Raw genomic sequence first — 57,494 nt, 5'->3', positions numbered from 1 at the left:
GGAAGCTCTGGAAGGGATCGTGGGTGGGGTCGTGCTCAGGCATGTCGCACCTCCGGGAAGTCGGCGAGGAAGGGGGCGAGTGCTGCTCGTCCTCGGGCGAGTCGGGCCTTGATGGTGCCGGACGGGGCACCGACCTCAGCCGCGATCTCGTTGACGCTCAGGTCGCAGAAATGGTGCAGCACGATCACCCGCCGTTGTTCCGGCGAGATCTGGGCCAGGGCATGGTCGAGGGCGACGCGGTCGGGGGTGGGTTCCTGGGTGCGCACCGGCTCCAGGGCGCGATCGGGATCACGGCGGGCCAGTCGGTTCTTGCGCCAGCGGCTGACCGCCAGCCGGTAGGCCACGGTGCGGACCCAGGCTTCCGGGGACTGCGCCTGGTCGAGTTTCTTGCGCTTGTCCCAGGCGCGGATGAACGCCTCCTGGACGCAGTCCTGGGCCTCGCCCAGGTTCCCGCACATGGCGTAGATCTGGGCCACGAGTCGGTTGAAGGAGGTCTGGTACAGGGCATCAAAGCTCTCCTCGTCCATCGGTGCCTCCTCTCTCGTGATGTCATACTGCGGGCCGGGTGCCTGTCAGTCACCATGGATACGCCCGGCGGCGACCCACGGTTGCATCCTTGCGGGGTATTTCGTCGACGGGTGGCTGCCGCGCGGTCGGTCGGCTGGTTCGGGACGGCCCACGATTAGGCGCCCCGCCCGACGGTGTGGCAAACTTGTGCGCTGTTGCGTCCATTCGCAACCGTCCGCGTTACCGGCACCTGCCACAGGGGGACCGTTCGGCGTCGCGGAGACAGAATCTGACGAGGTGACCTGTGGCACTGACGAGGAAATCATCATGAACCATGTTCTTGACGTCGTGGACGCAGGCTCGCTGCGCGACGACATCCCCCCGTTCCGCGCCGGAGACTCCGTGAAGGTTCACGTGAAGGTCGTCGAGGGCAGCCGCTCGCGTGTCCAGGTGTTCGCCGGCGTCGTGCTGTCGCGCACCGGTGGCGGCGTTCGCGAGTCGTTCACCGTCCGCAAGGTCTCCTTCGGCACCGGTGTCGAGCGCACCTTCCCGCTGCACTCCCCGATCATCGAGAAGATCGAGGTCGAGCGCCACGGTGACGTGCGCCGCGCCAAGCTGTACTACCTGCGCGGACTGCGCGGCAAGGCAGCCAAGATCAAGGAGAAGCGCTTCAACTGAGGCAGCAGCCGACGGTCATTCGTCGGTGCCCCGCAGGCAAACCCCGGCCCTCGGCCGGGGTTTGTTGCGTTCTGGCAACGTCAGTGCGGCCCCTGGTCCACATCGGTCCCCGGTGGCGTTGTCCCGATACCCTGAGGGCATGGACGCACCCTCGCTGCCGGCGCAGCGCGCCGAGCCGCGGGCCAGGGGCGTGCTGGAGGTGGCTGCCACGGCGCTGGTGACCCTGGTCGTCGTGGGACTGCTCGGCGCGATGCTCGGACGCCCGGCCAGGGCCGGCACGTCCATGGAGCCGCTGATCGCCGCCGACGCGCGCGTGTGGCTGGCGGCCCCGACCGCCCTGGAGCGCGGCGCCGTCGTGGTCATCATGCCCGACACCCGCTGGCACGACGTGGTCGCCGACCGGCCCACCAGGGTGACCAGGACGCTGCGGTGGTTGCGACTGTCACAACCACCGGCGGGCTCGCGACTGATGGTGCGCATCATCGGCGTGCCCGGTGACGAGGTGCGCTGCTGCGACTCCACCGGGTCGGCGCGGGTGAACGGCCACCCCGTGCCGGCGCGGCTTCCCGCCACCCGCTTCCGAGTCGTGGTGCCCGAGGGGCGCTACTTCGTGGCCGGTGATGCCCCGGGCACGGCCCACTCGGCCTGCTACCTGTCCAGTCTCGGGGTCGAGGCGCTCGTGGCGACCGACCGGATCGTGGCGCAGGTCGATAGAGTGGGTTGGCCGTGGAACCCCACGGACCTTGCCCCGAGCAAGGAGCCCTACGCAGGCATCCCGGGGCGACCCGCCAACCCCGATCCGATCATTGAAGCCGGGAAGGACCCGTCCTGTTGACCAGCACCGACACCCCTGCCGAGGACGACGCGGCCGACACTGCCCAGCAGTCCGCAGCCGACGCGCCCCGGCAGTCCCCGAACCGATCCGGGTGGGGGGTGCTCGGCCGGGGTCTGCGTGAGCTCGCCATCGTCGTCGTCCTGGCGCTGATCATCTCGGCCGGTGTGCGCGCCTTCCTGGGACAGGTCTTCGTCATCCCGTCGGCGTCGATGGCTGACACGGTGGCCATCAATGACCGCGTCGTGGCCGTCAAACCCGTCGACGCCGCCCGCGGCGACATCATCGTCTTCAAGGACCCCGGCGGGTGGCTCGAGGCCCCGCCCGAGCCGCGCCAGGGCGTGGGACGGGTGCTGCAGTTCGTGGGCCTGCTGCCCGACACCTCCACCAACCATCTGCTCAAGCGCATCATCGGCATGCCGGGCGACGAGATCGTCTGCTGTGACGCCGACGGGCAACTGGTCATCAATGGCCACTCGATGGACGAGAGCTCCTACCTGGCGCCCGGTGCCCAGCCCGCCACCATCGAGTTCCGGGTGGTCGTCCCGGCTGGGCGCGTCTTCGTGATGGGTGACAACCGCAACGCCTCACGCGACTCCCGGTGCCACCTGGCCACCATCATGAACGACGGCAAGCCGCAGGGGACGGTGGCGTTCGTCCCGCTGGACAACATCGTCGGGCCGGCGCTGCTGCGGGTGGCGCCCCTGGACCGCTTCGGGACCCTGAAGCGTCCGACCGTCTTCGACGCCGTGCCGCCACCGACCGCCCCGGCCCCCGTCGACCCCGTGATCGAACCCGCCGGGGTGGGCTGCTGACATGATTCGTCCGGGCAAGGGACTGTACGGCTACGAACGTGCCCTGGCGCGCGCGGGACTGTCCCCGGTGGCCGGCGCCGACGAGGCCGGCCGTGGGGCCTGCGCCGGGCCGCTGGTCGCCGCGGCGGTCATCCTGGCCGACACCCCGGCGCGCCGGATCTCGGGGTTGGCCGACTCCAAGCTGCTCACCGCCGCCCAGCGGGAACGCTGCTACGACGAGATCATGGCCAAGGCCGTCGACGTGGCCGTGGTGGCCATCGAGGCCGACGAGTGCGACCGGCTCGGCATGCACGTGGCCGACCTGCAGGCGCTGCGGCGCGCGGTGTCCCGGCTGGGCACCACGCCCGAATTCGTGCTGACCGACGGGTTCAGCGTGGACGGCCTGCCGGTGCCCGGTCTGGCGGTCTGGAAGGGTGACCGGGTGGCGGCCTGCGTGGCTGCCGCCAGCGTGGTCGCCAAGGTGACCCGTGACCGGATCATGACCCAGTACGCGCACCTGTACCCGGCCTACGATTTCGAGGTTCACAAGGGGTACTGCACCGCCGAACACCAGGCCCGACTCGACCAGCACGGCCCGTGCCCCATCCATCGCAGGAGATTCGAGAACGTCAGACGAGCGGCTAGAGTGACTGCATCATGAGCGCAGAAGACCTAGAGGCCTACGAGTCCCGACTGGAGCTGGAGCTCTACCGCGAGTACAAGGACGTCGTCGGGATCTTCACCTACGCCGTCGAGACCGAACGCCGCTTCTACCTGTGCAACCAGGTCGACCTGAAGGTGCGCACCGAGGGCGGCGACGTGTACTACGAGGTGTCCATGGGCGATGCCTGGGTGTGGGACATGTACCGCCCGGCACGGTTCGTGAAGTCGGCCAAGGTGCTCACCTTCCGCGACGTGTCGATCGAGGAGATCGTGCACTCCGACCTGCAGGTACCCGACTCGAAGTGAGTTTCGCGGTTTAGGCGAGGCGGGTGAGTTCCACTTCCACGAACATCTGCGAGTCGCCCGAGCCGGTGAAGATGCCACGCAGCGGTGCCACGTCGGCGTACTCGCGTCCCCGGGCCACCTCCACGTGCTGGTCACTGGGACGCGACCCGTTCGCCGGGTCGACATCAACCCACTCGCCGTCCCAGAAGCGTGCCCAGGCGTGCGACTCCCCGCTGTAGGAACGCCCCACCTCGGGCTCCTGGTGCGGCATCAGGTAGCCGGAGACGTAACAGGCGGGAATGCCCAGGTAGCGCAGGCACCCGATGACCAGGTGGGCCATGTCCTGGCAGACACCGGCACGGGCCTGCCAGGAGTCGGCGGCCAGGGTGTGCACGCCCGTCGAACCGGGGACGTAGCGCACCTCGCTGGTGATCAGCTCGACCACCTGCAGGGCACATTCCATGGGCGTGGCCGAGGCCTCGGCGATCTCGGTCACCCGCTGGGCCAGGTCATGGGGCAGTCGGACGCTGGGCGAGATGTGCAGGTACTCGGCGTGGGTTTCGGCGACCTCATCCGAGCGCATCTGTTCCCAGGAGATCCCCAGCCCGTCGGACGGGGTCCGGCGCACGTCGACGGTGGAGGAGGAACTGACGACCAGTTCGGTGTGCCGCTCATGCACCTCGAAGGTGGTCACCGACGTGCCCCAGTAGTCAATCCAGTTCATGGTCCACGCGGTGGGGGAGATGTCCACCCGGGTGTGCAGCACCTGCTGCTCCAGGGTCGAGCGGGGCGCCATCCGGGCCTCGTTGAACGACGACTCGGCGCCACCCTCGTAGGTGTAGCCGGTCTTGTGGGTGATGCGCAGCAACATCAGCGGACTCCTGCCTGCCAGGTGAGGGTGTCAGCGGCGTCGAAGTAGCGCGCGGCCACGGCCTCGTTCACCTCGATGCAGGTCTTCTGCAACGACTTCATCCGTCCCCGCACCCCGTCCAGCAACAGCCGGCGCGGACGGTACTCCAGGTCGGCGCGGGCCGCGCCCAGGACCTTCATCAGCTCGTCCAGCTGGGCGATGCCCACACCGGGCTCGAGCCGGCTGACGATCCCCTCGGACTGGTCCAGGCAGAACACCACCGAGCGGGGGAACATCCGGTCGAGCAGCAGGAACTCGGCGGCGTCGGTGGGGGACTCCGACCCCTTGTGGGTCAACCGGAACGCGTGGTAGGCGTTGCAGGCGCGCAGCGAGTGCAGCCAGGCAGCCTCCTCGTTGGGCATGAACATCGCCGACTCGATGATGCGGGCCGTCATGTCGATGCGTTCCAGGCTGCGGCCCAGGACCAGGAACTGCCAGCCCTGGTCGTGGGTCATGGTGGCGTCGACCAGACCGGTGATGGTGGCGCAGCGCTCACGGATCAGGTGGCAGGCGTCCGCGATGCGCTGGCGCTGCAGCCGGTTGTTGCGCACCATGTTCCAGGTGGTGTTGATCGCTTCCCACAGTTCGGCCGAGACCACTTCGCGGGAACGACGGGCGCTCTCCCGGGCACCCCAGAAGGCGCTGACCATCGACGCCGGGGAGCCCGCGTCCCAGCCCAACGTCTGCACCAGGATGTCGTGGGACAGGTCGGCGTCGTCCTCGGTCTCGACGCCCAGCACCGACAGCAGGTTTCCGGTGGCGGTTCCCTCGTCGGTGACCGGATCCTCGAGCAGGGTCTGCACGTGCACCTCGAGCAGCCGGGCGGTGACCTCGGCGCGCTCCAGGTAGCGACCGATCCAGTACAACGACTCGGCGATGCGGCTCAGCACTGGTCCTCCTGGCGGCTCTGCTGCTGGGGTTGCTTCTGTTCCTGCTTCTCGGCGACCGCGCGGCGCTGGTGCACCAGCGGCTCGGACGGGCCGCTGGGGCTGGTCGGGCGCCGAATCTCGTAGCGGGCGCGTCGGCCGTCGCCGCGCAGCACCCAGGTGTCCTTGGAGCCTCCGCCCTGGCTGGAGTTCACGATCAGTTGGCCCTCCTCCAGGGCCACCCGGGTGAGCCCGCCGGGCAGCACCCAGACGTCCTCACCGGAGTTGATGGCGAACGGGCGCAGGTCGACGTGGCGTGGGCGCAGTCCCTGCTCGGTCATGGTCGGCACCGTCGACAGCTGGACGACCGGCTGGGCGATCCACCCGCGGGGCTTGGCCAGGACGGTGGCGCGCAGTTCGTCGAGTTCCTTGCGGGTGGCCCGGGGTCCGATGACGATGCCCTTGCCGCCCGACCCGTCGACCGGCTTCACGACCAGTTCGTCGAGGCGGTCCAGCACCTCCTCGCGGGAGGCGGGGTCCTCCAGTCGCCACGTGTCGACATTGGGCACGATCGGTTCCTCGTCGAGGAAGTAGCGGATCAGGTCGGGCACGTAGGTGTAGAGCAACTTGTCATCGGCCACCCCGTTGCCGACCGCATTGGCAATGGTGATGTTGCCGGCCCGGGCGGCATTCAGGATGCCGGCGCAGCCCAGCACCGAGTCGGAACGGAAGTAGACCGGGTCCAGGTAGTCGTCGTCGACGCGACGGTAGATCACGTGCACCGGACGCAGTCCGCGGGTGGTGCGGATCATCACCCGGCCGCCGCGGGCCACCAGGTCTCGTCCCTCGACCAGTTCGCAGCCCATCATCCGGGCCAGCAGGGAGTGCTCGAAGTAGGCCGAGTTGTAGGGGCCGGGGGTCAGCACCGCGATCGTCGGATTCGACACGCCACCGGGGGCGGCCGCGATCAGCGCCGCCAGCAGCCGCTGGGGGTAGTCGTTGACCGGACGAATGGCGTGCCCACTGGTCAGTTCCGGCATGCCGGTGCCCATGGCCCGCCGGTTGGTCAGCACGTAGGACACCCCCGAGGGGATGCGCACATTGTCCTCCAGCACCCGGAAGGCGCCTTGGCCGTCGCGGACCAGGTCAATGCCGGAGACGTGGATGCGGACCCCGTTGTGGGCCTGGATGCCGAACGCCTGACGGTAGTAGTAGCGCGAGGAGGTGACCACGTGGCGGGGGATCACGCCGTCGATGAAGCAGCGGCCGGCGCCGTAGATGTCGTCCAGGAACAGCTCCAGGGCCTTGACCCGCTGCTTGACGCCGGCCTCGGCGACATTCCAGTCGCTCTCGGAGATGATCCGCGGCACGATGTCGAGGGGGAAGGGGCGCTCCTCGCCGCCGATGTCGAAGGTGACACCCTGGTTGCGGTAGGCGTTGGACACGTAGTCGGCGCGCTGCCCCAGGTCGTCCAGCGACATCGAGTCAAACATCTTGGCCAGACCCAGATAGGGCGCTCGCACCGTGCCAGTGACGTCCTCGACCATTTCGTCGTAGACGTCGTCGCGCACGGGATAACCGTCGTAGAGACCCTCCATGAGGGTCAACCTACTGCCTCGCCTCGACCCATGTCGCGCTGACCGAAGCACATGCCCGGCCGCTGGTCCAGACCCCCTCATCAATCTGTGGACAAGCGGGGCGGCGCCAACTTGTCTGTGGACAACTGAGCATTTCACCCGATTCGCGCCCATGGTCGGTGCGGAGGTGGTGAACGATGGCGATCACTGGAGGACGGCGGGCATCGGTCGGGGCCTGGGGCGAGGCCCAGGCGGCGCTGTTCCTGGAACGGCTGGGCTGGCAGATCCTGGAGCGGAACTGGCGATGCGCTGCCGGCGAGATCGACCTGGTGGCCCGCGAACCTGACGGCACGGTGGTGCTGGTCGAGGTGAAGACCCGCAGCGGGCTGGGCTACGGCAGCCCGCTGGAGGCCATCACCTACGCCAAGCAGTCCAAGCTGCGGGAACTGGTGCACTGGTGGCGCCGTGAACACCGTGGCGCCGGGCCGCTGCGGGTGGACGCGATCGGCGTGCTCCGGGAAGCCGAAGGCGTCCAGATCACCCACGTGAGGGATGCACTGTGAGGGCCGGCAGCGCGCACTCGGTGGCCCTGATCGGCATCGACGGGACAGTCGTGCAGGTCGAGGCCGCCGTCGGCGACGGACTGCCCAAGACGGTGCTGGTCGGTCTGCCCGATGCGTCGCTGTACGAGGCGCGGGATCGGTGCAAGGCGGCGGTCAGCGCCTCGGGATACGCGTGGCCGACCCATCTGCTGACCATCAACCTGAGTCCGGCCACCCTGCCCAAGTCCGGCAGCCACTACGACCTGGCGATTGTCGCGGCCATCATGGTCGCCCAGGGGCTGGCCCCCGCCGACCGGACCACGGGCTGCGTGATGCTGGGCGAGCTGGGACTGACCGGGGCCGTGCGCAGCGTCCGCGGCCTGCTGTCGGCGCTGCAGGCGGCCCGGACCGCCGGGTTCGGTGCGGCCGTCGTGCCCGCCGAGCAGCTGGCCGAGGCTGGACTCGTCGACGGTCTGCAGCTCTACGGAGTGACCTCGCTGCGGGACCTGATGGAGGTGCTGCGGGGTGGACCCGGCGTGACCGCGGGCCCCGCGGCGCCGGAGGCCGAGGACGGGTCGGCGCACACCCCTGACTTCGCCGAGGTGAACGGGCAGGACGAGGCCCGATGGGCCCTGGAGGTGGCCGCAGCGGGGCGACACCACGTGCTGTTGCAGGGCCCACCGGGGGTCGGCAAGACGATGCTGGCGGCCCGGTTGCCCGGCATCCTGCCGCCGTTGACCCACGCTGAGGCGTTGGAGGTCTCGGCGATTCATTCCCTGTACGGCCTGCGGGTCGAGCGGTTGATCCGTACCCCGCCGTTCTCCGATCCGCACCGTGGTGCCACGGTGGCCTCGGTGGTCGGTGGCGGGTCGCGCCAGATCACCCCGGGGGCCATCTCGATGGCGCACCGCGGGGTGCTGTTCCTCGACGAGGCACCCGAATTCTCCACCCGGGTGCTGGAGTCGCTGCGCACGCCCCTGGAGTCGGGGGAGGTGCTGATCACCCGCGCCGAGACCAAGGCACGCTTTCCTGCCAGGTTCCAGCTCGTGCTCGCCGCCAACCCCTGCCCGTGCGGCTTCTATGGGTCGGTGCGCCACAACTGCCGGTGCACACCCCACACCATTCGCCGCTACCAGGAACGGCTCAGTGGCCCCATGCTGGATCGCATCGACATCCACCAGACGCTGCACCAGCAGTCACCGCGGGTGATGCGGCAGCGAGCGGAGGGGGAGTCCTCGGCGGTGATCGCGGCCCGGGTCGCCCGGGCACGTGAGCGCCAGGCACGGCGCCTGCGGGGCACCCCGTGGACGACCAATGCCGAGGTGCCCGGGCCGGTGCTGCGGGAGCTGCCCCTGCCGGACGGGTTCGACGTGCTGGAGACCGCACTGCGCCGGGGCCAACTCAGCCCGCGGGGCGTCGACAAGGTGTGGCGGGTCGCGTGGACGATCGCCGACCTGGACGGCAGCGACCGGATTACCCGAGGGCATCTGACCACCGCGTTGGGCATGCGCACTGACACGGCGGCCGCCGCATGAGTACGACGGGCAACCACGGGAGCCGCCACCACGACTGGGACGAGGAGCGTACCGCGCGCGCCTGTCTCAGCGGATGCGTCGAGCCGGCCGTGCCTGAGCTCGTCACGATGGTGACCAACCTCGGTGCCGTCGAGGTGTGGCACACCCTGCGAGAATCCTCCCAGGACTCACCGTGGTCGAGGCGTGCCAAGAACTTCGACCTGCGGCGCAGTCTCGACCTGGTCCAGCGTGATGACCTGCGCTACCTCATTCCGGGCGACCCCGACTGGGTCAGCGGGTGGGACGACCTGGCCGGAGTCGGCCACCACGGTCTGGGCGGGGTGCCCCTGGGCGTCTGGGTGGTGGGGCCCGGCTCGCCCGGTGGATTGTTGGCGCGGTCGGTGGCCATGGTCGGCTCCCGGGCATCCACCGGCTACGGCGAACGCGTGGCCAGCGACCTTGGCGCTGAACTGTCGGCCGCTGGATGGACCGTGCTGTCCGGTGGCGCCTACGGCATAGACGCGGCCTCGCACCGCGGTGCCCTGTCCGCGACCGGGGCCAGTGTGGCCATCCTGGCCGGTGGGCTGGATGAGTGGTATCCGCGGGGCAACAACAGGTTGCTGGAACAGATGGCGGCCAGCGCCGTGGTGATCTCCGAGGTCGCTCCCGGTGTTCGACCGGTGAAGGCCGGATTTCTCGCCCGCAACCGACTGCTGGCAGCCGGCAGCAGGGGCACCGTGATCGTGGAGGCGGCACGCCGGTCGGGGGCACTGAACACCGTCGCCTGGGCGCACGCGCTGAACCGGCCGGTGATGGCCGTACCGGGACCGGTCACCTCCTCGGCCTCATCGGGTCCGCATGACCTGATCCGTCACAACGCCGCCGTCCTGGTCACCTGCGCCGACCAAGTGGGCGCGCACCTGGGACCGCTGCGCCCAGACCCGACGGGGGAGGCGACCCAACCGCGCCTGCTGGACGGCCTCGACCCCCACGAGCTGGTGGTCCGGGAGGCGTTGCCGGGCCGCGGCTGCCTGGACGTCGGTGGTCTGGCTGACCGCACCGGCCTGCGGGTGCCGGTGGTGTTGGCGGCGTTGGGCTCCCTGGAGCAGCAGCAGTTGGTCCGGCGCAACCCCGACGGCACCTGGGCGCTGGCCCGTCCGCCCCGGCGTTGAGTCGGGTGCGGCAGGATGGGAGCCCACCAGCCAGGAGGTAGTCAATGTCGTGGTACGCCCGGGGGCCCGAGCGCGGTCGCCAGATCGCAGGGGACGTCTTCGTGGTGCTGTGGGCGGTGGTCTGGTTCCTCGCCGCGCGGTTCGTCCACTCGACGATTGACGCCATGGGCGACCCGGCGCGGGCGTCAGGGACCAAGTTGCGCCAGATGGCCGACGAACTGGACAAGGCCTCGCAGTTGGCGGGGCGGGTGCCCGTGGTCGGAGACGAGATGGGGGTCCCCTTCCGGATGCTGGCCCGGCTGCTGGGTGACCTCATCGCCCAGGTCGAGGCGCAGGCCGCCGAGATCGGCGACACCGCAACGACCGTCTCGGTGCTGGTTTTCGCCATCCCGGTGCTGGTCGTGGCGGGCTGGTGGCTGGCCCGGCGACTGTCCTCGGCCCGCAGCGCTGACGCGGCGCAGGTCTTCATCGACGAGACCGCAGACCTCGACCTGTACGCCCTGCGGGCGATGGCCAACGTCAGGATGGAGGAGTTGGCCGCCGTCTCCGACGACCCGGCCGGCGCCTGGCGCGCCGGTGACCGGGAGGTGATCCGACGGCTGGCCGCCCTCGAGTTCGCCAGGACGGGTATCACGCGGATCGCGTTGCCCGCCGCGGCCAGGCCGGCCCGGCCCCAGGGACGTCCCGACGACTGAGGGCCAGCCCGCCGCCCGAACCCGAGCAGCGGACTGGCCCCAGCACAGCCGGTCGGTCAGGCCATCAGACGATAGGCGCGTGCCGCCAGGTAGGCCCCGGTGGACTGCCAGCCGCCGGCCCCATTGTTGAGGTAGCCGTACAGGTTGCCCAGGCTGAGGTTTCGCCCCAGCAGGTCCCGCAGGCCGTCACCGTTGATGTCACCGGGGGAGAAGATCTGGTCGATGCCGTCCCAGCCCGTGCCGCGGACGGTGGCGCCGACCGAGTTGCCCGCCGCGTTGAGCTCGTAGGCGATCAGCAGCCCGGCGTCGTTGACCGCCAGCAGGTCGGGGGTCTTGTCGCCGACGAACTGGCCGACGGTCGCCACCAGACGGATGCCGCCCCAGTTCTTGCCGACAGCACGCACATTGCTGAGGTAGCCGCCGTCAATGTCGAAGGAGTAACGCAGCAGGTTCTGGTCCGCGTCAATGGCGTACAGCTCGGCGGCGCCGTCCCCGTCCATGTCGGGCATGACCACTAGGTTGCGGATGCCGTCCCAGCCCTTGCCGATCTGGCGTCCGGGCTCGTAGGTGCTCACCCCGGAACTGCGGTAGAGCCACAGCGAACCGTCCAGCTGGCGGCCGACCAGTTCGCTCACACCGTCGCCGTTGAGGTCGGGCACCTGGGAGATCCAGTCGAACTTGCCCCACCCCGAACCCAGCTGCTGCTTGGCGACGGTGCCGGTGTTGTTCGCGGTGGACTTGGCCCACCACAGGCCGTTGGTAGCGGTGTCAATGAGCACCAGGTCGGCACGGCCGTCGCCGTTGCGGTCGCCCAACACACCGGAGCCGATCATGGCCTGACCGTCGGCGTCCAGGGTGAGGACGCCGTTCTGGAAGCTCTGGCGCACCATGCCGCCGCCGAGGTCCTGCTGGTCGCCGGTGGGCAGGCCCATCTCGACGAATTTCTGCTCGTTGGCCCGCAGCCAGGCCAACACGCGACCGCCGACCAGGTGGCCGCCGGTCTCCGGACTGGAGTAGACGACGCCCTTCTCGAAGGTCGTGGTGGCTGCCTCCTTGGGCCCCCAGCCGAGCGGGGCCGCGTCGGCGGTGGGCCATCCGGTGGCCTCGAAGCCGAGGCGGTTCACCACCCCGATGGTCGCCTTGTCGGCGAGGAACAGCGCCCCGGCAGGGTTCTGCCAGATGGCGCCCCGGGCGAACTCGGTCACCCGACCACCCTCGAACGGGCGCTCCTGCACGAAGGGCCTGCCCAGGCTGCTGTTGACCCCGCCGAGCTGGGACCAGCGCTGGTGGATGGCGCTTGACTGCCAGCCGGTCATCGCGGCCGCGACATTGGTGCGCAGGGTCGGCAGGTAGCTGCGCAGGTTGGTGCCGGGGCAGTCGGTGGCCATCACGTCGCCGTGGCCGGCGATGACGTTGAGGGTCTTCCCGGACAGGGTCACGGTGCCGATCGGGTTCACGTAGTTGTTGGCCAGCTTCCAAGCGATCATCTGCGTCATCGAGGACAGACCGGCTGCCGTGGGCTTGGCGGTGCTGGAGTCCATCATCATGGAGATGCCGAAGGTCTCAGTGTTCCAGGAGCCAGCGTGGGCGCCGTGCACGGGGTAGGTCAGCCCCCCGTGGCGTCCCTCGAAGACCTGTCCGTACTTGTCGACCAGCGCGTTGTAGCCGATGTCGCACCAGCCGCGGTCGACCACGTGGAACCGGTAGATGCCGCGGACGATGCCGGCGGCCTGGGCCTGGGTGTAGTTGTTCGAACCGGCGGTGTGATGGACGATGACGGCCTTGATGCTGTCGGTGTACTTGGCCGGCACGCAGCCCTGGCCGTTGTAGGACAGCAGGCGTTCGTCGGCGCCCCACCCGGCGCGGGTGATCACCGGCGGTGCCTCGACGCCACCGGTCGCTGCAGCGGGGGTGATCTTCCGGGGCGCAGCGTCCAGCGCGGCGGTCTGCGGGTCGAGCAGGGTGACCTTGACCGACCCGACCGAGGTCGTCGTGTCGCCCAGGACGCGCACCTCCACGCCGTCGGAGGCACCGATGAACAACGGTTCGGTGCCGCCCTTGCCAGTGGACGGGTCGTCGACCTCACCCTCGGCGGTGGTCCAGTCGCTCCAGGTGCCGTTGGCGCTGGCACGGAACTGGACGATCGGTGCGCCACCGGTCGAGGACTGCCAGGTCACGCCCAGCATCGAGAAGTCCTGGGTGGCCTGCTGGGACAGGTGGGCGAACTGGCGCAGCTCGCCCTGGTCCTGGCTGACCAGGCCCGGGGCTGCGGGCACCGACAAGGACTGGGAATCGGTGGTCGTCCCGGGCGGCGGGGGCTGGTCGACGGGCAGGCGCTGCTCGGTGGACGTGTCGGCCCGGGCAGGGGCCGCCGTCAGGCCCAGGCCGGTCAGACCGAGGCTGAAGATGGCAAGAGTGGCGCAGGTGTGGCGCGCCAGGAGTGTGCGGGTACGCATCGGCGTGAACTCGGCTTTCAATCGAGGGGCGTTCGGCCGCGTGTCACGAGCACCCGGAGGGGGAGCGCAGGCACGGGGTCGGACTCATTCTGTGCAGATCGGGGGGCGAAGGTCACATGCGCCCTCAAGTGCTGCCTCAGGCTTGAGTGTGCCGCAGGTGCGCCCCAGCCGCCGTGGCGCCACTGGCGCTGATGGCCAGCCGGTGGCCGGCGGTGTGGGCGGCGATGGTCGCCACCACCGCGACCGCCCCCATCACCGTCTGCATGGACTCCGAGCTGGGGACGGGCACCAGCGCAATGAGCATGGCGGCCGCGGGTGCCGCCAGGGTGGCCAGGATGACCACGACCTTCGCCAGCCGTGGGCGTGCCCAGGTGTGGGAGTGCGTCAACGAGGGCACGGCGACCATGATGAAGGCACCGATCAGCACCAGCATCACCAGCGCCCCGGTCTGCCCGGTGAAGGCCAGGGCCAGGAAGGGCACCACCAGCGCCACCACCAGCGCGGCAGCAATGACCGACGCCAGGAAGGAGCGCAGCCACGGCGACGTCAGGGGTGTGCGCGGCACGACGCGTCCGGGGGTGGCGACCAGGTGCAGGATCACGGCGAGCAGGAAGCAGACGAAGGCCATGAACAGCCAGCGGTTCTCCGAGGCCATGGCCGCGTCAATGTCGGCGCTCGTGCACTTCTGGTCGATGAGGCAGCCGGGCGGCTTGCCGAGGCTGCCCCGGTAGGGCGAGCCGATCGAGTTGGCGTACAGTCCCGCGGCGATGGCCACGATCAGCAGCACCCACGAGACCATCAACAGCTTCGACGGCTTTCGCTGGGGGGTGGCCGGCACCGGGTACGTCATGCGGTGAGTGTACGGGTGTCACCGGTCGCCGAGGGGGGTGGGCGTGCCGGCTGAGCGGGGGCGTGTGAATGCGCGCGGGGTGTGAAATCGGTGGTGTTGGCTCGCTGCGGTTCTTCGGGCGACACCTCACCTGAGCCGACGCGGGGCGACCAGGGGCACGGGGGGCTGAAGTGCACGCGTCCGCGTGGGCGGGCAGCGCGCGGACTAGGGTGATGCCACCAGTGACCACAGGAGGACCCATGTCCGAGAAGTCCGAAGTGCAGAACCTTGAGGGTGCGTCCGAGGCCACCGAGCCGCTGGACGCCGCTCCCGACGCGGTCGACGCGGGTCAGGTCGCCCAGGGCGAGCCCAGGGATTACGGCGACCAGGACTCGACGAGGGTCGATCCCCGCAGCGGCACCGACGTCCAGAACAGCCGCTGACACGTGACGGCCAGCTGCAGTAGTTAGCAGCAGGTGCACGCGTTGAAGCGCTGCATCAGCACGCAACTGCTGCAGGTGGCGCCGCGGGAGCTACCGCTACAACCAGTTGTTCCGCCGGAACAAGGCGTACAGGACGACGACCCCGACCACGACCAGAGCCGCCGACAACACCACCCCGACTGGCTGGGCGTAGCCGAAGTACGGCACGTTCTGGCCGAACCAGCCCGTGATGGCCGTGGGCACGGCGATGATCGCACCCCAGGCGGCCAGCTTCTTCATGATGGTGTTCAGCCGTGAGTCGGTCAGCGACAGGTTGGTCTCGAAGGCAGAGGTGAGCAGATCGCGCAGCGATTCGGTCCATTCACCGGCCCGCAAGACGTGGTCGGTCAGGTCGTCGAACCAGGGACGCAGCGCGCTGGAGTCAATGTCGGGGTGGCGCATCAGACCAGTGACCACCTCGCGCATCGGCAGGACCACGCGCCGCAGGGCGACCAGGTCCTTCCGGATCCCGTAGACCTTTCTGGCAAAGGATGCTCCGGTCGTGCGTTCCTCGAACAGGACGTCCTCGAGCGCCTCGAGCTGATCGTCCAGCGCCTCAATCGCCTCGAAGTGGGTGTCGACGACGGCGTCCAGCAAACCATGCAGCAACGCCCCCGAGCCCTCGCGCAGCAAATGTGGGTTCTCCTCCCAGAATGCGACGACCGGGGCCATCGAGAACCGGTCATCCAACCGGATCGTCACCAGAGCCGAAGGCAGACACCAACCCGACACTCGCGTGGTGCGCTGTGCCATGCCCTGGGAGTCACCCTCTGCCGGGAGGACCGCGTACGTGGTGAAGAACAGGTGTGAGTCGTGGCGGATGAGCTTGGGGCGCTCCTTGGGTGCCAGGGCATCCTCCACCGCTGTGACGGGCAACCCGAGCTCCTCGGCAATCTCGGCGAGACGTTCCGACGATGGAGCGAGCAAATCGATCCAGACCAATACGTCGCGGTCATGGACCGCTCTGGCCAGCTCGTCGCGGGTGAGGTCGTCATCAGTGACCACCCCATCTCGCCACGAACGGCTCGTCACCAGCGTCGACATGCCTCCATTGTCGATCCCACAACGGTTCTGCCGCTGCCGCCACGACGAACCGGCGGTGGACCCATGCATGCGAAAACAGGCCCAGAAAAAGAACCAGCCCGAACCTGCACACTGCAGGTTCGGGCTATTCCGATGTCGTGCGACATCACAATGTGTCCGAGAGAGTGCTGTGTGTCAGGACATAGTTAACGGGTGTCTCGGGTCATGGTTAACGCTGGGCCATGGGCAGCCGGGAGAAGAACAGGGTCATCGTCGAGACAGTGCAGGCGGGCAGGTCACTGGGCCAGACCGCACAGCAGTACGGGGTCTCCAAGGTCTGGGTCCACACACTGGTCCAACGCTTCCGGGCCGGCGGGTGGGAAGCACTCGAACCCCGATCCAAACGGCCCCTGCACCCGGCCAACCAGACCAGCAGCATCCTGCAGGAACGCATCATCGCGCTCCGCCACGAACTGACCACCCTCGGCCTGGACGCTGGAGCAGCGACCATCCGCGAGTACCTGCTGCGCGACAACCACACCGCCCCAGCGGTCTCCACCATCTGGCGGATGCTCACCCGCGCCGGTCTGGTCACCCCACAACCCCGCAAACGGCCCCGCTCCAGCTACACCCGCTTCCAGGCCGACCTGCCCAACGAATGCTGGCAGGCCGACTTCACCCACTGGCCACTGGCCGACGGCACCGACACCAACATCCTGCTCTGGGTCGACGACCACTCCCGCTACCTGCTCTCGGCCACCGCCCACCCCGTCGTCACCGGCCCGATCGTCCTGGCCACCTTCCGCCACACCTGCGCCACCCACGGCATCCCCGCCTCGACCCTGACCGACAACGGATTCGTGTTCACCACCCGCCATCGCCACGGCCCCAACCGGTTCGAAGCCGAACTCGCCCACCTGGGAGTCACCCAGAAGAACGGCACCCCGAACCACCCCCAAACCCAGGGCAAGGTGGAACGCCTCAACCAGACCCTCAAACGCTGGCTCACCGCCCACCCACCAGCCGACGACCTCGCCGCACTCCAAGCACACATCGACAAATTCACCCGCCACTACAACACCATCCGACCCCACCGATCCCTCACCGGCCGCACCCCCGAACAGGTCTACACCGCCCGCGCCAAAGCCACCCCCGGCACCCCGACCACGCACTGGCGCCGACGCACCGACAAGATCTCCAAAGGCGGAAACGTAACCCTGCGCATCCACAGCCGACTGCACCACATCGGCCTGGGCAAAGCCCGCGCAGGAACACCCGTCGAACTACTCGTCCACGACCTCGACGTCATCATCATCGACAACACCACCGGCCAGATCATCCGCGAGCTCACCATCAACACCGACACCGACTACCAACCACTCGGCATCAAACCAGGACCCCCGAAGGGCACCCCACGACCCCCACCCAACAACCCCAAAACGTAAACGAAGTCCCGGGACATCCGTTAACGATGTCCCGAGACTTCACAATGTGTCCGAGAGAGGACTTGAACCTCCTTTGAAATCCGTTTGACTTCGAAGTACGCCGAATCGGCTTCGATCTGGATTGTTTCGTGCGGCGAACGTGCGACGGAGGGGACGGTGCCGACGCGCGCAAGGCCAATGATTCCGCCCTGGCTCCGAACCGGATGAAGACGGCGCCATGACAACCAGCCGCACGGTCGATGAGGGTCGCTCATGCCGAGAGGGTTTCATCGCGCTCATGCCCAGAGTCGGGCGTCCGCGCCGGAGTTAAGTCCCTCATAGTGGTGTAGCCCCGGTGGCCGAGTCGGAAGACGATGGCGCGGTCACCGTGGGATCCTTCGAGTTCACCTCTCACAGCTCTCTCGAAAGGGACATCACCACGATGACCGCTCCACACATTGTCGACCCCGCCCACGTGCTGGGCAACCTGCTCACCCAGGCCTCGCCCGACATGATGCGCACCCTCCTGCAGACCCTGATCAACGCCCTCCTGTCCGCTGACGCCGACCAGGTCTGCGGAGCCGAATGGGGCCAGCCCTCGGCCGACCGGCTCGCGCAACGCAACGGCTACCGCCACCGACCCCTCGACACCCGCGTCGGCACCGTCGACGTCGCCGTCCCGAAACTGCGCACCGGCTCCTACTTCCCCGAATGGCTCCTGGAGCGCCGCAAACGAGCCGAGACCGCCCTGATCACCGTGGTCGCGGACTGCTACCTCGCCGGGGTGTCCACCCGCCGAATGGACAAGCTCGTCAAAACCCTGGGCATCGACGGACTCTCGAAGTCCCAGGTCTCCCGGATGGCCGCCGAGCTCGACCAGCACGTCAACGAGGGGACTGCTGCACGAGTAGGTGACATCTGATCTGTGACGCCGTGGGGCGTCGCTGGACGGATCCGGCTGCTGGAGCAGGAGAACGAGGTCTTGCGCCGGGCAGCGGCGTATCTGTCGCAGGCGAACCTGCCGGGAAAATGATGTACCCGCTCGTGCGTGAGCTCGCCGCCGACGGGATCCCCGTCGCGGTGACGTGCCGGGTCCTCAAGCTCGCCCGCCAGCCCTACTACCGCTGGCTCACCCATCCGATCGGCGAGCGAGAGCTCGTCGCCGCGTATCGGGCCAACGCATTGTTCGACGCTCACCGTGACGACCCGGAGTTCGGGCACCGTCTGCTGGCCGACGAGGCCCGCGACGCCGGTCAGGTGATGGCGGACCGCACCGCCTGGCGGATCACCTCTGCCAACCGCTGGTGGAGCGCGTTCGGGAAGAAACGAGGCGCCAACGGGAAGAAGCCGGGACCACCCGCCCACGACGACCTCGTCGAACGCGACTTCACCGCCAAGGGACCGAACCAGGTGTGGCTGACCGACATTACCGAACACCCCACCGGCGAGGGCAAGCTCTACCTGTGCGCGGTCAAGGACCTCTGGTCCGGCCGGATCGTCGGCTACTCCATCGATGCCCGCATGAAGTCCCGCCTGGCCGTGCAGGCGCTGAACAACGCGGTCACCGCCCGCGCAGCGCTAGGCGTCGACGTCGCCGGCTGCATCGTGCATTCCGACCGCGGGTCGCAGGGCGGATTCAACTGGTCGTCGCAACGCGTTGTTGTGTGAGTGATTCTAGATGTTGGTTCCAGACTTCGGCTGGTGTGCGCCAGCCGAGTCTCTTGCGGGGGCGTGTGTTGAGAGCGTGGGCGACGGCGGTGAGGTCCTCTGGTCCCCACCTAGCCAGGTCGGTTCCTTTGGGGAAGTACTGGCGCAAGAGCCCGTTGGTGTTCTCGTTCGTGCCTCGTTGCCAGGGGCTTCGGGGGTCGGCGAAGTAGACCTTGAGGCCGGTGTCGATGGTGAACTGGGCATGGGCCGACATCTCCTTGCCGCGGTCCCAGGTCAGCGACCGTTTGAGCTCGTCGGGCATGGATGCCAGCGCCGCCGCGAGCGCCTTGTTCATCGAGGTGGCCCCGTAGCCTGACAGAGCGGCCCCGTTCTTGACGATTGGCTGTTCGCGCCATCCGTCTTCTCGCGGGAGATGGACCAGGGTCGTGAAGCCCGTGGTGCGCTCGACGACGGTGCCGATCGCTGACCTGTTGGTCCCGATGATCAGATCCCCCTCATGGTGGCCTGGGATCGCCCGGTCCTCGGCCTCTGCAGGGCGCTCGCTGATCAAGACTTCCTGGGTTACGTGGGCCCAGGCCACACGTTTCGATCTGGCCCGGGGCATCCGCAGGGCCCGCCCGGTGCGCAGGCAGAGGATGAGTTCCCGGTTCAGCGCGCCCCTGGCCTGGATGAAAAAGGCCTGGTAGATCGCCTCGTGGCTGATCCGCATGGACTCATCATCGGGGAAGTCGACCTTGAGCCGGTTGGAGATCTGCTCGGGGCTCCACGCTCTGACCCATCGACGATCTTCACGGTGTGGCTTGTTCAAGCCCTTCCATTCCCGCTCCGTGGGGCCAGCGACGGTCACGCCGCTCGGCAAGCGGATCTGACCGGAGAGCCGATCTTCGACGTAGCGAAGCAGCCGCTGATTGCTCACGAGTTTCGCGGTCTTGGGCCGGCGGGCGTACAGCTCCGCCTTCCACTGAGCCACCGAGGCCCGGTACTCGAGCTTCCCGCTTCTGGTCGTCGCGTTCCGGCGCAACTCCCTTGAGATCGTCGACGGACTCATCCTGAGCGTGGCGGCGATCTCGCGGACGCCTTTGCCGAGCGCTCTCAGGATCGCGATCTCCTCTCGCTCCGCGAACGACAGGTACCTGCCTGACGGGGCAGGCCAGGAGTACGGCGTCATCCCGCCAGCATGACGGAACCACCGCTGCCCCACGGCCTGAGCCACGCCCACCGCCTCGGCGGCCTCCCGCGGCAACTTCCCCGTGGCCACCTCGTCCCAGAACTCACGCTCCTTCGCGCGGTGGTGACCCGGATGCCCCGGTGACCGCATCGGCCCACGCTTGGCAACCTCCGTCTCCCACATCGACGGTCGACCCACGACACCCTCCTGACCTCAGGTGTTGCGACGACCGGTTGAACCTGCGCTGAGATCCGCGGTCCGAGTGGAAGATCGCTCCAGGGGCGAGGTGTCCGTGGGTGTGGGCCATCCGCAGAGCGGCGCTGATCAGTTCGGTGCGCATGTGCTCGGCCATTGCCCAGCCGACCACCATCCGGGAGTGGAGATCGATCACGGTGGCCAGGAACAGCCACCCCTCGCCGGTGCGCAGGTAGGTGATGTCACCGACCAGCTTGGTCCGTGGCGTGTCGGAGGTGAAGTCGCGTTTGACCAGGTCGGGGCGCTGTTCGGCGTCGTCGGCGGGGATCGTGGTGCGTTTCTTCGTGCGGGGCTGGATGCCGGCGATCCCGGCCTGGCGCATGATCGAGCGCACCATTCCCTCCGAGGCGGGCACGCCGTCGGCGGTCAGGTCAGCGCGCACCCGGCGGTGCCCGTTGACGCCGTTGGAGGCGGTATGGCTGTCGATCACCGCGGCGGTCACCTCCGCCCGTCGGGTCGCCGCCGGGCTCGGGGTGTCGCGTCGCTTCACCCACGAGTAGTAACCGGCGCGTGAAACGTGCAGCAGTCGGGTCATCAACTCGACCGAGTGGGTGGCCTTCTCCGCGTGGATCAGCGTGAACATGTCGGTCACGGTTGCGTCCTGGCGAAGAAGGCCGCGGCTTTTTTCAGGAACGCGTTCTCCTCCGACAGCCGGCGCACCTCGGCCTCCAACGCGGCCAGGCGGGCCGCCTCCACCGGGGGCGGGGCCTTCGCCGGGTCAGGGTGCTGTTCCCGGTAGATCTTGACCCAGTAGCCCAGCGAGCTCTCATTGATCTCCAACTCCCGCGCGACCTGCGCGATCGGCCGCTGAGCGACCACCACGAGCTGGACCGCGTCAGCCTTGAACTCCGGGGTGTACTTCCTGCGTTTCGATGACATCTCGTCTCGTCGTTCCTTCCTGGTAACGACTGTCCACGAGAAGTGTCACACCCCAGACAGCACCCGCAGCATGCTGCTGGGACTCCTCGAACGCCGCTACGACGCCGTCTCCACCGTGTTCTGCACCCAGTACGCGAAGAAGGACTGGCACCAGAGACCTCAGCTCCGGAGTCCTGTCAACGCCCCCGGTGAAACTGACCAGTTATTGAGCGTCGTCCACACAAGCACGCCACCCCGGCCCCCACACAAGACCCAGACACCCCGCCGCTGGCTCCAGCCACACGATCCGTGGACCCCATCGACCGAGAACCTGCACAGCCGTTGCCCGGCAGCGTCAGCCGGCAAACAGCCCACCCGGCCAGCACCGAAATCGCGACCAGCCAGCCCAGCAAGCGGGTCTCTCAAGCCGCCTCATGAAAGAGGGAGTGTCGACGAGGGTGTCGGCTCAGCCACGCTGAGTACAGTGGTCGTCGGGAGCGACGGTGCGCAACTCCGCCTCTTGTGTGGCCTTGGGGCTGTGGCCCACTCCAGGGGGCACGGATCGGTGGAGATCAGCTCGAATCGCGGCGTTCCAGGACTGCAGCGAACGCACCCCCGGGGTTCCTTGGCGCAGGGATTCGACGCCCTGCACGCACGCCGCGAGGGCCTGGGTCGTGGTCACGCAAGGCACGCCGGCGCGGATGGCCGCGCCGCGAATCTCCCAGCCGTCCTGTCGGGGGCTGCCATGGAGCGAGTGGCCGTGCGGCGTGTTGACCACGAGGTCGATCTCGCCTGCCGCGATGGCCTGCACCACCGTCGGCTCACCGTTGGGACCTGTACCTTGCGACGCCTTCCGGAGCACAGTGACCGCAACATCGTGGCGGCGCAGCACCTGTGCCGTGCCCTCTGTGGCCAGGATCCGGAACCCGAGGTCGGCGAGCCGCTTGATCGGGAAGATCGCGTGCCGCTTGTCGCGATTCGCCACCGAGACGAACACCGTCCCACTCGTGGGAAGAGCGGAGAACGACGCGGCCTGGCTCTTGGCGAAGGCGGTGCCAAAGGCCGCATCAAGCCCCATGACCTCGCCTGTGGATCTCATCTCTGGGCCGAGCAGCGGATCGACGCCGACGCCCTCGGGGCTGCGGAACCGGTTGAAGGGCAACACTGCTTCCTTCACGGCGATCGGTGCCGACTCGAGCGCCGTCGCGCCGTCTCCCCCGGAGCGAAGCATTCCGTCTGAGCGGAGTTCGGCGATCATCGCGCCGAGTGAGATGCGGGCTGCGGCCTTGGCCAGCGGCGTGCCGGTGGCTTTCGAGACGAAGGGCACGGTCCGCGACGACCGCGGGTTGGCCTCAAGCACGTAGAGCACATCGCCGAGCAGCGCGTACTGAATGTTGATCAGGCCCTTCACCCCGATCCGTTTGGCGATGATCTCGGTGGAGCTGCGAATCTGGTCGATGGTCTCGGTACCGAGGGTAATCGGAGGAAGGGTGCACGCCGAGTCGCCGGAGTGGATGCCGGCCTCCTCGATGTGTTCCATCACGCCGCCGATGTAAAGCTCCGCCCCGTCGTAGAGCGCATCGATGTCGATCTCGATCGCGTCGTCGAGAAACCGGTCCACGAGCACGGGGTGCGAGGGGTCGATCTCGGTTGCGCGCTGGATGTAGCTCGCCAATGAGGCGTCGTCGTAGACGATCTCCATGCCGCGCCCGCCCAGCACGTAGCTGGGACGAACCAGCACGGGGTAACCGATCGTGTGGGCGACCGCCAGCGCCTGTCCGGCGGAGACGGCCGTGCCGTGCTGGGGGGACAGCAGGCCCGCGGAGCTGAGGAGGGCGCCGAATTCTCCGCGATCCTCAGCCAGGTGGATGGCCTCTGGCGACGTGCCCACGATGTGGACTCCGCGGTCTTTGAGCGCCTGTGCGAGCTTGAGCGGCGTCTGCCCGCCCAGCTGCACGATGACGCCCGCCACGGGCCCGGCCGCGAGCTCGGCATGGACCACCTCCAGCACGTCCTCCAGCGTCAGGGGTTCGAAGTACAGCCGGTCGGTGGTGTCGTAGTCGGTCGAGACCGTCTCGGGGTTGCAGTTGACCATCACCGTCTCGTAGCCGGCGTCCCGCAACGCCATGGCCGCGTGCACGCACGAGTAGTCGAACTCGATGCCTTGCCCGATCCGGTTGGGACCGCTGCCCAGGATGACGACGGCGGGCCGGGTCCGGGGCTCGACCTCGGTCTCCTCGTCGTAGCTGGAGTAGTGGTACGGCGTCCGGGCGGCGAACTCGGCGGCACAGGTATCGACCGTCTTGTACACGGGCCGGATGCCGAACGCCCAGCGGAGGCCACGGACCACGTCAGGGCTGAGATTGCGCAGGTCGGCGATCTGATCGTCGGAGAGGCCGTGTCGCTTGGCGAGCCGCATGAGACCGCCCGTAAGCTCTGGGGCCGAGCACAACTGGTCGGCCGTCTCGCGGATCAGCTGGAGCTGGTCGACGAACCACGGATCGATGCGGGTTGCTTCTACCACCTGTGCCGAGGTGGCGCCGGCGCGAAGCGCCTGCATCATGAGGGCCAGGCGGTGGTCGTGCGGTCGGGCGATGCGGCGCAGCAGCTCGTCCACGCTCTCGATGATCGGGCGGGTGAAGTCGAAGAGTGCCGCTGGGTCCTCCAGGGAGCGCAGGGCCTTGCCGAGCGCTTCGGTGAAGCATCGGCCGATGGCCATGGCCTCGCCCACTGACTTCATGTGCGTGGTGAGGGTGCTGTCAGCGGTGGGGAACTTCTCGAACGCGAAGCGCGGGCACTTGACCACGACGTAATCCAGCGACGGTTCGAACGAGGCGGGCGTCTCGCCGGTGATGTCGTTGGGGATCTCGTCGAGGGTGTAGCCCACCGCCACCTTCGCTGCGATCTTCGCGATCGGGAAGCCGGTGGCCTTCGAGGCCAGCGCCGAGGATCGGGAGACCCGCGGGTTCATCTCCACCACTATCAGCCGCCCGTCGACAGGGTTGAGTGCGAACTGGACGTTGCAGCCGCCAGTTTCGACGCCGACCGCCCTGGTTACCGCGATGGCCACATCGCGCATGGCCTGGTACTCCCTGTCTGTGAGCGTCATGGCGGGGGCCACTGTGATGGAGTCCCCGGTGTGCACGCCCATGGGGTCTAGGTTCTCGATGGAGCACACGATCACGACGTTGTCCGATCCGTCGCGCATGACTTCGAGTTCGAACTCTTTCCAGCCGATGATCGACTCCTCGATCAGCACCTCGGTGACCGGCGACGCCGAAAGGCCTGCCCCGGCGATCCGGATCAGTTCCTCCTCGTTGTAGGCGATGCCGGAGCCGAGCCCGCCCATGGTGAAGCTCGGCCGGACCACGATGGGGTATCCGAGGATCCCCGCGGCGGCGAGGACTTCGTCCATGTCGTGGCAGATACGCGAGCGTGCCACGCCGGCGTCAGCGCCGGGCGCCTTGAGTGAGGTGACGATCTGGTTGAACTCCAGCCTGTTCTCCGCCTTTTCGATGGCGTCGACGGAGGCGCCGATGAGTTCGACGTCGTAGCGGTCGAGCACCCCGTTCTTGAACAGGGTCATGGCGGCGTTAAGGGCGGTCTGGCCTCCAAGCGTCGCGAGCAGCGCGTCTGGACGCTCGGTGGCGATGATCTGTTCGAGGTACTCGGGCCTGATCGGTTCGATGTAGGTGGCGTCAGCGTACTCGGGGTCGGTCATGATGGTGGCCGGGTTGGAGTTGACCAGGATCACCCGGAACCCCTCCTCGCGCAACACGCGGCAGGCCTGCGTGCCGGAGTAGTCGAACTCGCACGCCTGCCCGATGACGATGGGGCCGGAGCCGATCACCATGATCGAGGAGATGTCGGTGCGACGGGGCATCAGTCGTCCTTTCCGGCCATGACGTCGACGAAGCGGTCGAACAGGTAGTCGGCGTCGTGCGGTCCGGCGGCTGCCTCCGGGTGATACTGAACAGCGAAAGCAGTCAGTCGGCCGGAATCGTTACGCAACTCCAGGCCCTCGACCACATCGTCGTTGAGACAGACGTGGGTAACTCGTGCAGTTCCCCAGCGGGTGGATACGGACTGGCCAAGGGGGGCATCTACGGCGAAGCCGTGGTTCTGGGCGGTGATCTCGACCGTGCCCCTGGCCAGGTCCATCACCGGCTGGTTGATGCCGCGATGGCCGTACTTCAGCTTGTAGGTGCCGAAGCCAAGTGCACGACCGAAGATCTGGTTGCCGAAGCAAATCCCGAAGTAGGGCAGCCCCGCATCCAGAATCTCGGTGAGAAGGTCCACCGCACGCCCGGCTGCCGCCGGGTCGCCCGGCCCGTTGGAGAAGAAGACCCCATCGGGACCCACCGCGGTGATGTCGTCGAGGGTGCTCGCAGCAGGCAGGACGTGCACCTCGATTCCTCGCTGGGCGAGCCGGGTGGGAGTCATGTCCTTGATGCCGAGATCGACCGCGGCGACTGTGAAGCGCTTCCTGCCCACTGCCGGGACGACCTGCTTCGAAGCGACGGTGACATCGGCCACGAGGTCCGCCCCCAGCATGGGCTGCGTCTCCAGCACCCGCGCAAGCAGTTGCCGAGGGTCGGTCTCGATGGTGGAGACGCCCACCCGCATCGCGCCGTTGTCACGGATGTGACGCGTCAGCGCTCGCGTGTCGAGGTCGGCGATGCCAACGATCCCTTGCCGACGCAGTTCGTCATGCAGGGAGCCGTTGGCGCGCCAACTCGAGTGTGTCCGTGAGGGGTCGCGGACCACGTAACCGGCCACCCAGATCCTGCGCGACTCATTGTCCTGGTCGTTCCATCCGGTGTTGCCGATGTGGGGGGCCGTCGCGATCAGGACCTGGCGGTGGTAGCTGGGATCGGTGAGGGTCTCCTGGTAGCCCGTCATGCCTGTGGAGAAGACGGCCTCCCCGAAGGTTTCTCCAGTGGCGCCGAACGACGTGCCGCAGTAGAACCGCCCGTCCTCCAAGACCAGCAGTGCTGGCATCGGAAGACGAGCGGTCCCTGCGGAAGCCTCGGTGGAGCCGCCCTGAGCAGGGGGGGCGCTCATGTGATCTGTTCCAGGAGGCTGGTCTCAACGTCGTAGATGAAGCCGCCGACCCTGACCCGGTCAGCGAGCAGGGGGTGCTGCCGCAGCAGTGCGACATCGGCGTGGATCCGGCCACGCTGGTCCGGGTCCGCGCCGATGGGCAGGTTGCCGAGGTCCGCACCGGTCGTCTCCGAAACGCGGCGGCGGATCGCATCGTCGTCGCCGCTTGCCACGGCACAGCTGGTGTGTTGGACGATCAGGATGCGGTCCACGTTGAGAAGGTGTGCGGCTAGCACGCATCCGGTGAGCGCGTCCGCGGTGACATGGCCCCCAGGGGTGCGCATGATCTTGGCGTCGCCCAGTGTCAGGCCCAGCATCGCCAAGGGCTCCAGGCGTGAGTCCATGCAGGTCACGACGGCGATCCCGGCGTGAGCGATGCCGTCGAAGGGGCGAGGTCCGGACCTCGCGTAGCGCTGGTTCGCAGCGATCAGATCACCGAAGATGTCCTCGTCCATGACCGAAACAGTAGCGACTTGACACGCGAATTGCAATTCCGGAAGCTAGGGCAGTAGCATTGATGCGAGGCGGTGGTCGACCAACCGCAGCGCCTGATCGCGAGGTGGGCACATGGGGACATCAACTCTTCGCCCTGCTCGGCGTCGCGCGGGCCCCGTTCGTTTCGTCCGCCCCGCTCACCATCGCCACGAAGTCGGCGACCCTGACGCCGCGCTCCAGATCATGGCGCAGGTGGGTGCCGGGAGCCAGATGGTAGTGATTTCGCCGCCCCGACTTCTCCTTGATCACGTAACCCTGCGTCACCAACTCACCGACTATCTGCTGCACGGCTCGTTCAGTGATACCCACCTGCTGCGCGATGTCTCGCATCCGCGCCGTCGGGTTCCGGGCAAGGGCCACGAGGACGTGGCCATAGTTGGAGAGAAAGGTCCAGTCGCCAGGTGCCATAGCGGAGCATGATACACGATTCATCATTCACGAAATAGAGAGGTAGCAATGACCAATCCACTTGCCGAGGCGATCCACCTGGACCAGGATCCGTACGGTCTTGACCGGCTCCTGGAAGCCGACATCGACATCCTCACACAACTGCATGAGCAGGTTCTCCACGAGAGAGGAGCCGGCGCGCTCGCCACGCTCATGCAGCAAGTGCAGGACTCGGCGGCACGGGCCGCCGATGGCGGCGACCCCGAGGAGCCTGGCCGGGTCGTCGGGGCACTGACCGCTACCCAGGCGCTTCAACTCGCGCAGGCCCTGACCGTTCACTTCCACCTGATCAACCTCAGCGAGGAGCGGTACCGCTCCAGACTCATCCGCGGGACACACTCCGAGGTGGCAGGCACGGCGCCGGACGTCTGGCCAGCGGTGGCCGCACTCGGCCCCGCGGCGGCTCGCGTGAAGAACCTCCGCATCCATCCGGTGCTGACCGCGCACCCCACGGAAGCTCGCAGGCGCGCTGTCTCCTCAGCCCTGCATCGTATCGCCGAACAACTGGACCGCTACGACGATCCAGGCTCCGGCTCGCAGGAGCGGGACTTCGCTCAGCGCCGGATGCTGGAGGAGATCGACATCCTCAGCCGCACCTCCCCCCTGCGCACCACACCACCCCAACCCTCGGACGAGGTTCGCACCGTGATGTCCGTGTTTGACCAGACGCTGTTTCAAGCGGTGCCACGGTTGTACCGCACAGTCGAGTCCGCGATCGCCGACGGGGAGCCGGGCCGTTGTCGCCCGTCGGTTCCCGGTTTCCTGCGGTTCGGTTCCTGGGTGGGCGGTGACCGGGACGGCAACCCGTTCGTCACGGCCGAGGTCACCCGGCAGACCATGTCCATCCAGGCGGAGTGCATCCTCAAGGCGCTCGCCACCGGAGCAGATCGCGTCGCCCGCACCCTCACGATGAGCGAGGACGCCAGCCCCCCGTCGCCCGAACTGGCCAGTGCGCTGGCCCGTGATTCGGTCACGGCGCCGGAGATCTTCCAACTCATCCGCAAATCGTCTCCGGGAGAGCCGCATCGGCAGAAGCTACTCTTCGTCGCCACCAGGCTCACGGCCACCAGAGAGGGCCAGATCGATCTCGCATACCGCGAGCCCGCTGAGTTGGTGGCTGATCTCAGTCTGATCCAGACCTCCCTGGAGCAGGCAGGAGACACACGGGCGGCTTTCGGGGAGCTCCAGCACCTGATCTGGCTGGCCGAAACCTTCGGCTTCCACCTGGCCGACCTGGAGGTGCGCCAGCACAGCGATGTGCACCGGCGAGTCTTGGACGAACTGCTCGGGCAACTCGACTGGGACCCGGAAGCGCCGGGCAGCCCCACGCGGCTGGAGTTGCTCGACTCGCTCGCGGTCAACGGTTGGCCGGCCCACGTCCAGGCTCTCAGCGACGCCACCCGCGAGGTGCTCGACACGCTTCGGGTCATGTCCTGGCTTCAGGAGCGCTGGGGGGCTCAGTCGTGCGGCCGTCACGTGGTGAGCTTCACCCAGCAGGCTCAGCACCTCGTCGCAGTGCGCGCACTTGCTCGCCTCGCGGTCGGTGACGCCGCCCTCAGGTTGAACGTGGTTCCGCTTTTCGAAACCGGAGCCGACTTGAGCGGGGCCGTCGGTGTCCTTGAAGAGTGGCTCACCTTGGAGAGCACCCGCAGCTGGCTCGACGAGGTGGACTGGCACGTCGAGGTGATGGTCGGTTACTCGGACTCGGCCAAGGACGTCGGGCCGGCCAGCGCAACCCTGACTCTTTACCGGGCGCAGACCCAGATCGTTGAGTGGGCGCAGCGTCACGGCATCCAACTCACGCTGTTCCACGGCCGAGGCGGATCCCTGGGCCGTGGCGGAGGCCCTGTTCACCGGGCCATCCTGGCCCAGGCTCCGGGTTCGGTCTCCGGCCGGTTCAAGGTCACCGAGCAGGGTGAGGTCATCTTTGCCCGGTACGCGGACGTGACCCTGGCCCAGGCGCACTTGGAGCGTCTCACCTCGGCGGTGCTGCTCGCAGACACCGACGACGTGGTGCACCGCAACCGTGCCGCCGCTGAGGAGTTCGACGATGTCGCGACGACGGTGGAGCGGGTCTCTCGCGAGACCTACCTCAGCCTCGTGCGCACGCCTGGTTTCGCCGATGTCGTGGCTGCGTCGAGCCCGCTTGAGGAATTGGGGCGGCTGAGGCTCGGATCCCGCCCGGCGCGGCGAAGCGGCGCGGAGAAGGGCAGGGATCTGAGTGACTTCCGGGCCATCCCCTGGGTGTTCGCATGGTCCCAGATCCGGGCGAACGTGCCCGGCTGGTTCGGGCTGGGCTCCGGGTTGGCCGCTGTGGATGACCTCGAGCGGTTGCGCGAGGCCTACCGTCAGTGGCCGCTGTTTGCCAGCATGATCGACATTGCGGAGATGAGCCTCGCGAAGGCCAACCCGCGCCTGGCGAAGTCCTTCCTGGCACTCGGTGGGCAGCTGAGCGTCACCAGCGCCGTGCTGGCGGAGCACGAGCTGACGCGCAGCTTGGTGCTGGCGACCCTGGAGCAGGAGGAGCTACTGGAACGCAAGCTCCGCCTCGGCACCCGGGTTGCACTGCGGGCCCCGTCCATCGACGCGCTCAGCCACCTGCAGTTGCGCGCACTGCGCGTCATCCGCGAAGGCGGTCCGGGAGACGACGCCCCGTCTGAGGAGGACCGGGAACAGTGGACGCGGGTCCTGTTGACGACCGTGAACGGAGCGGCTGCCGGTCTGCAGAACACGGGATAGCCGTAAGGACGACCGGCGTGCCCTCGTAACTTGCTTGTGGCGCGCCGGCTCCCGCGCCGATGCTCCGTCTGCCGGACTGCTACACTCTCGGCATGATACCCACGGTGCTGCAACCCCCGGACGCTTGTCCCTGTGGACCGTGATGAACACTGAGCCGACCCACCGGGACGAGGCTGAGGCCCCCCGGCGTAGGGCCATCCATGCGGGGCGCCGGGGCGATGAAACGGGGTCTCGAGCTTTTTCGCTACATCGCGGTCATCGGGGCGGTCACAGCACTTCTGCTGTCCGTGACCACCTACCTCTGGGCACTCAGCAAGGCCTTGTTGTTTGTCGAGACGCTGCTCACCGCGTCGACTAACCCCGACGCTGCGCTGGTCAAATTGTACGAGAGCGTGGACTCGATCCTCATCGCCACGGTGATGCTCATCGTCGGCTACGGACTGTGGGAACTCTTTGTGGGCGACCTCAACCTGCCCCCAAGCCTCACCACGCTCTCCTTTGACCACCTCAAGGGCCGAACGGCTGGGACGCTGCTGCTCGTGATCGTGGTGCGATTCCTTGAGGTGCTCGTTGCCAGGCCGGAACCGGACGAGTTGTTGGCGGTAGGGCTAAGTGTCACCCTCATCGGTGCACTGCTCTTCGCTTTCTCCAACTGGCACCGACCCCAATAGGGCCATCTCCGCCAAGTGTCGGCCCAGCGTATTGTCTCACTGTCAAGTCCCACGCAACTGGGGCGGCCCAGGCATGCGTCTAGCGTAGTTGCGGCTGCCCCCAAGGGCAGGTACCCTCGAGTTGTGCGGAGAGGGAGTATCCCCACAACGGGTCCGACGTCAGCACGGCGCAAGCCCGTCGGATCGGCCGTAAGGCGGGAGAGACTCGACGTTCTTCCTTTGCATGAACCTCACTCGTATGCACCTCACTCCGGGAGACAGCTTGCCCACGGACAGCCTCACCGACGACAGCCCAGCCGAGACTGATCCGTCCTGGCATCTGATCACCACCGACCACGCTCTGGCGCGAACTGACTCGCGGGCCTCCGGGATCACGACGCCAGAGGCCGAGGAGCGCTTGAAGCGCTACGGCACCAACGAACTCATCGACCGCGGCGGCACACCGGCCTGGAAGATCCTGTGGGAGCAGTTCACCTCGGTGATGGTGTTGATCCTCATCGCGGCCACCGTCCTCTCGCTGATCCTCGGCAAGTTCCTGGAGGCCGGTGCCATCGGCGGGATCGTGCTGCTGTTCGCACTACTCGGCTTCTTCCAGGAGTACCGAGCAGAGAAAGCCATCGCCGCCCTGCGCCAAATGACGGTACCCACCGTGCGGGTCCTCCGCGACGGCGGCACCGTCCCATTACCGGCACGGCAACTGGTACCGGGAGACGTGATCCATCTGGACGCGGGCACCGTGGTCCCGGCCGATCTACGACTGCTCGAGGCGGTCTCCTTGAGGATCCAGGAGGCGGCACTGACGGGCGAGTCCGAGGCCGTGGACAAGATGACCGCACCTCTAGCGGGTTCAGACCTCCCCGTGGGTGATCGCGTCAACATGGCATTTTCCGGAACCGAGGTCACCTACGGCCGTGGCGTGGGTCTGGTCATCGCCACTGGCATGGCCACGGAACTGGGCAGGATCGCCGACCTGCTCCAGGGGGTGACGGCGGAGCAGACCCCGCTCCAGGCGCGCCTCGACAGCGTCGGAAAACAACTTGCCGTCCTGGGCGTCGTCACCGCAGGGGTCGTTGCGGTCCTTGGCGCGCTCGCCGGCGAGACGTGGAGCGACCTGGTGCTCACCGCCATCTCGGTGGCCGTTGCGGTCATCCCAGAGGGTCTACCGGCCGTCGTGACGTTCACGCTGGCCGTGGGTGCCCAGCGGATGCTGCGGCGCAACGCCCTGGTGCGCAAACTGCCTGCGGTGGAGACCCTGGGCTCGGTGACCACCATCTGCTCGGACAAGACAGGCACCCTGACCCAGAACAGGATGACCGTCTCAACGCTGATCCTGCCCGAGGGCCTCTGGACACCGGGAGGTGGCCCGCCGTCAGGTCTGGCCCTCGTCGCCTTGGCGGCCGGGGCACTGTGCAACGACGCCGAGCTTCGCCACGTCGCCGGGGAGGGGGCTGAGGCGATCGGCGACCCTACTGAGACCTGCCTGCTCGACGCGGCCAAGCGGGGCGGGATCGACGTGGTAACCCTGCGCACGGTCCTGCCGAGGATCGGGGAGTTGCCCTTCGATTCCGAACGTAAACGCATGAGCACCCGGCACGCGGCGCTAGCCGGGCGGGTCTCCGAGCTGGCGCAGCTACCGCAGGACCACGATCTCCTCTTCGTGAAGGGAGCCGTCGACGCGCTCGTTCCCCGCACCGCTGGCGTGCTCGCCGACGGCGGCGTCCGAGCCTTCGACGACGCCACGCGCGCCTGGGTCGAGAACACCAACAAGGACCTGGCCTCACGTGGCCAGCGGGTGCTGGGCCTCGCCCTGCGGCTCATCCGCCCCGGGCACACGCCGGCCGACCCTGAGACCGACCTCGTCCTGCTGGGCGTCGTCGGCATCATCGATCCCCCTCGGCCCGAGGTGGCCACAGCCGTGGCCACTTGTCAGGGCGCCGGCATCCGACCGGTCATGATCACAGGCGACCACCCCCTGACTGCGCAGGCCATCGCCCGCGAGCTCGGCATCGGGCGCGACGGTGGAGTGCTGACAGGCGTCGAGCTGGACCGCCTTGACGCCGAGGAGTTCGATCTCGCCACCAGGACTGTGAGCGTGTTCGCCCGCGTCTCGCCAGAGCACAAGCTCCGCCTGGTCGATTCGCTGCAGCGTCATGGCCAGATCGTGGCCATGACGGGCGACGGCGTCAACGACGCACCCGCGCTGAAGAAGTCCGACATCGGCGTGGCCATGGGCATCACCGGCACCGACGTCTCGAAGGAGGCCTCGGACATGGTGCTGCGCGACGACAACTTCGCCACCATCATCGCCGCCGTCGAGGAGGGCAGGGTCATCTATGACAACCTTCGCCGGTTCGTCTCGTTCGCCGTGGCCGGCAACCTCGGCAAGATCATCGTCATGGTCGGCTGGCCCATCCCGTTCCTCTTCCTCCCATTCGATGCTACGGCGGCTGTGGCCCTGCTCCCGCTGCAGCTGCTTTGGCTCAACCTCATGACCGACGGCCTGCTGGGCCTCGCGATGGGCAAGGAGCCTGCTGAGTCCACGGTGATGCGCAGGCCGCCCCACGTGCCCGGCGGGAGTCTCTGGACGGGCGGTCTGGGCCGTCGGACGGTGTGGGTCGGCCTGGTCATCGGCTTCGTGGCGCTGGGAATCGGCTTCTGGTACCACGAAACCGGCAACCCGGCGTGGCAGTCGATGCTGTTCACCACCCTTGCGTTCCTGCAGATCGGGCAGGCCTTCGCCACCCGGTCCCACCACGACTCGCTCACCACGATCGGCTGGCGTTCCAACCCGTTGCTGCTGTGGATCGCCGCACTGGTGCTGGCACTGCAGTTGGTAGCGCTCTACACGCCGCTGGGTGTGCTCCTGCGGCTGGAGCCGCTGGGCGCGGTCGATCTGCTGATCGCAGCGGCCGCCGGTGTCGGATTGCTGGTGCTTATCGAGAGCGTCAAGGCCGTGGATCGTGGCAGGGGCGTGGTCATCAGCATCGGACGCGACTGAGGCCGGGCTGGTGCAGCCAGCGCGGATCGTGTGCCCGTTGGCCGCTGCGGAGACCGTCCAGATGGAGGGCATCACCGGCATCGATGCGGACATGCCGGTCATCCGGAGAGCTCCAGAGGAGTCCACCGCGGCCAGGCCCTCACGTTGCGCCCGCCTCCAGTCCTCTCGGTCCAGTCTCGCCCATCGCGGCCCACACGACCCAGAGTCTGGCCGAAAGTCAGTCACCTCCTTGAGGCCCGGGATCATCATTCCCCATGGGGAACCCGTGGGGAATGATGATCCCCCCCAACCAGGCAAGAAGCCTGTCCTCGACGGCAATCGGGAACCGCGTCCCCCGGTGTCACCCGTCGCCAAAGGCGAACCAGCACCCAGAGACAGAGAATCGGCGAGAGGTTCTCACCTCTCGCCGATTCCCTGTATTTGCCCTAGTCAGAGGCACTTTTGTGCGCGAGAGAGGAGTTGAAGCTCTCTTCTGTCAGCCGATAATGGCCCCCTGACAAGGTCTTATGTGGGTTGATTGCTACTTCGTCACCTTGTCGTGGGGAATACGTGGGGAATAGCACCGGAGCCAAGGCCGCGCGGACCTCGCGTCCAAGACTGCCTTCAGCATAGGCCGACGACCGCCAAGCGTCGCAGCCCCAACCCACCCGGCGTTCACCGCAACGCTGCCAGCAGAGCGGCGCCGACCAGGCAGGCTCAAGAGGAGTGCCTCCAAGGCGTCCACGAGCCCTCGGGCAACCACGCACGTGACAGCGACGGCCTCCATGTCACACCTCCCACAGTCTCGGCGATCTCGGTGTACGACTTGCCCCGCGTCGGCGCAGGACGCCGTGGACGTCGGCCTCCTGGAGCCACAATCCTGTCCCGGTGACATGGTGGTGTGGCTCGGGGTTCATGGGCGTCCTCCTGGCGGCGGCGAGCGAACACGACATCCGTCCTAACGGGCTCCGGCTCCTCCTCGCGGACAGGGGCGCCGCGAAGCCACCAGGAGACTGGCGCTACGGATCGTCCCTGTCCGCCGAATCCAGAGTCGGACGTCCACGTCGGCGGACCAGACGTCGCCACCACCCTTGATGACAGGGACAGGGTGCGGCGTGCGGTCGACGACGACCCCACTGGTGGCGGGTTCGGCCGGGGTGGCGCCGGGCGGTCCATTTCTCCGCCCGCTGGCGACCATCGCGAAGGACGCCCCCCTGGAGGCCGCCGTGGCCGCCATGCAGGCGGGCGGCACCCACTTCGCGCTCGTCGTCGACGGTGAGGAAACGATCGGTGCCGCGATCCTCGAGGACGTCGTCGAGCGAGCAATCGGAGAGGTGAGGGACGTCGCCCAGCTGCCACGCACGCCTTGAACGTGGTGACACGCGCAGACGATCGAACGGCTCACCGGCGGCGGCCATTCCGGGTGTCCGGGCGCTTGCAATGGTAGGAGGATCAGGGCACCGCGGCGGTCAGCGCAGAGAGGGTGGCCAGGACGGCCTCGGCCGCCTCGCGTCCCTTGTCCTCCGGTGATCCGGGAAGCCCAGCCCTGTCGAGCGCCTGCTGCTCGGTGTCACACGTGAGGACACCGAAACCGACGGGCGTTCCAGTGCGGGTCATCACGTCGACGATGCCGTGGGTGGCGCCTGCGCAGACGTAGTCGAAGTGGGGTGTCCCGCCCCGGATGACGACACCGAGCGCGACCAGCCCGTCGAAGTGGTGGGCCAGGCGGGCACAGGCGACCGGCAGCTCGAACGTGCCCGGGACGCGGACCACCGTGACGGTCGCGCCGGCCCGTTCCAGCGTGGTAACTGCGTTGGTGACGAGAGAGTTCATGACGAGGTCGTGCCAGGACGAGGCGACGACGGTGATGCGTCGGCCGCGGCCGTCGACGGTGAGGTGGGGGGTGCCGGAGCCAGCCATCAGGCCTCCTGGACGAGGGTGGACGCGGTGGGTAGGCGGTGGCCCATCCGCTCGCGCTTGGTGGACAGGTAGTGCACGTTGTCGGGGTTGGGCTCCACGATGAGCGGACGGAGGCCGGTGATGTCGATCCCCGCCGTGCGCAGGCCGTCGGCCTTGGCCGGGTTGTTGGTGAGCAGTTCGGCCCGGACCACCCCTTGGGCGGTCAGGATGGCGGCGGCGGCGCCGTATTCGCGGGCGTCGACCGGTAGGCCCAGCAGGGTTTGGGCGTCGACGGTGTCCGCGCCGACGTCCTGGAGGGCGTACGCCGACAGCTTCGCGAGCAGCCCCACGCCGCGCCCCTCGTGACCTCGCAGGTAGATCACGACACCCCCCTGACGGGCAATGACGGCGAGGGACTCGTCGAGTTGGCGGCCGCAGTCGCAGCGGCGGGAACCGAACGCGTCCCCAGTGAGACATTCGGAGTGGAGGCGGACGAGCGGTGCCGCGCCATCGGTGGTGAGGCCGCGTGGGCTGATCAAGGCGAGGTGTTCGGCGCCGGTGCGCCGGTCCCGGTAGCCGTGCAACGCGAACGTCCCGTGGGCGGTGGGCAGCGTCGTTACGGCGGCCAGCGTGACGCGGTCGTACAGGTCGCGCCAGGCGACCAGGTCCGCGATCGTGATGACGGGCAGGCACTCGGCCGCGCCGAGGGCGACGACGTCGGGCGTCCGCATCACCTCACCCGCATCGTGGACGAGTTCACCGATCACGCCCACGGGCGGCAGGCCGGCCAGCCGGCACAGGTCGACGGTCGCCTCGGTGTGCCCCTGCCGTTCGAAGACCCCGCCGGGCCGGGCGCGCAGTGGCAGGACGTGCCCGGGCCGGATCAGGTCGGACGCCGCGGCGTCCGGGTTGCCGAGGACGCGGAGCGTGGTGGCCCGGTCCGCCGCCGAGATCCCGGTCGTGACCCCGGACGCCGCGTCCACGCTGACGGTGTACGCGGTCCGCAACGGGTCGGCGCTGTCGGGAACCATGAGGGGCAGGCCCAGACGGTCGGCCCAGTCGACGGGCAGGGGGGCGCACAGGTAGCCCGATGTGTGCCGCACCATCCACCCGACCCATTCGGCGGACGCCGTCGAGGCCGCCAAGATGGCGTCCCCCTCGTTCTCCCGGTCGGCGTCGTCGAGGACCAGGACCGGACGGCCGGCGCGCAGCGCGTCCAGGGCTGCGGGAATGGTGGCGAACTCAGGCATGGATGGTCTCCCGCAGGGCGCCAAGTTCGAGACGCTCGAGGTGGGCGACGATGTACTTGCCGAGGATGTCCGCCTCGAGGTTGACGACCGCCCCGACAGCGGCGGGACCGAGGGTCGTCAGCTCGAGCGTGGTCGGGATCAGCGAGACCGTGAACCGGTCCGGCCGGATGTCGAACACGGTCAGGGACACGCCGTCGACGGTGACCGAGCCCTTCTCGACCAGGTAGCGCTGCACCTCGGCTGGGCAGGAGATCTCGACCACCTCCCACTGCTCGCCCGGCGTACGGGACAGGATGCGGCCCGTTCCGTCGACGTGTCCCTGCACGATGTGCCCGCCGAACCGGCCGTCGGACCCCATCGCCCGCTCCAGGTTGACCCGGTCCCCCGGGGTGAGGCCGCCCAGCGATGTTCGCCGGAGTGACTCGGCCATGACGTCGACCATGAACAGGTCCCCGTCCAGGCCGGTCACGGTGAGGCAGACACCGTTGACGGCGATCGAGCTGCCGTGGGTGGCGTCGGAGGTGACGAGCGGACCGCGGACGGTCACGACGGCGGAGTCCTCCAGGTGGCGGATCTCGACGACCTCGCCCAGTTCTTCGATGATGCCGGTGAACATGATCACTCCTTGCCAGAGTTCGGTTGGGGTTCTGAAAGATCGGGGAGGGGGCGGAGGGTGAGCCGGACGTCGTCGCCCAGACGACGCACATCGACCAGGGCGTACCGGTGGGCGTCCGCGAGGGTGGCGACGCCGAGGTCGCCGACCAGCGGGGAGCCGGAACCCACCAGGACGGGCGCGAGGTAGGCGACGATCTCGTCGACCAGGCCGGCGGTGAGGAACGCCGCGGCGAGGGTGGCCCCACCCTCCAGCCAGACATGACGGACACCGGCTTCCTGCAGGCGTGCCAGGACACCTGCCGGGTCGTCGGCGAGCAGCAGCGTGGACGCGTCTGGCGACAGGACACGGGCGTCAGCGGGGATCGGGCGACGTCCGACGACCACCCGGACGGGTTGCCGGGGCGCTTCCGTGCCGTCGGGGCGGCGGACGGTGAGGCGGGGATCGTCGGCCAGCACCGTCCCCGTCCCGACGACAATCGCCCCGCAGCGGGACCGCAACCGATGGACGTCGAGCCGGGCGGGCTGGCCCGTGATCCACGCCGACGTGCCGTCCGCGGCGGCGGTCCGGCCGTCCAGGGTGCCCGCAACCTTCCAGGTGACGAAAGGACGCCCGTGCGTCACCGAGAACGTCCAGGCCTCATTGAGGAGGGCCGCTTCCGCTGCCCGGACGCCGCCCAGCACCTCCACTCCACCCGCGGCCAGCGTGGCCGCGCCGCCGGACGCGGGCGGATTCGGGTCGGCCTGGGCGTACACCACGCGACGGACGCCGGCGCGCAGCAGCGCCTCGGCGCAGGGACCGGTGCGGCCATGGTGGTTGCAGGGCTCCAAGGTCACGTACGCAGTGGCGCCCGCGGCGTCCGGACCGGCGCCGCTGAGCGCCTCAACCTCGGCGTGCGGCGTTCCGGCGCCATGGTGCCAGCCCTCGCCCACGATCCGGCCGTCATCGTCGACCAGGACGCAGCCGACGCGTGGGTTCGGGTCGGCCCGCGGGGACCGGGCGGCGAGCATGAGGGCACGGTCCATGGCGCTCTCGTGCGCGCTTGTGGTCGCATCGGCTGATCGCCGGTCTTCCAGGATGGTCGGACTCATCTGCCCCTCCGTCGTCTCGTGTGACGACTCCGGGGCAGGGACATGCCAGCGCGCAGCGAAGCCGGACCCGCCAACGCAGGAGCGTCGGCGCGCGGCAATGCCACGAACCGCGTGCGCCTCCCATCCGGACTTTAACCGTCGGTACCGGAATCCCACCGGTTCAACCATTGGCTCACAAGGAGCCGCCGGGTCGCGGACTATCACCGCCGGTTCGGAGTTTCACCGACCCCGGAGCACGTTCTTGCGGCAAAGCGTAGCGAACTCCACGCGTCTCTGTCGGCAACGCTTGAAAACTGAACACTTTCGACGGTGAAAAGGGGACTGTACGTTTTCCGGTGTAACTCCGATGTAGGAGGTACCCGATGAGGATGCAGGTTGAGCCGGTCGCTGAGGCGGTCGTGATGGAGGTCGAGGACCAGGTGACGGCGACGGGAACGCCCCCGCTGGTGGACAAGGATTTGGTGGCGCAGCTCGTGGGCGACGCGCAGCGGCTGGGGCTGTCCGTGGAGGGCGAGGGCGGGCTGCTGGCTCAGCTGACCAAGCTGGTCCTGGAGTCGGCCCTGGAGGGCGAGATGACCGCGCATCTGGGCTATGACAAGCACGAGCGGGTCGAGGGCAGCGACAACGCTCGTAACGGGACGCGGTCGAAGACGGTGCTGACGAAGGCCGGCCCGGTCGAGATCGCTGTGCCTCGGGATCGGGCCGGGTCGTTTGAGCCGGTCGTGGTGGCGAAGCGGCAACGGCGTTTGGGGGCGATCGAGGACGTGGTGTTGTCGCTGTCGGCTCGCGGGCTGACCCATGGCGACATCGCGGCGCATCTGGCCGATGTTTATGGCTCTGAGGTGTCGAAGACCACGATCTCGACGATCACCGACAAGGTCCTGGACTCGATGGGCGAGTGGCAGAACCGACCACTGGACCCGGTGTATCCGGTGGTGTTCATCGACGCGATTCATGTCTGAGCGGTGGGACGAATTTCGGACCGGTTCCAAACATGATTTCACGCTGCTTGTTGGGCCTCGTACCAGGCCGCCTCGACCCGATTCGGGGTTGAATACTCCAGACCCGAGTGCAACCTTTTCTGATTGTAACGCAACTCGATATATCTTGTCACATCCTGAACAGCATGATCCCGCGTGGGATAAACTGAGCTGAGGGATTGATTCCGGACCATGGACCCGATTGGTAGGGTATCGGGAGGAATGGAATGGATTACTAATGACGCGTAGGAAGTTCAGCCCTGAGTTTCGGGAGCAGGCGGTCCGTCTGGTTCTTGAATCGTCACGGCCGATCGCCGATGTTGCCCGCGAGTTGGGTGTGGGAACGGAGACATTGCGGGTGTGGGTGAACAGGTACAAGAAGTCGAGTCCTGTCGACGAGCCAGGATTGTCGGAGCCGGAGCGTGCAGAATTGGAGCGACTCCGCAAGGAGAACCGCGAACTCCGGATGGAGAAGGAGTTCCTGGGAAAAGCGGCGGCCTTCTTCGCGAAGGAGTTCCGGTGAACGCGAAGTATGCGTTCATCAACAGCGAAGAGGGCGGGTATCCGATCCGGTCGATGTGCCGGTGGGCGAAGGTGTCGAGGTCGGGGTACTACGAGTGGCGCGATCGTGACCCGTCGGCGACCGAGCGGTGGCGTGCCCAGCTCGGTGATGTGATCGAGGCGATCTTCGCCGACTCGGACGGCACCTACGGTCACCGCAGGGTCCACGCTGCCCTGCTCGAGGCGGGCAGGCCTTGTGACCCGAAGACCGTGCGGACGCTGATGCGTGAGCGTGGTTTGGTGTCGTGCCAGCCGAGGCCGAGGGTGCCCAGGACCACGGTGCCGGCGGTCACCGGCGGGCTGCCGGACCTGCTGCAGCGGGACTTCACCGCGTGCGAGCCTGGGGTGAAGCTTGTCGGTGACATCACCTACATTCCGACATGGGAGGGCTGGGTGTATCTGGCGACGGTGCTGGACTGCTTCAGCAAGAAGGTCGTCGGTTACGCGTTGGCCGATCACATGCGCACGGAGTTGGTCACAGACGCGATGGGGATGGCGATCCGCAACAGTAGTATCCGTCCGGGCGCTGTCTTTCATTCGGATCGCGGAACACAATATATGTCCGGGGAGTTTGCCGTGTTCTGCGGCGAGAATGGTATTGTGCGTTCTGTTGGCCGGACTGGTTTCTGCTATGACAATGCGTGGGCGGAATCGTTCAACGGGACGTTGAAGGTCGAGCGGGTGAATCGCACGGTTTATCCCACGCGGGATCATGCTGTTCAGGATGTGACAAGATATATCGAGTTGCGTTACAATCAGAAAAGGTTGCACTCGGGTCTGGAGTATTCAACCCCGAATCGGGTCGAGGCGGCCTGGTACGAGGCCCAACAAGCAGCGTGAAATCATGTTTGGAACCGGTCCGAAATTCGTCCCACCGCTCACACCTACGTGTGGATCCTCGACACCAACAAGGAGGAGCACCGCAAGGGCCGCATCCAGCTCATCGACGGCACCGCCGCCTGGCATCCGATGGGCAAGGGCATGGGTGACAAGCGCCGCGAGATGACCGAGGCGGACCGGGACGTGATCCTCGACGCCTACCGCCGGTTCGAGGACTCCGACATCTCCAAGATCGTCACTGCCGACGACCTCGGCTACCGCGACGTCCCCGTCTACCGCATCCGCCGCCTCACCATCAACATCACCGACGACACCGTCACCCAGGCCCTCACCCATAAGGACGCCACCCCCGACCACGAACCCCTCATCCGTGGCCTCGACGGCGCCTGGAACGACCTGCCCATCACAATCCGCACCGCCGCAAAACGACACGGCGCCAGGGTCTCCACCGGCCTCGTGGACGCCATCATGGACGCAGTCGCAGCCGACGACCCCGACGCACCCCCCGCCGTCGACCGGCGTGGCCGCCCGGTCCTGGTTGACGGGTCCAAACTCACCGAACGTATCCCCCTGTCCGAAGACGTCACCGAACACATGCAGCACGACGTGCTCCCGTTCGCACCCGACGCCACCTGGGACGAGAACGCCGCCAAGATCGGCTACGAAATCCCCTTCACCCGACTGTTCTACAAGCCCACCCCGCTGCGGTCCCTCGAGGAGACCGACGCCGATGTGGTTGCGGTAATGCGGTCACTGGGCGAGAAGTTCAAGGCGGTGCACGGCGAATGAGGCTCGATTTGCTTGAGCGGCTTGGTGAGGTCACGCCAACACGCAGCGTCCTACCCCTCTGGGCTGTGGCCGAGCGCGTGAACCAGAAGAACCTGGGTCTGGTGGAGAACAACCTGCTGTCGCTTTCCTATGGACGAGTCATCCGCAAGGAGATCACCGAGATCGGCGGACTTCGGCCGGAATCGTACGAGACCTACAACATCATTGAGGCGGGCGACGCTGTCCTTCGAATGACCGACCTGCAGAACGACCAACGTTCGATCCGCACGGGTCTCGCCACTGAGAAGGGCATCATCACTTCTGCCTATGTAACTGTCCGGCCCCGAGTCTCGACAGTAGACCCGCGATTCCTCGTGGCAGCACTCCGCGCTTACGACGTCAAGAAGGTCTTCTACGAGATGGGGGCCGGGGTCCGTCAGACGCTCAAGTTCGAAGAGCTTGCACACCTCCCGATCCCGCTTCCTCCCCTTGATGATCAGCAGCGCATCGCTGACTTTCTGGATCGGGAAACGGCGGAGATTGATGCGATGGACGCCGAGCTTGACCACCTAATCGACACCCTCCGCGAACGCAAGAAGACAGAGTCAATGCAAACCGTAGTGGGCGCGACCAAGGAAGACCTTGGAGTTACGACCGATTGGTTACCGACTGGGTGGGTCCGGGGCAGCTTGGGCCATGTCGTAGAGTCCTTGGACCGAGCACGGATCCCGCTTTCGGCTCTGGATCGACAGAGCCGGAGCGGACCGTACCCCTACTACGGTGCATCTGGGGTCATCGACTGGGTCGACGATTTCCTCTTCGATGAGGATCTGGTTCTCGTAAGTGAGGACGGCGCCAACCTGTTGAACAGGTCCACGCCAATCGCCTTCATAGCTGCCGGTCGCTACTGGGTGAACAACCATGCCCATGTCCTCCGCCCTCGGGTGGGACCGCCGGCGTTTTGGGCGGCGCGGATTGAGTGTATTGACCTTGCGCCATGGGTGTCAGGGTCGGCACAGCCAAAGCTCACAGCAGAGGCGATGAACTCAATCCCGGTGTCCTGGCCCAAGGATCACCTCGAGATGGACAGGATTGCCTCCGAGCTGGAAGACCAGACGTCTCGCATCGACGCGATGATCGCCGATGCCCAGCGTCTCAAGGCGCTCTTGGGGGAGCGGCGCTCCACGTTGATCACTGAGGTTGTGACTGGGAAGAAGGAGGTGCCGTCGTGAGCAAGGCACAGATCATGGAGGCCGAGTTCGAAGCCAACATCTGCGACGGCCTCGCCGACACCGGGTGGCTGTACTCCGGCACCGGCGCCCCCGACCCCGACTGGGATGCCGGTTTGGCGCTGTACCGGGCCGATGTGTTGTGGTGGCTGTCGCAGCGATACCCGAAGCAGTACTGCAACGCGGTCCCCGACGATCTGGCCGGGGTGGGCAGGCAGCAGGCCGAACACCAGCTGCTCAAGCGGCTCGCGTCTGTGTTGGCGGCGAAGCCGGTGATCGACCCGAACACGTTCCGTGAACGCGGCGGCCTCCTTGGCGTCCTCCGGTCAGGATTCGACTACGTCGCCGCGGGCCGCCCGGCCGCCAAGTTTGGGCCGATGGTCGAGTTCCCGCCCGAAAACCCCCTCCTCACCGAATCCGCAGCCTGGTACCAGCGCAACCGGCTGCGGGTGCTGCGGCAGGTGCGGTTCCACCCCGGGAAACACTCCACCATCGACGTGGTGCTGCTGGTCAACGGGATCCCGGTGACCACGATGGAGTTGAAGACCGACCACACCCAGCAGGCCGCCGATGCGGTAGAGCAGTACCGGCGCGACCGGATGCCGACCAAGGACACTCCGCTGCTGCAGCCCGGCCGCTGCCTGGTGCACTTCGTCGTGTCCAACACCAACGTGATGATGACCACCGCGTTGAAGGGCCGCGACACCCGCTTCATCCCCTTCGACAAGGGCAACAACGGCCACGCCGGCAACGCCCCCTCCCCAACCGGCTCCCCCACCGACTACCTGTGGCGGGAAGTCTTCACCCCCGCGTCGCTGGTGCGGGTGCTGAACAGCTTCGCGATGCGGGAAGCCGACGGCACCCTGGTGTTCCCCCGCTACCACCAACTGCGGGCCGTGGAGAAAGTCACCGCCGACGTCACCGACACCTCCGCCGGCGGCAAATACCTGGTCTGGCACTCTGCCGGCTCCGGCAAGACGAAAACCATTGCCTGGTTGGCGCATCGCCTGGGCCGCCTCCACGACCGTGCCGGGGAGAAGGTGTTCGACTCGGTCATCGTCATCTCCGACCGCCGCATCCTCGACGAGCAGCTGCGCCGCGCCGTGAACCTCCTCGGCGCCTCCAAGGGCTACGTTGTCGGGGTCACCGACAAGACCGGGTCGAAGTCCGCCCAGTTGAAGGATGCGCTGCTCGAGGGTGACCACATCATCACCGTCACGTTGCAGTCGTTCCCGGAGGCGTTGAAGATAATCGAAGCCGACCAGGGGTTGAAGCAGCGGCGGTGGTGTGTGATCGCCGACGAAGCCCACTCCTCCCAGTCAGGGGACGCCGCCTCCGACCTGCGCCGTCTCCTGGCCGCCACGCCTGACGCACCGGACCCGGATGACCCGGAGCAGGGGTTCACCTCCGATGACCTGCTGATGGCGGAGGGGTCGGCTGTGGCGACGGCCGCGAACATGACCTTTGTGGCGTTGACGGCCACCCCGAAGCACCGGACGCTGCGGTTGTTCGGCACCGAAACGGACCGAGGCTGGGAGGCGTTCGACACCTACACGATGGCGCAGGCAATCGAGGAGGGGTTCATCCTCGACGTCCTCAAGCGGTACTCGACCTACGACATGTTCGCGAAGGTCCGCGACAACATCACCGACGAGGAAACCGCCGACCAGAAGGTCGACCAGGGCAAGGCGATCTCCGAGATCGTCCGGTTTGTGCGGCTGCACCGGGTGGCGATCGCGCAGAAGGTGGAGATCGTCATCGAACACTTCCGCAGCAACGTCGCCGGGTCGCTGGGTGGGCGGGCGAAGGCGATGGTGGTGACCGGCTCCCGGGAAGAGGCGGTGCGCTGGTCCAACGCCATGAACGACTACCTCCAGTCGAAGGGCTACCACGACATGCAGGCGCTGGTGGCGTTCTCCGGCGGCCTGACCGTCGACGGGCAGGAGTACACCGAGCCGGGCATAAACGGGATCCCGGAGAAGTCGTTGCCGCAGGTGTTCCGCGACACCGACGAGACGAAAGTGTTGATCGTGGCCGACAAGTACCAGACCGGCTACGACGAGCCGCTGCTGTGCGCCATGTACGTCGACAAGAAGCTGTCCGGGATCGCCGCCGTCCAGACCCTGTCGCGGCTGAACCGCACCGCCCCGGGCAAGCCGCTGCCTATCGTGCTGGACTTCGTCAACCAGCCCGCCACGATCCAGCAGGCGTTCGCCGACTACTACTCCGACGCCTACATCTCCCAGGAAACCGACCCCAACGTGCTGTTCAACCTGGCCGACAAGCTCGACCTGGCCGGCTACTACACCGACCAGGAACTCATCGACATCTCCCAGGCATACCTCGACAACGCCCCAGGCGAAACCATCGGCAGGCTCCTGGCCCCGGTGGTGGGGCGCTGGAACCACGCCTACAAGCACGCCGATGGGCAGCCCGAGCAGTCGGAGGTGTTGGCGTTTCGTTCCGACGCCCGCGCCTACCGGCACGCCTGGGATTTCCTGTCGCAGATCGTCGACTACCAGGACCCGATGCTGCATCGCCGCGCCATCCTCGCCGGGCTGCTGGTCCGCAACCTCCACACCGGCGCGCTGGTGGAGCGGATCGACACCTCCAGCATCGAACTGACCGGCCTCGCCGTGGTCGCAAAGGGCATCGACGAAGACCACTCCATCACCGGCCCCGAACCGTCCGTCCTCAAGCCCTCCGGTTTCGACGGCACCAGGGGTGGTGTCGGCGCCACGCCCGAGCAGGTGGCGCTGTGGGAGGCCGTCGAGGAAGTCAACCGACTGTTCGCCGCCAGCGGCCTTGACCTCGGGAACGGCACCGGAGAGGCTTGGACCCGAGCGGTATGGGGTGTCCTCACCGACGACCCGGAAGTGCAGGCGATGTCAGCGGAGAACACCGACGAACAGCTCAAGGCGTCACCGAAGTTCAAGGACAAGGTCACCGGCGCCGTGGTTGCCGTAGCCAGCGACTCCGCCACCATGACCGAAGCCGCCATCTCCAACCCCGAGCTTTACGACGGCCTCGTCGAACTCCTTGCCCGGGTGACAGCCATCGTTCACGGGCGGAACGCAGCCTGAGGTCGTCGGACTCGCTGTCTCCGGAGTGTTCCACGCTGGCGCCCTCAAGCTCCCTGCTCTGAGACTGTGGGTTGAGTCCGCCTGAACCCCGGCCGATCTGTCGCCGTGGTCCTGAACGGCCAGCCTGCGTCACCATAGGGTCGCAGGTCGGCTCCACCCTGGTTCGCCGGCGCAGTCGTAGCGGGGCAAGCAGCGGATGCCTGTTCACCAGAACGCTCTACGACGCGCTCACGCGAGGGACGCTAGCCACGGCGCACCCCACGACCCTCGTCTTCGCCTCCGCCTACGCAAGCTTCGCCCTCCCCGTCATAATCCTCGGCACCCTACTCGCGATCACCACATAAACAGTCATCGTCGCAGGACTCGCCACTGCGATCGGTGCGAAACTGCCATCATCTCCACCACGACCAACACACGCCCGAGTGTCCACATACACCGTCGAAAGCGTTCATCAACCGTCGATAGCAGTACCTCGGGCCCCACCGGCGCACGAGGTGAAGAACACGCATGCTTCGAAGAGCCGCCACACGCAAAGGCCTCCTGGCGGGTGACCCGCCAGAACATGGGTTCCGCTGCTCGTAGACCCGTCGGGGGTTCCTTACCGTAGAAGGACGGACTGCCGGTCCTCCGCCGCACCAGAAGGAGCTGTGCCATGTCTCAGAGCGCCCGTAGCGAGGCCCGCCTCAAGATACGAGGCCAGCTCGTGAAACGGCACGAGGAACTGATGGCACGGGAAGCGAGGATCAGGACTGAGGTACTGGAGGCAGCCGCAGCAGTCCTGAAGAGGGACCGAGCCGTTCTGGAGGCCGAGGCCCGCCTCAGCCAAGCGCTCGACCGGCTCACAGGGACGGAGAGAATGCCCGTCGACGAGGCGGCGGAACTGTGCGGCCTCGACGCCCGCGAGGCCAGGCGCCTGCTCCGCACCAGTGGCATTGTTCACACGTTGCGGGGACCCGCAGTCTTGTCTGATCCACGCCGGAATGGCGAGGTGGAACGCTGATGCCCAGGGTCCCGTGCTTGTCGCAGCCGCTCGGTATGCGACGGTTCCTGAGGCCATAGAGGGACATCGGCCCGTCACACCAGGCGCCGCATGCCCTGCTAATGAACCCGCGATCTAGTCCATTCACGGCCAGATCAGTGCGTGTGCCCGAGGAGCTGCAGGGGCATGTCAGCCTCTGTCGGCTGGCATCGCAGCTGTACGGCGGCGTCGCCGAGGAGTCTGTGATCGGGGCAGGCTTCTACCATCAGGCCTATGACCGCTTTCGAGCCCAACAAGGCGCGAGCATTCTGGTTCGCCCTCGTCGACAACGCCGCGCGGCTCGTTGTGGACGCTGACACCCTGGGCCCTGTGTCACCTCGCGCACAGTCGCTCGTGGTCATTGCCTTGGAGGAGCTTGGTAAGGCGCAGTGGGTGGCCCAGATCTTCGGGGTGTCTTGGTCTTCGGGCGAGGAGGCCCCGCTCGATGTGCCGTACCTCGACGAGTTCGGTGCCAGCCACCGCCAGAAGTTGATGCAATCCACCCACTACATCGAAGGAGCCGACGAGTTCGTCTCAGAACTGCGCCTCTTCCGTAGCCGTGCGGAGGTAGACCTCCGACCCGGCACCGGCGCTAGCGACCCGCGCCAGTACGTCGAATACCTCGAGAACCTGGCTGATGCTGACAACAAGGCCAAGCAGCGCGGGTTCTACGTCGATTTGGACGAGGATGGCGCTCCGCTCGTGCCGCACCAGATCGAGCGGCCCGACCTTGCCGATGAGATCTGGGGCGTCGCGGACGCTGTGAAATCAATGCTCGTGGACCGGATGATTGTAGGCGACCGTGACCCTCGGCTTGACTCCATCGAAGCGCTGGTTGCGCCGATACTTGAGCGAGACGATTCATCGTGAGGACGGACCACGTCGGGGCCCTGACCGCGAAGATGCAGGCGAACCCCTGGGATCTCACACCGCACCACGGCGGGAGATCCGGGCGAAGAATGCATGGAGCCGGGTCGGTCCTAGTAGCGTCGTCGACATGGCGAGCGCGCTCAAGAAGTGAGGTTCACCGCCCTGATGGATGACTACCTTCCAGACTGGCGAGCGCGTCGGGACGAGCTGAACGAGGCACCGCTGCAGCGGCGGAGAAGTGGGACGACAGGGATGAGCAGTATCTCGGTGGCGCACAAGGTTTTCCTTGAGGAGGTGCTAGGCATGAGCACCGGCTACGTTCTGGACTTTACGAACGCGTCCTTCGAGAGCTTGTTCAGGGACATCGAGATCGACATCTACGATCGCGAGAAGTACCCGCGCTTCGGTGACTCCAAGGCGGAGCGAATGCGGGGCTTGTGGAAGTGGGGCTCGGATGCGGAGGTTTCGTCGGCGGTGTATGCGATCGTCGACTACATAGAGGCGAAGAAGGCTGGCGGCGGATGGAGCAAGGACGTCACCGATAAGCAGGTCGCAAGGATGCGCACCATCGCTAGCCATCTGCACGGTCTGTCTGCCGCTCGCGCGAGGCCCGTTGCCGCCACTACCGAAGCGACGGTAACGAACAACAAGATCCAGATCGATATCCACGAGGACATCTACAACCACATTGAGAAGTACCTCGCCACGGGCGACTTTTTCCACGCGGTCGAGGAGTCCTACAAGGTGGTTCGTGAGAAGCTCCGAGAGCTCGCGGGCGAGGAGGCTGCGACAGAAATCTTCAACATGAACGCGCAGAGCACCAAACATTATGGCGCTCTATTTGGCAAGGCGACGCCCGGCACGCAGGCGGAAGGTGACTTCTTCCGCGGCATCGGATACCTGCACTTAGGAGTTCAGTTCCTCCGCAACGAGAAGGCCCACACGTTGGCGACTTTCGTCGAGCCCAACCTGGCTGTCCACTACATCTCGCTCGCGAGTCTGGCCTACGACCTGATCACGCGGTCCGTAGACGAAGGGACAATCAACGAACTCGACGAGCTCGTGCGTGAGAAGAGGCGCAGCTACCGCACTGCGGGGGCGTTCTACAAGGACTTTGAGAACGGCAAGTGGCTGCAGAGTATGAAGCTACCTGTCGGTCTGGCGTCTGCATCGGCCCGCAAGGTGCTGAAGGACAAGTGGCTCAAGGAGACTGACCTCACTCGTAACTGGGATCACAGCAACGTCATGTTCATGCGGCTGGAGTTGGTCGTCGACCAGCTGACGCAAGCCGACATCGACCTTCTTCTCGACCTGCCCACTAAGGACAGCTATGGCAATGACCAGGAGGCTGGCATGTGGCCATTCCTGGAGTTCGTTGAGCAACAGCAACCGGGCACTCTGTCGCAGAGGGCGAAGGACTGGGTCGCGGCGCAACAACAGGCTTAGGGTTCGACTCCAGCGGGGGTTTGCCAATAAGCGTGAGAGATGCGCGACTCTCGGCATCTGCGGATGTCGACGAGCAGATGGGGGCCTGCGACTGCTCGCGCCCTCAACGACATCCAGTACCTCTGCCACGACCTCATGGGACGGGGCCGTCCCTGTGGGCACGTGCATTGGGTACACATGGCTGCCTCCTTCGTGACGAGGCGGCAGGCTGGCGACGGACCGACCGGGCCGAGGAAAGGGAGCTACTTGCCAATGGATGCTCGCTCGATGGGGTACCCAGGTGGTACCTGAATGCCACGGAGTCGCATAAGCCGTTGCCAACGCCCCGTGAGGGAGATTCCCGCCATCGACTCCCGCCTCACCCGGCTTGCCGTCGACTCTGTCTCTGGCACTGCGTGCGCCGCAGCGTCGGCGTTCGAAGAGTCGCTCCGGCGGGATGCCGTCCCCACGGCTATGAACTCCAGCGGCCACGCGGGCAGGGACGCTCTCAGTCGGCTCCCAGGTGGCCCGGTCTCCTGCTGGCTCCGGCGGTGGCTTGTCGGTTCACGCTTTGATGGCGGCCAGTCGGGGTTCTATGGGGGGTAGGAGGAGCGCGAGGGAGTAGAAGGTATGTCACGCAGCATTCGTCAGAAGGCCCGCCTCATGGCGCAGGATCAGCTTGTCCGTCGCCGAGAGGCTCTGGCCGCCAGAGAAGCGAGGATCAGTGAGCATGTTCTTGAGGCCACCGCAGCCATTCTCGAACGAGACCGAATCGTCGCTGACTGCGCGAGACGGATCGGACGCGCCGTCAATGCGCTCACCGTCGTCGAGGCGTTGCCAGTCAGTGAGGCTGCTGCCCTGTGCGGGCTGGACATCCGCGAGGTCAACCGTCTGCTTCGGGCGGGCCTTGACGGCACGGGATTGGCACGCCCAGCGGAACCCCTGGTCATGGATGCTGGCAACGCGGGGGAGGGGTGAGCAGCATGGTCCGTCCACAGACCACGACGAAGCTCCATCCTCGGTACGCGACTTTGCCGGAGGCTGTTGAGTACTGCAGGAGTTCCCGTCGGTCGCTTGAGCGCCGGATGGCGGAGGGCAAACTCACGCGGTACAAGAACGGCTTCCGCGTTCTGGTCGACCTGAACGAGATCGACTCCCTGCTCCGCGGTGATCGTCGTTGAGCGCTTCCGTTGTTCCCCGGGTCATGCGATGGTGGGCTTCGGCCGGCGTGACCGTGTCCTCGATCGGAGTCCTTGGTAGTGACTCTGCGCGGTGACCCGCCGACTCCGAATAGACCTGACCCACAAGCGCACTCTGCGGCAGATCAGGACGTTGATCGGATGGGTCAGGCTACTCGTGAGGCAAGGTCGTCCAGCTCTGCCCGGATCCTGGCAATCAACGCCCCTGCGGATTCGTCGGAACCCGCCAGTTGGGTCAGGAGAATGTCCCGAGCCAGTGTGGACACGGGGAGGCCGCGTCGTTCTGCGAGCCGCGTCAACGCCTCGAGTTCCTCGGCGTTCAGGCGAACCTGAAGCGTCTTGGCACGCTGGTGTCCGCGGGTCACCCTGCTTCCTGGCTCGAGGCCGGCATCTCGGTTGCGTTCGGCCGCTTCAGCTTCGGCCGCGATGAGATCACTGATCGACATCCAACTGTTCCTCTCGGTATCGGCGCTGGTCTGTACTGTTCGACGGCCACGCGTTGACTCCCCAGGTGATCCCTTCATCCGGGAGCACGATGACCGTGATCAGCATGCTGGTCGTGGATGACCAGCCGATGACCCGGATGGTTCTGCCCGAGTCAGACGAAGGATCTGGGTCGATGGCCAGCCTGTTCGGATCGGCGAAGGCCTCGTCGGCGACGTCCGGCGTCAGCCCGTGCTTTGAGATGTACTCGCCCCGGTGCCGCCAGTCGATGCCTTCACCCACAAACTCAGCGTACTACGCACGCACTACGTTATCCAGTGGTTCCCCGCCGCCGTGACATTCTCAATTCGGCATGAGCGGAAGTAACCCGGCCATGAAACTGCGTCCCCACCATCTGGGTCAGGTATCGGTCGGGGCCCTGGAGGTCAGGGTGGCCTTACAGCGTGCACTCGTGCGTTGGGCGGACATCTTGCGTGCGCGCTCGGCGTCTCGTTCCCTTGTGGCCGTCTGGTAGCTCAGCGCCATAGTCGGCGTCGTGTGCCCGAGCATCGCCTGTATCTCGCGCACCGACGCGCCCGCGGAAGCCGCCAGGGTTGCTGCGGTGGCCCTGAGGTCGTGATCCTTCAGCTCGCTACGCCCGATCTTCTCTGCGGCCTTCTTGTGGATGCGGCGGAGCACGTCGTCGTTCAGTGGCTTGCCGAACGCATCGCAAAAGAGCAGGGCCTCTGCCCGCAATGTGCCTCTGGACTGGCGCCAGACCTTCAGCTCGGCGACGGTGTCGGGGAGGAGCGAGATGGTGCGCATCGATGCCCGGGTCTTTGGGTGTTGAACGACTCGAGTCCTCATCCCGAGTTCCCCGACCTTCGCCACTGTCCCGGCGACCGTGACGGTCTCTGCCTGGAGGTCGAGGTCTTTCGATCGGAGCGCCAGGACCTCGCCGATGCGGAGCCCGCAAGTCACTTGGATGGTCAGGGCGGCTTTCGCCCAGGGTTCCTCAACTGCAGCGAGGAAGCGGTCGACCTCGTGCAGGGACAACGACTCTGGTTCACGTGCGCGGTCAGGGGCTCCGGCTCCTCTCAGGGTGCAGGGTGTCGCGTCGATGAGCTCCGCCACTACGGCGTCGTCGAAAGCGGAGACGAGCAGCTCGTAGGCTTTGCCGCCTTGTGTGCGAGTCTTGCTGGGAGGCCCGCTCCAGCGCCAGGCATGCACGTCGGCGCGTTTGACGTCGATGACGCGCATGTTGCCGAGCTCGGTGCCGTCGACGTTTAGGCGTGCCAGCTTGCGGTAGTTGTCTGCGGTGGTCTGCTTGATCGGACGCCTGGTCCGCCTCTGTCGCTCGGTGATGCACTGCTCAAGCCATTGGCTGACCGTCGGGACGCTCGCGAGCGCTTCGGCGGCCAATGCCTCTGCGGCTTCTCGTTCAGCTTCGGCTCGGGCAGCCGCTTCGACCGCCTCGGCTCGCGCCTTGGGGCTGGTCCAGGTGCCGTACTCGATGAGGCGACGCTCGGCGGTGATCCAGGCCTGGGCGTCGGCCTTGTGCGTGTATGTCGCAGGGGCGTTATGGCGCGAACCGTCCGGAGCCTGATAGCTCGCCTGGTACCTGCCGCTGGGCAACTGGCGAATGTAGCCAAACCTCATGGCATGCCCCCGTCGTGCGATCTCGTGCGATGAACGTGCGATGAACATGCTACAGAGTGGTGCACGCTGTCGGGGCGTGGCGAGACGGAGAAAAGGCAGAACCCCCAGTCAGTGCGGCTTTCGCCGATTTGACTGGGGGTTCCAACTTGTGTCCGAGAGAGGACTTGAACCTCCACGCCCTTTACGGGCACTAGCACCTCAAGCTAGCGCGTCTACCTATTCCGCCACCCGGACGGGTGAGCTGTCCCATCCCGCTGGACAGCCATTGGACTATAGCACCGGCGAGACGCCGCTTACGAATCGAGCCCCCGCCCCGTCCCACGGCCCAGGTTCGGCCCGCCCGAGACGTCATCCAGGGCGCTGATGATCTCCTCCGGCAGGGTCATCTCGTCCACGGCCAGGTAGTCCTCCAACTGCTCGACGGTGCGGGCACCGAGCAGCGGAGCGGTCACGCCCGGGGCGTCGCGCACCCACAGCAGCGCCACCTGCTGGGGGCTCAGGTCCAGTCCCTCGGCGGCCTTCGCGACGGCGTCGGTGATGGCCCGGGACTTCTCCTCCAGGTACGGCTCGACGAACCAGGAGAAGTGGTCGGCTGCCCCGCGGCTGCCCCGCGGCACCCCGGTGCGGTACTTGCCGGTCAGCACACCCCGTCCGATCGGTGACCACGGGAACAGGCCCATGCCCAGGGCGCGCAGCGCCGGGATCACCTCGATCTCGGAGCGGCGGGCCAGCAGCGAGTACTCCACCTGGGAACTGACCAGCCGGGCCCGTCCGGGGATCGCCTCCTGCCAGGTGGCCGCCCGCGCCGTCTGCCAGCCAATGAAGTTGGACACCCCCACGTAGCGGGCCATGCCCGAGCGGACGGCCTGGTCGAGTGCCCCCAGCGTCTCCTCCAGTGGTGCCTCCCCCCAAGCGTGGACCTGCCACAGGTCCACGTGGTCGGTGTGCAGCCGCCGCAACGACGCGGCCAGGTCGTCCAGCAGTGCCGAGCGTGACGTGTCGACCACCCGCCGCCCGTTCCGGACGCCGAAGCCGCCCTTGGTGGCAATCACCAGGTCCGAGCGCTGCAGGTCGGTGTGGATCAGCTTGCCCAGGATCTTCTCGGCCACGCCATTGCCGTAGGCCGGTGCCGTGTCGACCAGGGTGCCGCCGGCCTCGTGGAAGCGCCGCACCAGGGCCCGGGCCTGCGCCGGTTGCGTGTCGCGCCCCCAGGTCAGGGTGCCCAACCCCAACCGGGATACCTGCAAACCGCTCGATCCGGCGCGGCGGGTCTGCATGTGGAGCCTCCAGTGTGGGTCAGGATGATGGTGGTCAGGACGACGACATGACTACAGGTCAGCGTACTGGCGGGCCGTCAGTCCTGCCGGTGGAAGGGTCCGGCCGGGGGATTGGGGGTCAGCGGCGGCAAGATCCTCAGCATCCACGCCCCCGCGGCCAGGCACAGCCCGCCCACCGTCGCAGCGGCGAGCCCGATGGGTGCCACCAGGGTGATCAGGGAGACCAGCAGCGGCCCCACCAGGGGACCGACTCCGGTCATCGTCATCCACCGGGCCAGGTGCCGGGCACGGTCCTGCTCCGGGGTGACGTCCAACCCCAGGGTCATCACGATGCCGGCGCCCAACCCGTTGCCCAACGCGAGCAGCAGGGCGCTTCCGCCCACCGTGACCAGGGCCATCATCGGTGAGCGTCCGCCCACCGTGAGCGCGAGCACCGCCAGCGTCACGTAGCCGAGTCCGAGCATCACCAGGCACGGGACGAGCACCGCCGTGCGCCCGAACGTGTCCATGTAGCCCCCCGCCGGAATGAACAGCAGGATCTCCAGGAATGCCGCTGCCGCGAAGATCAACGAGATCGTCTCGGCGCTGAGGCCCAGACCGGCGCCCATCAGCGGCAGGATGGTGGGCCGCAGCACCCGTGCCATCTGCAGCGGAGCCGTCCCCAGGGCCACCTTCGCCATGGTGGCCATGCCCGCGTCGCGCCACCAGGCCGGCGTCGGCCCCGGGTCCTCGGCGGCGCGGCTGACCGACTGTGCCGCCGCAGCAGGGTGCGGCACCAGGAAGACGGTCACCAGCATCGTGGCCAGCGCCATCACGGCAGCCGACATCACGTACACCGCGGCCAGGTCCGCCATCGCCGCCACCAGCGCGCCGGCGGCGGGGCCGATCACCTGCCCGATCCGCATCATGCCGCCAAAGGTCGACATGGCCCGGGCACGCAGCCGCGGATGCACCGCGGCACCGACGTAGGACTGGCGACCCAGGTTCCACACCTGCTGCGCCAACCCGATCGCAACCAGCACCCCGATCAGCCCGTACCGGTGGGTCCTGGTGGGTGCATGCACGGTGCCGTCGTGGACGATCCAGTAGCCGGCCATCAGGGCCGCCACGATCACCAACCCGGTGAGGATCATGGCGGTGCGCTCGCCCAGGCCACTGATGGCCCGGCCGGCCGGAACTGGCCCAATGACACCCAGGACACCGGTGATCAGGCCCAGCGCCGCCGCAGCGGGAAGACTGAAACCGAGGTCCAGGGCCATCAGCGGAAGCACGGGCGCCAGCGCCGTGAAACCGGAGGCCTGGGCCAGGGTGGGCAGGTACACCGGCAGCGCGAGTTGCCGGGCGACCGCACCGAACTTCTGCCCGTCGGCCCCCAGGGGTGCGCTCACGTGATCACCCGCCCCGCATCCTCGACGGCAGTCCAGGGCAGGGGTGAGGGCATGGGGGACATCCTGCCTGATCGGGTTCGGTGATGTCATAGCCTTGGCCCGGTGAGCATCCTGATCGCCGTTCGCCACGGTCGAAGCACCTCCAACGCCGCCGGCACGCTGGCCGGTCGGACCCCCGGCATCAACCTCGACGACACCGGCGTCGAGCAGGCCCAGCAGTTGGGCAGGCGACTGGTCGACGTCCCGCTCACCGTGGCAGTGACCTCGCCGATGGAACGCTGCCAACAGACCACCAGCCTGGCGCTGGGCAGTGCCGGCATCGAACTGAGCGCCACCCTGGACGACCGCGTCATCGAGACCGACTATGGCCAGTGGTCGGGTCGCCTGCTCAAGGACCTGGTTGACGAGCCGCTGTGGAAGACGGTCCAGGGCGCACCGCAGCTGGCGCAGTTCCCCGGCGGGGAGGCGATGAGCGCAGTCCAGGACCGGATCGTGGCGGCGGTCCTCGACTGGAACGCCCGCCTCGACGAGCGCGACGTGTGGTTGTTGACCAGCCACGGCGACCCGTTGGCAGCGCTGCTCAACTGGGCCAGCGGCGCAGACTTCCAGCACGTCCAACGCCTGGGCGTCGACCCCGGATCGGCCAGCATCATCGTCCTGCCCTCCCCGAACGTCCCCCAGCCCCGCATCGTCACCATGAACTCCGTGGAGGGTGCCCTGTCGCGGTGGACCACCCCACCCCCGCAACCCGTGGTCGGCGGCTCGGCCGGCGCGCCGACCGACGCGAACACCACCGACTAGGCTGGACCCATGGCTCGCGTGACGCACCGTTTCAGCTTTCCCGACCGCTTCGTTGCCGGCACCATCGGCACCCCCGGGCAGCGCACCTTCTACCTGCAGGCCCGATCCGGGAGCCGCCTGACCAGTGTGGTCTGCGAGAAGCAACAGGTGGCGATCCTGGCCGATCACCTGGAGCGCATCCTCGACGAACTGACCAGGTTGGGCACCCCCGGCATCCCGGGCCCGGCCGACCGGGCCGAGGACCTCGGCCCCCTCGACCAGCCGCTGGAGGAGGACTTCCGCGTCGGCACGATGACCCTGGCCTGGGACACCGCCCACGAGAGCATCGCCATCGAATTGTTCAGCGTGGTCGACATGGACGCCGAGGACGAGGCCGACCCGGTCGAGCAGACCGTCGAGAACGCCGACAGCTCCATGCACATCCGGCTGACCCCCGCCGATGCCCGCCAGTTCATCAGCCGCGCCCGCGCCCTGATCGTCTCGGGCCGCCCCGAGTGCCCCTTCTGTGAGCAGCCGATCAACCCCGAGGGCCACCTGTGCCCCCGCGCCAACGGCTACCGCGCGCCCCTGTTCGCCGACTCCGACGACGATTCCGACGACGACTCCGACGACCTCGACTGAGATGTCGGCACCCCTGGAGCAACGTCCCCCCATCGGTGACCTCACCCTCGTCGGGCGTCTGGTCCAGGCCAGCAACGGCACCTTCCTGGCCGAGGACGAGTCGGGTGCTCGCTTCCTCTACAAGCCCGTCGCGGGGGAGCGGCCGCTGTGGGACTTCCCCGACGAGACCTTGGGCCGTCGTGAGGTCGCGGCATTCCAGCTGTCGGATGTTGCGGGTTTCCACGTCGTGCCCCCCACCTGGTACCTGGACGGCCCCCTGGGTCCCGGCTCGGTGCAGGAGTGGATTGAGGGATCCCAGACCGACCTGGTCGACCTGGTCGACCGCGACGCCATTCCCGAGGACTGGTTCGGCGTCGTGGTGGGCGTCGACCAGGCCGAACGTCCCGTCGCACTGGTCCACGCCGACGCCGAGCCGCTGCGGCGGATGGCCATCTTCGACGTGATCGCCAACAATGCCGACCGCAAGGGTGCCCACATCATCCATGCGCATCCGCTGCCCGGGGACGCCGCAGGCGGTCAGGAGGTGGTGCTGGGCGTCGACCACGGCCTGACCTTCCACGTGGAGGACAAACTTCGCACGGTGCTGTGGGGCTGGTCGGGTGACGCCCTGACCGGACCCGAACTGGAACTGGTGGCCGCCGCCGTCCAGAACGCGGCCGTGCTGGACCAGTGGCTTGACCCCGCCGAGGTGGTGGCCGCCCGTCTGCGGGCCCAGGGCCTGCTCGAGGCAGGGGAGTTCCCCTCGCCGGGTGACCGCTGGCCGGTCATCCCGTGGCCACCGCTCTAGGTGGTCAACGTCTCAACCATCATCCGGGCGTGACGAATGGGGGGCTGATCACAGATAGCCTGTGCCGCATGCACTCGTGGCC

At 67.3% G+C, this 57,494-nt stretch carries 49 protein-coding genes, 1 tRNA gene, 3 pseudogenes and 1 riboswitch (1 of these 54 running past the window's edge); of the genes and pseudogenes, 29 read left to right on the top strand and 24 right to left on the bottom strand.

What is annotated here, in order from left to right; genetic code table 11:
• Positions 1-43, bottom strand: partial view of a hypothetical protein gene (locus IPV09_RS08420; RefSeq protein WP_207474792.1) — the beginning only. Its footprint begins 860 nt before the window's first position; only the first 43 of its 903 coding nucleotides appear in the window; its start codon is at positions 41-43; its stop codon lies beyond the left edge, outside the window.
• Positions 36-527, bottom strand: a complete 492-nt coding sequence (locus IPV09_RS08415; protein ID WP_207474791.1) for an RNA polymerase sigma factor — start codon at positions 525-527, stop codon at positions 36-38. Before IPV09_RS08415 ends, IPV09_RS08420 begins: the two co-directional genes overlap by 8 nt.
• 307 nt (positions 528-834) lie before the next feature.
• Between IPV09_RS08415 and rplS the strand changes: the two genes are divergently transcribed.
• The 5 genes from rplS (at position 835) to IPV09_RS08390 (ending at position 3,780) form a co-directional block, all read left to right on the top strand.
• Positions 835-1,185, top strand: coding sequence for a 50S ribosomal protein L19 (gene rplS / locus IPV09_RS08410; RefSeq protein WP_207474790.1), 351 nt, complete (start codon positions 835-837; stop codon positions 1,183-1,185).
• Positions 1,186-1,324: 139 nt separating this feature from the next.
• Positions 1,325-2,020 carry a S26 family signal peptidase gene (locus IPV09_RS08405; RefSeq protein WP_207474789.1) on the top strand — a complete coding sequence of 232 codons (696 nt, stop codon included), beginning with the start codon at positions 1,325-1,327 and terminating at the stop codon, positions 2,018-2,020.
• Complete coding sequence (gene lepB, locus IPV09_RS08400; RefSeq protein WP_242681396.1) at positions 2,017-2,832, top strand: signal peptidase I; 816 nt, start codon at positions 2,017-2,019, stop codon at positions 2,830-2,832. Before IPV09_RS08405 ends, lepB begins: the two co-directional genes overlap by 4 nt.
• A gap of 1 nt (position 2,833) precedes the next feature.
• Entirely contained in the window at positions 2,834-3,472 is a 639-nt protein-coding gene (locus tag IPV09_RS08395; protein WP_207474788.1) for a ribonuclease HII, read from the top strand.
• Positions 3,469-3,780: a DUF2469 domain-containing protein gene (locus tag IPV09_RS08390; RefSeq protein WP_207474787.1), complete on the top strand. Its 312-nt coding sequence runs from the start codon at positions 3,469-3,471 to the stop codon at positions 3,778-3,780. Before IPV09_RS08395 ends, IPV09_RS08390 begins: the two co-directional genes overlap by 4 nt.
• A gap of 10 nt (positions 3,781-3,790) precedes the next feature.
• Here IPV09_RS08390 and IPV09_RS08385 read toward each other — a convergent pair whose 3' ends face one another.
• Genes IPV09_RS08385 through IPV09_RS08375 form a run of 3 tightly spaced genes read right to left on the bottom strand, consistent with a single transcriptional unit; the run spans position 3,791 to position 7,133 of the window.
• The gene (locus IPV09_RS08385; RefSeq protein ID WP_207474786.1) at positions 3,791-4,630 is read right to left on the bottom strand and encodes a transglutaminase family protein; all 840 of its coding nucleotides are present in this window, start codon (positions 4,628-4,630) and stop codon (positions 3,791-3,793) included.
• Positions 4,630-5,559 carry an alpha-E domain-containing protein gene (locus tag IPV09_RS08380; protein WP_207474785.1) on the bottom strand — a complete coding sequence of 310 codons (930 nt, stop codon included), beginning with the start codon at positions 5,557-5,559 and terminating at the stop codon, positions 4,630-4,632. Before IPV09_RS08380 ends, IPV09_RS08385 begins: the two co-directional genes overlap by 1 nt.
• Complete coding sequence (locus tag IPV09_RS08375; protein WP_207474784.1) at positions 5,553-7,133, bottom strand: circularly permuted type 2 ATP-grasp protein; 1,581 nt, start codon at positions 7,131-7,133, stop codon at positions 5,553-5,555. The genes IPV09_RS08380 and IPV09_RS08375 overlap by 7 nt, the downstream gene beginning before the upstream one ends.
• A gap of 176 nt (positions 7,134-7,309) precedes the next feature.
• Here IPV09_RS08375 and IPV09_RS08370 point away from each other — a divergent pair, with 176 nt between their 5' ends.
• The 4 genes from IPV09_RS08370 (at position 7,310) to IPV09_RS08355 (ending at position 11,035) form a co-directional block, all read left to right on the top strand.
• Complete coding sequence (locus IPV09_RS08370) at positions 7,310-7,675, top strand: YraN family protein (RefSeq protein ID WP_207474783.1); 366 nt, start codon at positions 7,310-7,312, stop codon at positions 7,673-7,675.
• Positions 7,672-9,189: a YifB family Mg chelatase-like AAA ATPase gene (locus IPV09_RS08365; RefSeq protein ID WP_207474782.1), complete on the top strand. Its 1,518-nt coding sequence runs from the start codon at positions 7,672-7,674 to the stop codon at positions 9,187-9,189. Before IPV09_RS08370 ends, IPV09_RS08365 begins: the two co-directional genes overlap by 4 nt.
• An 89-nt stretch (positions 9,190-9,278) precedes the next feature.
• Positions 9,279-10,340 (top strand): DNA-processing protein DprA, encoded by a 1,062-nt coding sequence (locus tag IPV09_RS08360; protein ID WP_207474781.1) that lies wholly within the window; start codon positions 9,279-9,281, stop codon positions 10,338-10,340.
• A 44-nt stretch (positions 10,341-10,384) separates the two neighbouring features.
• Complete coding sequence (locus IPV09_RS08355) at positions 10,385-11,035, top strand: hypothetical protein (protein ID WP_207474780.1); 651 nt, start codon at positions 10,385-10,387, stop codon at positions 11,033-11,035.
• Between the two features lie 56 nt (positions 11,036-11,091).
• Here IPV09_RS08355 and IPV09_RS08350 read toward each other — a convergent pair whose 3' ends face one another.
• Positions 11,092-13,491, bottom strand: coding sequence for an N-acetylmuramoyl-L-alanine amidase (locus IPV09_RS08350; protein ID WP_207474779.1), 2,400 nt, complete (start codon positions 13,489-13,491; stop codon positions 11,092-11,094).
• Positions 13,492-13,627: 136 nt separating this feature from the next.
• A complete protein-coding gene (locus IPV09_RS08345) occupies positions 13,628-14,341 on the bottom strand; it encodes a hypothetical protein (protein WP_207474778.1) in 714 nt (237 codons plus the stop codon).
• Positions 14,342-14,580: 239 nt separating this feature from the next.
• On the opposite strand from IPV09_RS08345, the gene IPV09_RS08340 reads away from it, so the two are divergent.
• Complete coding sequence (locus IPV09_RS08340; RefSeq protein ID WP_207474777.1) at positions 14,581-14,763, top strand: hypothetical protein; 183 nt, start codon at positions 14,581-14,583, stop codon at positions 14,761-14,763.
• A 96-nt stretch (positions 14,764-14,859) separates the two neighbouring features.
• Here IPV09_RS08340 and IPV09_RS08335 read toward each other — a convergent pair whose 3' ends face one another.
• On the bottom strand, positions 14,860-15,846 hold the full coding sequence (locus IPV09_RS08335; protein WP_207474776.1) for a magnesium transporter CorA family protein: 987 nt from the start codon (positions 15,844-15,846) through the stop codon (positions 14,860-14,862).
• Between the two features lie 221 nt (positions 15,847-16,067).
• Between IPV09_RS08335 and IPV09_RS08330 the strand changes: the two genes are divergently transcribed.
• From IPV09_RS08330 to IPV09_RS08320, 3 genes and pseudogenes are all read left to right on the top strand, one after another.
• The gene (locus tag IPV09_RS08330; protein ID WP_242681395.1) at positions 16,068-17,270 is read left to right on the top strand and encodes an IS481 family transposase; all 1,203 of its coding nucleotides are present in this window, start codon (positions 16,068-16,070) and stop codon (positions 17,268-17,270) included.
• Between the two features lie 421 nt (positions 17,271-17,691).
• Positions 17,692-18,135: pseudogene (locus tag IPV09_RS08325) on the top strand (transposase); the annotation flags it as partial.
• Between the two features lie 63 nt (positions 18,136-18,198).
• A pseudogene (locus IPV09_RS08320) lies at positions 18,199-18,878 on the top strand (DDE-type integrase/transposase/recombinase); the annotation flags it as partial.
• A 7-nt stretch (positions 18,879-18,885) separates the two neighbouring features.
• Here IPV09_RS08320 and IPV09_RS08315 read toward each other — a convergent pair.
• From IPV09_RS08315 to IPV09_RS08285, 6 genes and pseudogenes are all read right to left on the bottom strand, one after another.
• A complete protein-coding gene (locus IPV09_RS08315; protein WP_076062282.1) occupies positions 18,886-20,268 on the bottom strand; it encodes an IS30 family transposase in 1,383 nt (460 codons plus the stop codon).
• Positions 20,189-21,219 (bottom strand): annotated as a pseudogene (locus IPV09_RS08310) (IS3 family transposase). The gene IPV09_RS08315 and the pseudogene IPV09_RS08310 overlap by 80 nt, the downstream one beginning before the upstream one ends.
• Positions 21,220-21,664: 445 nt before the next feature.
• Positions 21,665-25,081 (bottom strand): carbamoyl-phosphate synthase large subunit, encoded by a 3,417-nt coding sequence (gene carB, locus IPV09_RS08300; RefSeq protein WP_207474773.1) that lies wholly within the window; start codon positions 25,079-25,081, stop codon positions 21,665-21,667.
• On the bottom strand, positions 25,081-26,199 hold the full coding sequence (gene carA, locus IPV09_RS08295; protein WP_207474772.1) for a glutamine-hydrolyzing carbamoyl-phosphate synthase small subunit: 1,119 nt from the start codon (positions 26,197-26,199) through the stop codon (positions 25,081-25,083). The genes carB and carA overlap by 1 nt, the downstream gene beginning before the upstream one ends.
• Positions 26,200-26,258: 59 nt before the next feature.
• A complete protein-coding gene (locus tag IPV09_RS08290) occupies positions 26,259-26,756 on the bottom strand; it encodes a carbonic anhydrase (protein WP_207474771.1) in 498 nt (165 codons plus the stop codon).
• Between the two features lie 121 nt (positions 26,757-26,877).
• On the bottom strand, positions 26,878-27,204 hold the full coding sequence (locus IPV09_RS08285) for a helix-turn-helix domain-containing protein (protein WP_083665557.1): 327 nt from the start codon (positions 27,202-27,204) through the stop codon (positions 26,878-26,880).
• Positions 27,205-27,252: 48 nt separating this feature from the next.
• Between IPV09_RS08285 and IPV09_RS08280 the strand changes: the two genes are divergently transcribed.
• The 4 genes from IPV09_RS08280 (at position 27,253) to IPV09_RS08265 (ending at position 35,000) form a co-directional block, all read left to right on the top strand.
• Positions 27,253-29,982 carry a phosphoenolpyruvate carboxylase gene (locus IPV09_RS08280; RefSeq protein WP_207474770.1) on the top strand — a complete coding sequence of 910 codons (2,730 nt, stop codon included), beginning with the start codon at positions 27,253-27,255 and terminating at the stop codon, positions 29,980-29,982.
• 200 nt (positions 29,983-30,182) lie between these two features.
• Positions 30,183-30,653 (top strand): YqhA family protein, encoded by a 471-nt coding sequence (locus IPV09_RS08275; protein WP_207474769.1) that lies wholly within the window; start codon positions 30,183-30,185, stop codon positions 30,651-30,653.
• Between the two features lie 262 nt (positions 30,654-30,915).
• Positions 30,916-33,651: a cation-translocating P-type ATPase gene (locus IPV09_RS08270; protein ID WP_207474768.1), complete on the top strand. Its 2,736-nt coding sequence runs from the start codon at positions 30,916-30,918 to the stop codon at positions 33,649-33,651.
• Between the two features lie 1,094 nt (positions 33,652-34,745).
• Positions 34,746-35,000, top strand: a complete 255-nt coding sequence (locus IPV09_RS08265) for a hypothetical protein (protein WP_076062268.1) — start codon at positions 34,746-34,748, stop codon at positions 34,998-35,000.
• A gap of 82 nt (positions 35,001-35,082) precedes the next feature.
• Here the strand turns inward: IPV09_RS08265 and ribH are convergent, their stop codons facing one another.
• From ribH to ribD, 4 genes are read right to left on the bottom strand one after another with little or no spacing between them, the layout of a single operon-like run.
• Positions 35,083-35,550 carry a 6,7-dimethyl-8-ribityllumazine synthase gene (gene ribH / locus IPV09_RS08260; RefSeq protein WP_076062264.1) on the bottom strand — a complete coding sequence of 156 codons (468 nt, stop codon included), beginning with the start codon at positions 35,548-35,550 and terminating at the stop codon, positions 35,083-35,085.
• Complete coding sequence (gene ribB / locus IPV09_RS08255) at positions 35,550-36,779, bottom strand: 3,4-dihydroxy-2-butanone-4-phosphate synthase (RefSeq protein WP_068750357.1); 1,230 nt, start codon at positions 36,777-36,779, stop codon at positions 35,550-35,552. The genes ribH and ribB overlap by 1 nt, the downstream gene beginning before the upstream one ends.
• On the bottom strand, positions 36,772-37,395 hold the full coding sequence (locus tag IPV09_RS08250; protein ID WP_076062262.1) for a riboflavin synthase: 624 nt from the start codon (positions 37,393-37,395) through the stop codon (positions 36,772-36,774). Before IPV09_RS08250 ends, ribB begins: the two co-directional genes overlap by 8 nt.
• 2 nt (positions 37,396-37,397) lie before the next feature.
• The gene (ribD, locus tag IPV09_RS08245; protein WP_233120781.1) at positions 37,398-38,483 is read right to left on the bottom strand and encodes a bifunctional diaminohydroxyphosphoribosylaminopyrimidine deaminase/5-amino-6-(5-phosphoribosylamino)uracil reductase RibD; all 1,086 of its coding nucleotides are present in this window, start codon (positions 38,481-38,483) and stop codon (positions 37,398-37,400) included.
• A 108-nt stretch (positions 38,484-38,591) separates the two neighbouring features.
• Positions 38,592-38,723, bottom strand: a riboswitch (FMN riboswitch).
• 122 nt (positions 38,724-38,845) lie between these two features.
• On the opposite strand from ribD, the gene IPV09_RS08240 reads away from it, so the two are divergent.
• The 9 genes from IPV09_RS08240 to IPV09_RS08200 all read left to right on the top strand — a co-directional run bounded on the left by IPV09_RS08240 (position 38,846) and on the right by IPV09_RS08200 (position 50,235).
• The gene (locus IPV09_RS08240) at positions 38,846-39,445 is read left to right on the top strand and encodes a transposase (protein WP_076062257.1); all 600 of its coding nucleotides are present in this window, start codon (positions 38,846-38,848) and stop codon (positions 39,443-39,445) included.
• Positions 39,446-39,701: 256 nt separating this feature from the next.
• A protein-coding gene (locus tag IPV09_RS08235; protein ID WP_207474767.1) for an IS3 family transposase occupies positions 39,702-40,864 on the top strand; the annotation gives its coding sequence in 2 pieces (ribosomal slippage) (positions 39,702-39,948 and positions 39,948-40,864; 1,164 coding nt in all).
• Between the two features lie 48 nt (positions 40,865-40,912).
• Positions 40,913-41,653: an SAM-dependent DNA methyltransferase gene (locus IPV09_RS08230; protein ID WP_207474766.1), complete on the top strand. Its 741-nt coding sequence runs from the start codon at positions 40,913-40,915 to the stop codon at positions 41,651-41,653.
• Complete coding sequence (locus IPV09_RS08225; RefSeq protein ID WP_207474765.1) at positions 41,650-42,864, top strand: restriction endonuclease subunit S; 1,215 nt, start codon at positions 41,650-41,652, stop codon at positions 42,862-42,864. Before IPV09_RS08230 ends, IPV09_RS08225 begins: the two co-directional genes overlap by 4 nt.
• Entirely contained in the window at positions 42,861-45,944 is a 3,084-nt protein-coding gene (locus IPV09_RS08220) for a DEAD/DEAH box helicase family protein (RefSeq protein WP_207474764.1), read from the top strand. The genes IPV09_RS08225 and IPV09_RS08220 overlap by 4 nt, the downstream gene beginning before the upstream one ends.
• 652 nt (positions 45,945-46,596) lie before the next feature.
• On the top strand, positions 46,597-46,944 hold the full coding sequence (locus IPV09_RS08215) for a hypothetical protein (RefSeq protein ID WP_207474763.1): 348 nt from the start codon (positions 46,597-46,599) through the stop codon (positions 46,942-46,944).
• 252 nt (positions 46,945-47,196) lie between these two features.
• Positions 47,197-47,832, top strand: coding sequence for an AbiV family abortive infection protein (locus IPV09_RS08210; protein WP_207474762.1), 636 nt, complete (start codon positions 47,197-47,199; stop codon positions 47,830-47,832).
• A 165-nt stretch (positions 47,833-47,997) separates the two neighbouring features.
• Positions 47,998-49,278: a TIGR02391 family protein gene (locus tag IPV09_RS08205; RefSeq protein WP_207474761.1), complete on the top strand. Its 1,281-nt coding sequence runs from the start codon at positions 47,998-48,000 to the stop codon at positions 49,276-49,278.
• A gap of 609 nt (positions 49,279-49,887) precedes the next feature.
• Positions 49,888-50,235 carry a hypothetical protein gene (locus IPV09_RS08200; RefSeq protein ID WP_207474760.1) on the top strand — a complete coding sequence of 116 codons (348 nt, stop codon included), beginning with the start codon at positions 49,888-49,890 and terminating at the stop codon, positions 50,233-50,235.
• Positions 50,236-50,602: 367 nt separating this feature from the next.
• Here IPV09_RS08200 and IPV09_RS08195 read toward each other — a convergent pair whose 3' ends face one another.
• The 6 genes from IPV09_RS08195 to IPV09_RS08170 form a co-directional block, all read right to left on the bottom strand.
• Positions 50,603-50,902: a ribbon-helix-helix protein, CopG family gene (locus IPV09_RS08195; protein WP_207474759.1), complete on the bottom strand. Its 300-nt coding sequence runs from the start codon at positions 50,900-50,902 to the stop codon at positions 50,603-50,605.
• Complete coding sequence (locus tag IPV09_RS08190) at positions 50,889-51,182, bottom strand: BrnT family toxin (protein WP_143571042.1); 294 nt, start codon at positions 51,180-51,182, stop codon at positions 50,889-50,891. The genes IPV09_RS08195 and IPV09_RS08190 overlap by 14 nt, the downstream gene beginning before the upstream one ends.
• A gap of 117 nt (positions 51,183-51,299) precedes the next feature.
• The gene (xerC, locus tag IPV09_RS08185; RefSeq protein ID WP_207474758.1) at positions 51,300-52,586 is read right to left on the bottom strand and encodes a tyrosine recombinase XerC; all 1,287 of its coding nucleotides are present in this window, start codon (positions 52,584-52,586) and stop codon (positions 51,300-51,302) included.
• Positions 52,587-52,687: 101 nt separating this feature from the next.
• Positions 52,688-52,772: transfer RNA gene (locus IPV09_RS08180), tRNA-Leu, on the bottom strand.
• Positions 52,773-52,831: 59 nt separating this feature from the next.
• The gene (locus IPV09_RS08175; protein ID WP_207474757.1) at positions 52,832-53,815 is read right to left on the bottom strand and encodes an aldo/keto reductase; all 984 of its coding nucleotides are present in this window, start codon (positions 53,813-53,815) and stop codon (positions 52,832-52,834) included.
• A gap of 77 nt (positions 53,816-53,892) precedes the next feature.
• Positions 53,893-55,203: an MFS transporter gene (locus IPV09_RS08170; RefSeq protein ID WP_207474756.1), complete on the bottom strand. Its 1,311-nt coding sequence runs from the start codon at positions 55,201-55,203 to the stop codon at positions 53,893-53,895.
• Positions 55,204-55,305: 102 nt separating this feature from the next.
• Here IPV09_RS08170 and IPV09_RS08165 point away from each other — a divergent pair, with 102 nt between their 5' ends.
• Genes IPV09_RS08165 through IPV09_RS08155 form a run of 3 tightly spaced genes read left to right on the top strand, consistent with a single transcriptional unit; the run spans position 55,306 to position 57,412 of the window.
• The gene (locus IPV09_RS08165) at positions 55,306-56,004 is read left to right on the top strand and encodes a histidine phosphatase family protein (protein ID WP_207474755.1); all 699 of its coding nucleotides are present in this window, start codon (positions 55,306-55,308) and stop codon (positions 56,002-56,004) included.
• A 9-nt stretch (positions 56,005-56,013) separates the two neighbouring features.
• The gene (locus IPV09_RS08160; RefSeq protein WP_207474754.1) at positions 56,014-56,625 is read left to right on the top strand and encodes a DUF3090 domain-containing protein; all 612 of its coding nucleotides are present in this window, start codon (positions 56,014-56,016) and stop codon (positions 56,623-56,625) included.
• A 1-nt stretch (position 56,626) separates the two neighbouring features.
• A complete protein-coding gene (locus IPV09_RS08155) occupies positions 56,627-57,412 on the top strand; it encodes an SCO1664 family protein (RefSeq protein WP_207474753.1) in 786 nt (261 codons plus the stop codon).
• Positions 57,413-57,494: the final 82 nt, after the last annotated feature.

The sequence above is a fragment of the Tessaracoccus sp. SD287 genome (assembly GCF_017355265.1).
Lineage (GTDB): Bacteria > Actinomycetota > Actinomycetes > Propionibacteriales > Propionibacteriaceae > Aestuariimicrobium.
The sequence above is the reverse complement of the archived record's forward strand: the minus strand, read 5'-3'. Positions and strand labels throughout refer to the sequence as shown.

Excerpts from the sequence above, each read along its gene's own strand:
- IPV09_RS08290 (WP_207474771.1), bottom strand. The coding sequence starts at position 26,756 with ATGGACGAGGACATCTTCGGTGATCTGATCGCTGCGAACCAGCGCTAC.
- IPV09_RS08370 (WP_207474783.1), top strand. The coding sequence starts at position 7,310 with ATGGCGATCACTGGAGGACGGCGGGCATCGGTCGGGGCCTGGGGCGAG.
- IPV09_RS08395 (WP_207474788.1), top strand. The coding sequence starts at position 2,834 with ATGATTCGTCCGGGCAAGGGACTGTACGGCTACGAACGTGCCCTGGCG.
- IPV09_RS08315 (WP_076062282.1), bottom strand. The coding sequence starts at position 20,268 with ATGTGGGAGACGGAGGTTGCCAAGCGTGGGCCGATGCGGTCACCGGGG.
- IPV09_RS08415 (WP_207474791.1), bottom strand. The coding sequence starts at position 527 with ATGGACGAGGAGAGCTTTGATGCCCTGTACCAGACCTCCTTCAACCGA.
- xerC (WP_207474758.1), bottom strand. The coding sequence starts at position 52,586 with ATGTTCATCGCACGTTCATCGCACGAGATCGCACGACGGGGGCATGCC.
- IPV09_RS08350 (WP_207474779.1), bottom strand. The coding sequence starts at position 13,491 with ATGCGTACCCGCACACTCCTGGCGCGCCACACCTGCGCCACTCTTGCC.
- IPV09_RS08210 (WP_207474762.1), top strand. The coding sequence starts at position 47,197 with ATGACCGCTTTCGAGCCCAACAAGGCGCGAGCATTCTGGTTCGCCCTC.
- IPV09_RS08215 (WP_207474763.1), top strand. The coding sequence starts at position 46,597 with ATGTCTCAGAGCGCCCGTAGCGAGGCCCGCCTCAAGATACGAGGCCAG.
- IPV09_RS08330 (WP_242681395.1), top strand. The coding sequence starts at position 16,068 with ATGGGCAGCCGGGAGAAGAACAGGGTCATCGTCGAGACAGTGCAGGCG.
- IPV09_RS08335 (WP_207474776.1), bottom strand. The coding sequence starts at position 15,846 with ATGTCGACGCTGGTGACGAGCCGTTCGTGGCGAGATGGGGTGGTCACT.
- IPV09_RS08280 (WP_207474770.1), top strand. The coding sequence starts at position 27,253 with ATGACCAATCCACTTGCCGAGGCGATCCACCTGGACCAGGATCCGTAC.
- IPV09_RS08275 (WP_207474769.1), top strand. The coding sequence starts at position 30,183 with ATGCGGGGCGCCGGGGCGATGAAACGGGGTCTCGAGCTTTTTCGCTAC.
- IPV09_RS08285 (WP_083665557.1), bottom strand. The coding sequence starts at position 27,204 with ATGGCACCTGGCGACTGGACCTTTCTCTCCAACTATGGCCACGTCCTC.
- IPV09_RS08225 (WP_207474765.1), top strand. The coding sequence starts at position 41,650 with ATGAGGCTCGATTTGCTTGAGCGGCTTGGTGAGGTCACGCCAACACGC.
- IPV09_RS08155 (WP_207474753.1), top strand. The coding sequence starts at position 56,627 with ATGTCGGCACCCCTGGAGCAACGTCCCCCCATCGGTGACCTCACCCTC.
- IPV09_RS08390 (WP_207474787.1), top strand. The coding sequence starts at position 3,469 with ATGAGCGCAGAAGACCTAGAGGCCTACGAGTCCCGACTGGAGCTGGAG.
- IPV09_RS08195 (WP_207474759.1), bottom strand. The coding sequence starts at position 50,902 with ATGTCGATCAGTGATCTCATCGCGGCCGAAGCTGAAGCGGCCGAACGC.
- IPV09_RS08200 (WP_207474760.1), top strand. The coding sequence starts at position 49,888 with ATGTCACGCAGCATTCGTCAGAAGGCCCGCCTCATGGCGCAGGATCAG.
- ribD (WP_233120781.1), bottom strand. The coding sequence starts at position 38,483 with ATGAGTCCGACCATCCTGGAAGACCGGCGATCAGCCGATGCGACCACA.
- IPV09_RS08340 (WP_207474777.1), top strand. The coding sequence starts at position 14,581 with ATGTCCGAGAAGTCCGAAGTGCAGAACCTTGAGGGTGCGTCCGAGGCC.
- IPV09_RS08375 (WP_207474784.1), bottom strand. The coding sequence starts at position 7,133 with ATGGAGGGTCTCTACGACGGTTATCCCGTGCGCGACGACGTCTACGAC.
- IPV09_RS08160 (WP_207474754.1), top strand. The coding sequence starts at position 56,014 with ATGGCTCGCGTGACGCACCGTTTCAGCTTTCCCGACCGCTTCGTTGCC.
- IPV09_RS08355 (WP_207474780.1), top strand. The coding sequence starts at position 10,385 with ATGTCGTGGTACGCCCGGGGGCCCGAGCGCGGTCGCCAGATCGCAGGG.
- carB (WP_207474773.1), bottom strand. The coding sequence starts at position 25,081 with ATGCCCCGTCGCACCGACATCTCCTCGATCATGGTGATCGGCTCCGGC.
- IPV09_RS08205 (WP_207474761.1), top strand. The coding sequence starts at position 47,998 with ATGGATGACTACCTTCCAGACTGGCGAGCGCGTCGGGACGAGCTGAAC.
- IPV09_RS08405 (WP_207474789.1), top strand. The coding sequence starts at position 1,325 with ATGGACGCACCCTCGCTGCCGGCGCAGCGCGCCGAGCCGCGGGCCAGG.
- IPV09_RS08175 (WP_207474757.1), bottom strand. The coding sequence starts at position 53,815 with ATGCAGACCCGCCGCGCCGGATCGAGCGGTTTGCAGGTATCCCGGTTG.
- ribH (WP_076062264.1), bottom strand. The coding sequence starts at position 35,550 with ATGGCTGGCTCCGGCACCCCCCACCTCACCGTCGACGGCCGCGGCCGA.
- IPV09_RS08240 (WP_076062257.1), top strand. The coding sequence starts at position 38,846 with ATGAGGATGCAGGTTGAGCCGGTCGCTGAGGCGGTCGTGATGGAGGTC.
- IPV09_RS08385 (WP_207474786.1), bottom strand. The coding sequence starts at position 4,630 with ATGTTGCTGCGCATCACCCACAAGACCGGCTACACCTACGAGGGTGGC.
- ribB (WP_068750357.1), bottom strand. The coding sequence starts at position 36,779 with ATGCCTGAGTTCGCCACCATTCCCGCAGCCCTGGACGCGCTGCGCGCC.
- IPV09_RS08345 (WP_207474778.1), bottom strand. The coding sequence starts at position 14,341 with ATGACGTACCCGGTGCCGGCCACCCCCCAGCGAAAGCCGTCGAAGCTG.
- rplS (WP_207474790.1), top strand. The coding sequence starts at position 835 with ATGAACCATGTTCTTGACGTCGTGGACGCAGGCTCGCTGCGCGACGAC.
- carA (WP_207474772.1), bottom strand. The coding sequence starts at position 26,199 with ATGCCAGCACTGCTGGTCTTGGAGGACGGGCGGTTCTACTGCGGCACG.
- IPV09_RS08250 (WP_076062262.1), bottom strand. The coding sequence starts at position 37,395 with ATGTTCACCGGCATCATCGAAGAACTGGGCGAGGTCGTCGAGATCCGC.